63 protein-coding genes and 1 pseudogene (2 of these 64 running past the window's edge) are annotated in these 52,840 nt (G+C 70.5%); 23 read left to right on the forward strand and 41 right to left on the reverse strand.

What is annotated here, in order from left to right; genetic code table 11:
- Positions 1-196, forward strand: partial view of a LysR family transcriptional regulator gene (locus tag ACQHII_RS22410; RefSeq protein ID WP_427920983.1) — the 3' portion only. The gene continues 737 nt to the left of window position 1, outside the view; the window shows 196 of its 933 coding nt (coding positions 738-933); its start codon lies off the left edge, out of view; its stop codon occupies positions 194-196.
- On the opposite strand, the gene sigJ is transcribed toward ACQHII_RS22410, so the two are convergent.
- Genes sigJ through ACQHII_RS22430 form a run of 4 tightly spaced genes read right to left on the reverse strand, consistent with a single transcriptional unit; the run spans position 193 to position 2,895 of the window.
- A complete protein-coding gene (sigJ, locus tag ACQHII_RS22415; protein ID WP_427920984.1) occupies positions 193-1,146 on the reverse strand; it encodes an RNA polymerase sigma factor SigJ in 954 nt (317 codons plus the stop codon). The genes ACQHII_RS22410 and sigJ overlap by 4 nt on opposite strands.
- Positions 1,147-1,153: 7 nt before the next feature.
- Entirely contained in the window at positions 1,154-1,957 is an 804-nt protein-coding gene (locus tag ACQHII_RS22420; protein WP_427920985.1) for an SDR family oxidoreductase, read from the reverse strand.
- Positions 1,954-2,388 carry a hypothetical protein gene (locus tag ACQHII_RS22425; protein ID WP_427920986.1) on the reverse strand — a complete coding sequence of 145 codons (435 nt, stop codon included), beginning with the start codon at positions 2,386-2,388 and terminating at the stop codon, positions 1,954-1,956. The genes ACQHII_RS22420 and ACQHII_RS22425 overlap by 4 nt, the downstream gene beginning before the upstream one ends.
- A 42-nt stretch (positions 2,389-2,430) precedes the next feature.
- A complete protein-coding gene (locus ACQHII_RS22430) occupies positions 2,431-2,895 on the reverse strand; it encodes an N-acetyltransferase family protein (RefSeq protein WP_427920987.1) in 465 nt (154 codons plus the stop codon).
- 68 nt (positions 2,896-2,963) lie between these two features.
- Here ACQHII_RS22430 and ACQHII_RS22435 point away from each other — a divergent pair, with 68 nt between their 5' ends.
- Positions 2,964-3,995, forward strand: a complete 1,032-nt coding sequence (locus ACQHII_RS22435) for an aminoglycoside phosphotransferase family protein (RefSeq protein ID WP_427920988.1) — start codon at positions 2,964-2,966, stop codon at positions 3,993-3,995.
- Positions 3,996-4,004: 9 nt separating this feature from the next.
- Here ACQHII_RS22435 and ACQHII_RS22440 read toward each other — a convergent pair whose 3' ends face one another.
- The 5 genes from ACQHII_RS22440 to ACQHII_RS22460 form a co-directional block, all read right to left on the reverse strand.
- A complete protein-coding gene (locus ACQHII_RS22440) occupies positions 4,005-4,505 on the reverse strand; it encodes an HAD domain-containing protein (RefSeq protein WP_427920989.1) in 501 nt (166 codons plus the stop codon).
- A 39-nt stretch (positions 4,506-4,544) separates the two neighbouring features.
- Positions 4,545-5,186 (reverse strand): RraA family protein, encoded by a 642-nt coding sequence (locus ACQHII_RS22445; RefSeq protein ID WP_427920990.1) that lies wholly within the window; start codon positions 5,184-5,186, stop codon positions 4,545-4,547.
- Positions 5,183-6,280: a phosphotransferase gene (locus tag ACQHII_RS22450; protein WP_427920991.1), complete on the reverse strand. Its 1,098-nt coding sequence runs from the start codon at positions 6,278-6,280 to the stop codon at positions 5,183-5,185. The genes ACQHII_RS22445 and ACQHII_RS22450 overlap by 4 nt, the downstream gene beginning before the upstream one ends.
- A 152-nt stretch (positions 6,281-6,432) precedes the next feature.
- The gene (locus ACQHII_RS22455; protein WP_427920992.1) at positions 6,433-7,167 is read right to left on the reverse strand and encodes an HAD family hydrolase; all 735 of its coding nucleotides are present in this window, start codon (positions 7,165-7,167) and stop codon (positions 6,433-6,435) included.
- The gene (locus ACQHII_RS22460; protein WP_427920993.1) at positions 7,167-8,045 is read right to left on the reverse strand and encodes a GntR family transcriptional regulator; all 879 of its coding nucleotides are present in this window, start codon (positions 8,043-8,045) and stop codon (positions 7,167-7,169) included. The genes ACQHII_RS22455 and ACQHII_RS22460 overlap by 1 nt, the downstream gene beginning before the upstream one ends.
- A 156-nt stretch (positions 8,046-8,201) precedes the next feature.
- Between ACQHII_RS22460 and ACQHII_RS22465 the strand changes: the two genes are divergently transcribed.
- Positions 8,202-8,390, forward strand: a complete 189-nt coding sequence (locus ACQHII_RS22465; protein WP_019073759.1) for a hypothetical protein — start codon at positions 8,202-8,204, stop codon at positions 8,388-8,390.
- A 40-nt stretch (positions 8,391-8,430) separates the two neighbouring features.
- Here the strand turns inward: ACQHII_RS22465 and ACQHII_RS22470 are convergent, their stop codons facing one another.
- The 4 genes from ACQHII_RS22470 to ACQHII_RS22485 all read right to left on the reverse strand — a co-directional run bounded on the left by ACQHII_RS22470 (position 8,431) and on the right by ACQHII_RS22485 (position 12,581).
- Positions 8,431-9,339, reverse strand: a complete 909-nt coding sequence (locus tag ACQHII_RS22470) for a winged helix-turn-helix domain-containing protein (RefSeq protein ID WP_427920994.1) — start codon at positions 9,337-9,339, stop codon at positions 8,431-8,433.
- Positions 9,340-9,580: 241 nt separating this feature from the next.
- Positions 9,581-10,840, reverse strand: a complete 1,260-nt coding sequence (locus ACQHII_RS22475) for a GNAT family N-acetyltransferase (RefSeq protein ID WP_427920995.1) — start codon at positions 10,838-10,840, stop codon at positions 9,581-9,583.
- A gap of 166 nt (positions 10,841-11,006) precedes the next feature.
- Positions 11,007-11,966: an asparaginase gene (locus ACQHII_RS22480; protein ID WP_427920996.1), complete on the reverse strand. Its 960-nt coding sequence runs from the start codon at positions 11,964-11,966 to the stop codon at positions 11,007-11,009.
- Positions 11,967-11,978: 12 nt separating this feature from the next.
- The gene (locus ACQHII_RS22485; RefSeq protein ID WP_427920997.1) at positions 11,979-12,581 is read right to left on the reverse strand and encodes an aerial mycelium formation protein; all 603 of its coding nucleotides are present in this window, start codon (positions 12,579-12,581) and stop codon (positions 11,979-11,981) included.
- A gap of 160 nt (positions 12,582-12,741) precedes the next feature.
- Here ACQHII_RS22485 and dtd point away from each other — a divergent pair, with 160 nt between their 5' ends.
- Entirely contained in the window at positions 12,742-13,167 is a 426-nt protein-coding gene (dtd, locus tag ACQHII_RS22490) for a D-aminoacyl-tRNA deacylase (protein WP_427920998.1), read from the forward strand.
- A gap of 21 nt (positions 13,168-13,188) precedes the next feature.
- On the opposite strand, the gene ACQHII_RS22495 is transcribed toward dtd, so the two are convergent.
- The 6 genes from ACQHII_RS22495 to ACQHII_RS22520 all read right to left on the reverse strand — a co-directional run bounded on the left by ACQHII_RS22495 (position 13,189) and on the right by ACQHII_RS22520 (position 18,555).
- Positions 13,189-14,154: a YgfZ/GcvT domain-containing protein gene (locus tag ACQHII_RS22495; RefSeq protein ID WP_427920999.1), complete on the reverse strand. Its 966-nt coding sequence runs from the start codon at positions 14,152-14,154 to the stop codon at positions 13,189-13,191.
- A gap of 10 nt (positions 14,155-14,164) precedes the next feature.
- Positions 14,165-14,617: a Fur family transcriptional regulator gene (locus ACQHII_RS22500; protein ID WP_427921000.1), complete on the reverse strand. Its 453-nt coding sequence runs from the start codon at positions 14,615-14,617 to the stop codon at positions 14,165-14,167.
- Positions 14,618-14,632: 15 nt separating this feature from the next.
- Positions 14,633-15,208 carry an FABP family protein gene (locus ACQHII_RS22505; RefSeq protein ID WP_427921001.1) on the reverse strand — a complete coding sequence of 192 codons (576 nt, stop codon included), beginning with the start codon at positions 15,206-15,208 and terminating at the stop codon, positions 14,633-14,635.
- Between the two features lie 217 nt (positions 15,209-15,425).
- Positions 15,426-16,541 (reverse strand): hypothetical protein, encoded by a 1,116-nt coding sequence (locus tag ACQHII_RS22510; RefSeq protein ID WP_427921002.1) that lies wholly within the window; start codon positions 16,539-16,541, stop codon positions 15,426-15,428.
- 437 nt (positions 16,542-16,978) lie between these two features.
- Positions 16,979-17,836: a hypothetical protein gene (locus ACQHII_RS22515; RefSeq protein ID WP_427921003.1), complete on the reverse strand. Its 858-nt coding sequence runs from the start codon at positions 17,834-17,836 to the stop codon at positions 16,979-16,981.
- A complete protein-coding gene (locus ACQHII_RS22520; RefSeq protein ID WP_427921004.1) occupies positions 17,833-18,555 on the reverse strand; it encodes a hypothetical protein in 723 nt (240 codons plus the stop codon). Before ACQHII_RS22520 ends, ACQHII_RS22515 begins: the two co-directional genes overlap by 4 nt.
- A gap of 138 nt (positions 18,556-18,693) precedes the next feature.
- On the opposite strand from ACQHII_RS22520, the gene ACQHII_RS22525 reads away from it, so the two are divergent.
- Complete coding sequence (locus tag ACQHII_RS22525; protein WP_427921005.1) at positions 18,694-19,056, forward strand: DsrE family protein; 363 nt, start codon at positions 18,694-18,696, stop codon at positions 19,054-19,056.
- On the opposite strand, the gene ACQHII_RS22530 is transcribed toward ACQHII_RS22525, so the two are convergent.
- Together ACQHII_RS22530 and ACQHII_RS22535 are read right to left on the reverse strand one after the other, a co-directional pair.
- A complete protein-coding gene (locus ACQHII_RS22530) occupies positions 19,050-19,253 on the reverse strand; it encodes a DUF397 domain-containing protein (RefSeq protein WP_427921006.1) in 204 nt (67 codons plus the stop codon). The two genes, ACQHII_RS22525 and ACQHII_RS22530, sit on opposite strands and share 7 nt — an antisense overlap.
- Entirely contained in the window at positions 19,235-20,077 is an 843-nt protein-coding gene (locus ACQHII_RS22535; protein WP_427921007.1) for a helix-turn-helix domain-containing protein, read from the reverse strand. The genes ACQHII_RS22530 and ACQHII_RS22535 overlap by 19 nt, the downstream gene beginning before the upstream one ends.
- Before the next feature lie 170 nt (positions 20,078-20,247).
- On the opposite strand from ACQHII_RS22535, the gene ACQHII_RS22540 reads away from it, so the two are divergent.
- The 5 genes from ACQHII_RS22540 (at position 20,248) to ACQHII_RS22560 (ending at position 23,379) form a co-directional block, all read left to right on the forward strand.
- Complete coding sequence (locus tag ACQHII_RS22540; RefSeq protein WP_427921008.1) at positions 20,248-20,613, forward strand: hypothetical protein; 366 nt, start codon at positions 20,248-20,250, stop codon at positions 20,611-20,613.
- Positions 20,610-20,855: a hypothetical protein gene (locus tag ACQHII_RS22545; protein ID WP_427921009.1), complete on the forward strand. Its 246-nt coding sequence runs from the start codon at positions 20,610-20,612 to the stop codon at positions 20,853-20,855. The genes ACQHII_RS22540 and ACQHII_RS22545 overlap by 4 nt, the downstream gene beginning before the upstream one ends.
- Before the next feature lie 74 nt (positions 20,856-20,929).
- Positions 20,930-21,385: a MerR family transcriptional regulator gene (locus ACQHII_RS22550; RefSeq protein WP_427921010.1), complete on the forward strand. Its 456-nt coding sequence runs from the start codon at positions 20,930-20,932 to the stop codon at positions 21,383-21,385.
- A gap of 13 nt (positions 21,386-21,398) precedes the next feature.
- Positions 21,399-22,445: an NAD-dependent epimerase/dehydratase family protein gene (locus tag ACQHII_RS22555; RefSeq protein WP_427921011.1), complete on the forward strand. Its 1,047-nt coding sequence runs from the start codon at positions 21,399-21,401 to the stop codon at positions 22,443-22,445.
- Between the two features lie 28 nt (positions 22,446-22,473).
- Positions 22,474-23,379 carry an NADP-dependent oxidoreductase gene (locus ACQHII_RS22560; protein WP_427921012.1) on the forward strand — a complete coding sequence of 302 codons (906 nt, stop codon included), beginning with the start codon at positions 22,474-22,476 and terminating at the stop codon, positions 23,377-23,379.
- Positions 23,380-23,386: 7 nt separating this feature from the next.
- Here ACQHII_RS22560 and ACQHII_RS22565 read toward each other — a convergent pair whose 3' ends face one another.
- From ACQHII_RS22565 to ACQHII_RS22605, 9 genes are all read right to left on the reverse strand, one after another.
- Positions 23,387-23,761 carry a VOC family protein gene (locus tag ACQHII_RS22565; RefSeq protein ID WP_427921013.1) on the reverse strand — a complete coding sequence of 125 codons (375 nt, stop codon included), beginning with the start codon at positions 23,759-23,761 and terminating at the stop codon, positions 23,387-23,389.
- A 22-nt stretch (positions 23,762-23,783) separates the two neighbouring features.
- Entirely contained in the window at positions 23,784-24,044 is a 261-nt protein-coding gene (locus ACQHII_RS22570; protein WP_019073737.1) for a DUF3099 domain-containing protein, read from the reverse strand.
- An 89-nt stretch (positions 24,045-24,133) separates the two neighbouring features.
- Positions 24,134-24,421, reverse strand: coding sequence for a DUF1416 domain-containing protein (locus ACQHII_RS22575; RefSeq protein ID WP_010985465.1), 288 nt, complete (start codon positions 24,419-24,421; stop codon positions 24,134-24,136).
- A 32-nt stretch (positions 24,422-24,453) separates the two neighbouring features.
- Complete coding sequence (locus ACQHII_RS22580) at positions 24,454-25,293, reverse strand: sulfurtransferase (RefSeq protein WP_200713952.1); 840 nt, start codon at positions 25,291-25,293, stop codon at positions 24,454-24,456.
- Positions 25,294-25,414: 121 nt separating this feature from the next.
- On the reverse strand, positions 25,415-25,495 hold the full coding sequence (locus tag ACQHII_RS22585) for a putative leader peptide (RefSeq protein WP_353963781.1): 81 nt from the start codon (positions 25,493-25,495) through the stop codon (positions 25,415-25,417).
- 213 nt (positions 25,496-25,708) lie between these two features.
- Positions 25,709-26,449, reverse strand: coding sequence for an LmeA family phospholipid-binding protein (locus ACQHII_RS22590; RefSeq protein ID WP_427921014.1), 741 nt, complete (start codon positions 26,447-26,449; stop codon positions 25,709-25,711).
- A 137-nt stretch (positions 26,450-26,586) separates the two neighbouring features.
- Positions 26,587-27,720, reverse strand: a complete 1,134-nt coding sequence (locus ACQHII_RS22595) for a hypothetical protein (RefSeq protein ID WP_427921015.1) — start codon at positions 27,718-27,720, stop codon at positions 26,587-26,589.
- 8 nt (positions 27,721-27,728) lie between these two features.
- On the reverse strand, positions 27,729-27,983 hold the full coding sequence (locus tag ACQHII_RS22600) for a MoaD/ThiS family protein (RefSeq protein ID WP_019073733.1): 255 nt from the start codon (positions 27,981-27,983) through the stop codon (positions 27,729-27,731).
- A 260-nt stretch (positions 27,984-28,243) separates the two neighbouring features.
- Positions 28,244-29,137: an alpha/beta hydrolase gene (locus ACQHII_RS22605; RefSeq protein WP_427921016.1), complete on the reverse strand. Its 894-nt coding sequence runs from the start codon at positions 29,135-29,137 to the stop codon at positions 28,244-28,246.
- A gap of 193 nt (positions 29,138-29,330) precedes the next feature.
- Here ACQHII_RS22605 and ACQHII_RS22610 point away from each other — a divergent pair, with 193 nt between their 5' ends.
- Positions 29,331-30,131 (forward strand): winged helix-turn-helix transcriptional regulator, encoded by an 801-nt coding sequence (locus ACQHII_RS22610; protein ID WP_427921017.1) that lies wholly within the window; start codon positions 29,331-29,333, stop codon positions 30,129-30,131.
- A gap of 138 nt (positions 30,132-30,269) precedes the next feature.
- On the forward strand, positions 30,270-31,295 hold the full coding sequence (locus ACQHII_RS22615; RefSeq protein ID WP_388101339.1) for a LacI family DNA-binding transcriptional regulator: 1,026 nt from the start codon (positions 30,270-30,272) through the stop codon (positions 31,293-31,295).
- A 31-nt stretch (positions 31,296-31,326) separates the two neighbouring features.
- Here ACQHII_RS22615 and ACQHII_RS22620 read toward each other — a convergent pair whose 3' ends face one another.
- Positions 31,327-33,084, reverse strand: coding sequence for a trypsin-like serine protease (locus ACQHII_RS22620; RefSeq protein WP_427921018.1), 1,758 nt, complete (start codon positions 33,082-33,084; stop codon positions 31,327-31,329).
- A gap of 355 nt (positions 33,085-33,439) precedes the next feature.
- Here ACQHII_RS22620 and ACQHII_RS22625 point away from each other — a divergent pair, with 355 nt between their 5' ends.
- The 4 genes from ACQHII_RS22625 (at position 33,440) to ACQHII_RS22640 (ending at position 37,291) form a co-directional block, all read left to right on the forward strand.
- Positions 33,440-34,699, forward strand: a complete 1,260-nt coding sequence (locus tag ACQHII_RS22625) for a S1C family serine protease (protein ID WP_427921019.1) — start codon at positions 33,440-33,442, stop codon at positions 34,697-34,699.
- A gap of 58 nt (positions 34,700-34,757) precedes the next feature.
- Positions 34,758-34,964 carry a hypothetical protein gene (locus ACQHII_RS22630; protein WP_093628212.1) on the forward strand — a complete coding sequence of 69 codons (207 nt, stop codon included), beginning with the start codon at positions 34,758-34,760 and terminating at the stop codon, positions 34,962-34,964.
- A 138-nt stretch (positions 34,965-35,102) separates the two neighbouring features.
- Positions 35,103-35,840 carry a response regulator transcription factor gene (locus tag ACQHII_RS22635; protein ID WP_399122563.1) on the forward strand — a complete coding sequence of 246 codons (738 nt, stop codon included), beginning with the start codon at positions 35,103-35,105 and terminating at the stop codon, positions 35,838-35,840.
- Entirely contained in the window at positions 35,837-37,291 is a 1,455-nt protein-coding gene (locus ACQHII_RS22640) for a HAMP domain-containing sensor histidine kinase (protein WP_427921020.1), read from the forward strand. The genes ACQHII_RS22635 and ACQHII_RS22640 overlap by 4 nt, the downstream gene beginning before the upstream one ends.
- Positions 37,292-37,369: 78 nt before the next feature.
- Here ACQHII_RS22640 and ACQHII_RS22645 read toward each other — a convergent pair whose 3' ends face one another.
- Entirely contained in the window at positions 37,370-37,768 is a 399-nt protein-coding gene (locus ACQHII_RS22645) for a hypothetical protein (protein ID WP_427921021.1), read from the reverse strand.
- The gene (locus ACQHII_RS22650) at positions 37,765-38,052 is read right to left on the reverse strand and encodes a hypothetical protein (protein WP_427921022.1); all 288 of its coding nucleotides are present in this window, start codon (positions 38,050-38,052) and stop codon (positions 37,765-37,767) included. Before ACQHII_RS22650 ends, ACQHII_RS22645 begins: the two co-directional genes overlap by 4 nt.
- 114 nt (positions 38,053-38,166) lie before the next feature.
- Here ACQHII_RS22650 and ACQHII_RS22655 point away from each other — a divergent pair, with 114 nt between their 5' ends.
- The gene (locus tag ACQHII_RS22655; RefSeq protein WP_427921023.1) at positions 38,167-38,880 is read left to right on the forward strand and encodes a PH domain-containing protein; all 714 of its coding nucleotides are present in this window, start codon (positions 38,167-38,169) and stop codon (positions 38,878-38,880) included.
- Between the two features lie 44 nt (positions 38,881-38,924).
- Positions 38,925-39,656, forward strand: coding sequence for a response regulator transcription factor (locus ACQHII_RS22660; RefSeq protein ID WP_427921024.1), 732 nt, complete (start codon positions 38,925-38,927; stop codon positions 39,654-39,656).
- A 3-nt stretch (positions 39,657-39,659) separates the two neighbouring features.
- Here ACQHII_RS22660 and ACQHII_RS22665 read toward each other — a convergent pair whose 3' ends face one another.
- The 3 genes from ACQHII_RS22665 to ACQHII_RS22675 all read right to left on the reverse strand — a co-directional run bounded on the left by ACQHII_RS22665 (position 39,660) and on the right by ACQHII_RS22675 (position 44,427).
- Entirely contained in the window at positions 39,660-41,507 is a 1,848-nt protein-coding gene (locus ACQHII_RS22665) for an ABC transporter ATP-binding protein (protein ID WP_427921025.1), read from the reverse strand.
- A 134-nt stretch (positions 41,508-41,641) separates the two neighbouring features.
- Positions 41,642-41,776, reverse strand: coding sequence for a hypothetical protein (locus ACQHII_RS22670; RefSeq protein ID WP_427921026.1), 135 nt, complete (start codon positions 41,774-41,776; stop codon positions 41,642-41,644).
- An 842-nt stretch (positions 41,777-42,618) separates the two neighbouring features.
- Positions 42,619-44,427, reverse strand: coding sequence for a bifunctional metallophosphatase/5'-nucleotidase (locus tag ACQHII_RS22675; protein ID WP_427921027.1), 1,809 nt, complete (start codon positions 44,425-44,427; stop codon positions 42,619-42,621).
- Between the two features lie 157 nt (positions 44,428-44,584).
- On the opposite strand from ACQHII_RS22675, the gene mshD reads away from it, so the two are divergent.
- On the forward strand, positions 44,585-45,514 hold the full coding sequence (gene mshD / locus ACQHII_RS22680; protein ID WP_427921028.1) for a mycothiol synthase: 930 nt from the start codon (positions 44,585-44,587) through the stop codon (positions 45,512-45,514).
- A gap of 9 nt (positions 45,515-45,523) precedes the next feature.
- Here the strand turns inward: mshD and ACQHII_RS22685 are convergent, their stop codons facing one another.
- The 5 genes from ACQHII_RS22685 to ACQHII_RS22705 are packed head-to-tail and all read right to left on the reverse strand — an operon-like array spanning position 45,524 to position 49,985.
- Positions 45,524-46,189, reverse strand: coding sequence for an ABC transporter (locus ACQHII_RS22685; protein ID WP_427921029.1), 666 nt, complete (start codon positions 46,187-46,189; stop codon positions 45,524-45,526).
- A complete protein-coding gene (locus ACQHII_RS22690) occupies positions 46,180-47,706 on the reverse strand; it encodes an ABC transporter permease (protein WP_427921030.1) in 1,527 nt (508 codons plus the stop codon). The genes ACQHII_RS22685 and ACQHII_RS22690 overlap by 10 nt, the downstream gene beginning before the upstream one ends.
- Positions 47,703-48,563, reverse strand: coding sequence for an ABC transporter ATP-binding protein (locus ACQHII_RS22695; RefSeq protein WP_427921031.1), 861 nt, complete (start codon positions 48,561-48,563; stop codon positions 47,703-47,705). Before ACQHII_RS22695 ends, ACQHII_RS22690 begins: the two co-directional genes overlap by 4 nt.
- 46 nt (positions 48,564-48,609) lie before the next feature.
- Positions 48,610-49,446 (reverse strand): zf-HC2 domain-containing protein, encoded by an 837-nt coding sequence (locus ACQHII_RS22700; protein WP_427921032.1) that lies wholly within the window; start codon positions 49,444-49,446, stop codon positions 48,610-48,612.
- Positions 49,443-49,985, reverse strand: coding sequence for an RNA polymerase sigma factor (locus ACQHII_RS22705; protein ID WP_019064514.1), 543 nt, complete (start codon positions 49,983-49,985; stop codon positions 49,443-49,445). Before ACQHII_RS22705 ends, ACQHII_RS22700 begins: the two co-directional genes overlap by 4 nt.
- A gap of 124 nt (positions 49,986-50,109) precedes the next feature.
- On the opposite strand from ACQHII_RS22705, the gene ACQHII_RS22710 reads away from it, so the two are divergent.
- From ACQHII_RS22710 to ACQHII_RS22725, 4 genes and pseudogenes are all read left to right on the forward strand, one after another.
- The gene (locus ACQHII_RS22710; protein ID WP_427921033.1) at positions 50,110-50,496 is read left to right on the forward strand and encodes a GntR family transcriptional regulator; all 387 of its coding nucleotides are present in this window, start codon (positions 50,110-50,112) and stop codon (positions 50,494-50,496) included.
- Positions 50,493-50,990: pseudogene (locus tag ACQHII_RS22715) on the forward strand (ATP-binding cassette domain-containing protein); the annotation flags it as partial. The gene ACQHII_RS22710 and the pseudogene ACQHII_RS22715, both read left to right, overlap by 4 nt.
- 538 nt (positions 50,991-51,528) lie before the next feature.
- Positions 51,529-52,551, forward strand: a complete 1,023-nt coding sequence (locus ACQHII_RS22720; protein ID WP_427921034.1) for an ABC transporter permease — start codon at positions 51,529-51,531, stop codon at positions 52,549-52,551.
- Positions 52,548-52,840, forward strand: the 5' end (the start) of a protein-coding gene (locus ACQHII_RS22725; RefSeq protein ID WP_427921035.1) for a hypothetical protein. 466 nt of this gene lie beyond the right edge of the window; 293 of the gene's 759 nt are visible here — the first part of the coding sequence; the start codon lies at positions 52,548-52,550; the stop codon falls past the right edge of the window. Before ACQHII_RS22720 ends, ACQHII_RS22725 begins: the two co-directional genes overlap by 4 nt.

The following is a 52,840-nucleotide window of genomic DNA, read 5'->3' on the forward strand; positions in this document are numbered from 1 at the left end:
CTGGCGGACCCCCGGCACCGGCCCGCTCCGCCTCGTCCCCCTCCCCGGTCTGCCCCCGCTCCCGGTCGGCTGGGCCGTCCGCCGCTGGGACGCCCTGACCCCACTCGCCCGCACCTTCGCCGACACGGTCGCCCGCAGCTGCACGGAGCGGGCGGGCCGCGCGGGCCCGGCAGCCCGAGTCACGGAGGCCGGCTAGTCGAGAGCGTCCGCACCGCCGTCGCCGTAACCCGTCCAGGCCCGCAGCTTGTCCGGGTTGACCACCAGCCACAGGTCGGTGATCAGCCCGTCGCGGACCCGCGCCGCGAGCACGGCGATCGTCGTACCGGCGACCCGGACCGCGACACCGGGCATGCCGTTGACGTCGTCCTCGACGACCTCCATCTGAGGTTCCCGGCGCATGAGGCCGAGGAAGAGGCGGGCCACCTTGTCCCGGCCGACGACCGGCCGCAGCGCGGCCCGCACCTTGCCGCCGCCGTCGCTGCGCGACTCGACATCGGGGTCGAGCAGGGCGACGAGCGCGTCGAGGTCACCGGTCTCGCACGCCTCGCGGAACGCGGAGACGACCCGCCCGTGCTCCTCGGCCGTGCCGGCGCCGGGTGGCCTGCGGGCGAGTCGGTGGCGCGCGGACGAGGCGAGTTGGCGGCAGGCGGCCGGGGTGCGGCCCACCGTCTCGGCGATCTCGGTGAACGGCAGGCCGAAGACGTCGTGCAGGACGAAGGCGACGCGTTCCGCCGGAGTCATCGAGTCCAGCAGCACGAGCATCCCCATGCTGACGGACTCGTCGAGAGTGATGCGGTCGGCGGGATCGTCCGCGCCCGCGCCGCCCGCGCTGGACCAGGTGCCGCTGTGCCGGACCGGCTCGGGCAGCCACTCCCCGGTGTAGCGCTCACGCCGGGCCCGCGCCGACCCGAGCTGGTCGAGGCAGATCCGCGAGGCGACCCGGGTCAGCCACGCGAGCGGCGCCTCGATCTCCCGCTGCGCCTCCTCCGACAGGGCGTACCAACGGGCGTACGTCTCCTGTACGACGTCCTCGGCGTCCTGCACCGAACCGAGCATCCGGTACCCGAGGTTGAGCAGCCGGCGGCGCTCGGCCATGAGGGAACCGAGGGTGGGGTCGCCCGACGGGGGCTGCGCAGGGGTGGGCACGGCGCGGTCATCCTCCCTGGACGGTGAGCTTCTCGACGGACCCGACCTGCTCTGCGAGCCATTCGTCGAAGGTCTGGCTGCCGCGCGGCCCCAACGGCCGGCCGGGCAGCGGCAGTTGGCCGTCCCCGGTCATCGCCGCCCCGGTCGCGCCCGGCATCCGTACCGGCAGCACCAGCCGGCGTTCGTGCCGGGCCCGCAGCAACCGGTGGGCCATGTCGACGAGTTGCTCGACGCGCGGCCCGGCGAGGTCGGGGGTCATGCCCTGCGCCGGGGCGAGGGCGAGTTCCACCAGGTGCCGGGCCACTTCGCGGGCGGCGATGGGCTGGGTCCGCATCCGGGGCACCACCGCGACGGGCCCCGGGACCCGGTCGAGGGTCTGCGCGGCGAACTCGTGGAACTGGGTGGCGCGCAGCACCGTCCACGGCAGCGGGCCGTTCGCCACCACGTCCTCCTGCCGGAGTTTGCCCCGGTAGTAGCCGAGGCCGACCCGGTCGATGCTGACGATGGACAGCACCACGTGATGCCGTACGCCGGCCCGTGCGCCCGCGTCGAGCAGGTGGTGCCCGACGGTCTCGAAGAACGCGACGGCCTTCTTCGCGCTCGTCGTCGTCACATTGCTCACGTCGATGACCGCGTCCACGCCCGCCAGCGCGGCATCGAGCCCGGCGCCGCCCGCGACGAGGTCCACGCCCCGCGACCGGCTCAGCACCACCGCTTCCTGCCCGGCGGCGGCCAGCTCCTCGACCACGTACCGGCCGACCAGTCCGGTCCCGCCCGCCACCGCGATCCGCATCCCGTCCCGCTCCTTCACTTGGTGTCACCTCGCCGCGCCGAACGAACCGGCACCGTCATCGGCACCAGGAGCACGGCCGCCAGCAGGACGAGCGCGGCCAGGAAGGCCACGTTCAGGACCTGGTCCCGTGTCCCGTACATGTCGAGGTGCTGCACGTGATAGCTGAAGTGCAGCACGTTGAAGACCAGCCACACCGCACCCGTCGTCTGCACCAGCCTGGTGTTGTGCACCTGGCGCAGCGCGACGAGCGTCAGACAGGCCAGCGCGAGGAACATGGCTCCCGCGTCCTTGGCGAGGTGCTCGTTGTAGGGCCCCAGCTGGGGCAGCCAGCTCAGTCCGAGCCCCGGGAAGTTCGCGTACCACCCCGTCGGCGCGAAATAGGCCCAGGTCCCTGTGTACAGGCTGACCACGGCCAGCAGGCCGAGGCTGACGTACCGGATTCTGTTCATACGTCTACGACGACACAGCCCCCGGGAATGTCAGGGCGGCGGTCAGGACCGAGGCCGGCCGGGCGCTTCCCGCGCCATGAACACGTCCACCGGATCCTCGCTCTCCAGGGTGAACCCGTGTCGCGCGTACAGCCGCCGGGCCGGGCTCCCCCGCAACACGTTCAGCCGCACGACCGCGATACCGCCACGGTCGCACCGCTCCAGCAGCTCACCCAGCACACCGGACCCGATCCCGGCGCCCTGGAACTCCGGCGCGAGATAGAAGTGCTCCAGCCAGTGGCAGCGGGCGCCCGCGTCGGGTCGTAGCGCCACGCATCCGGCGAACTCGCCGCCCGCCTCGATCACCCAGGTGTGCTCCGGCTCGAACCCGTCCCGCAGCCGCTGCCGCACGCGGTGCGCGTCGTAGCGCCCGAGCCGTTCCAGATCCGCCCGCAGCACGACCGCACGCAGCTCGGCGACCGCCTCCACGTCGGCCCGTACCGCAGGCCGTATCTCCCAGTCCGCCATGATCACCACGGTAGCGCGGGCCGGTAAACCGATGGATCGCCCATCGGCCCGGATGCTGGAATGACGCGATGCACGACGACGAGACGTCGCAGGTCATCGACCGCGGACAGTACGAGGGCACCAAGACGCCCTGGGATCAGGCGACTTGGCGGAACGCGGCCCTCGGCTGGGCCCGGCGCGAGCTCGCGGCGCGGGGCCTGTGCGAGAGGGGCCCGCTGGGTGTGCGGCTGCGCCCCTGGTCGGTCCTGGTCCGGATCCCCGTCGAGGGGCCGGCCGGAGGTCCCGCCACTGTCTGGCTGAAGGCCAATCCGCCGGCCGGTGCCTTCGAGGCACCGCTCACCGCCGAACTCGCCCACCTGGTCCCGGAGTACGTGCTGACACCCCTCGCCGTCGACGCCGACCGCGGCTGGTCCCTGCTCCCCCACGGCGGCGAACTCTTCCGGCAGTTCCTCGACCGCACCCCCGCCGATCCCCACGCCTGGGACGAACCACTGCGCCAGTACGCGACGATGCAGCGCGCCCTGATCCCGCACACCAAGGACCTCGAACAACTCGGCGTGCCCAGCGCGCGGACGACGGCCCTGCCCGAAGTCTTCGACGAGGTCGTCCAGTTCATCGAGGCCACCGCGGAACCGGAGATCGACCCCGCCCAACTGCACGCCCTACGGCCGCTGTTGGTCGACCTGTGCACCGAACTGGCCGAGTTGGGCATCCCGGACTCGCTCGACCACTCCGACCTGCACGACGGCCAGCTGTTCCACCCGGAGCCCGGCCGCTACACCTTCTTCGACTGGGGCGACGCCGCCGTCTCGCACCCGTTCCGCAGCTTCCTGGTCCCGGCCGGACGGGTCCGCGAACGGTACGGCCCGGAGGCGCTGCCCCGCCTGCGGGACGCCTACCTGGAACCCTGGACCGGAAACGGCCACACCCCCACCGAACTCCGCCGCGCCCTGGCCCTCGCGAGCCGGCTGGGTGTCCTCGGCCGCGCGGCGGCCTGGAACCGCCACTTCCCCGGCGCCTCCGCCGCGACCCGCGCCGCGGGCGCGACGGAGAGCGCCAGGACACTGCTGCAACTGTCGTCCGAGGAACCCAAGTTGTAGGGAACCCGGTCACCGATTGGCCGCCACCCACTCCCCCATCACCGCGAGATCCGCGTCCGTGATCCCATACCGATGGTCGACGCGCTGGAGCAGGGCAGGTCCGGGGTGATGGGCGCCCACCCAGTCGCGGTCGGCGTCCCCGATCTCGTCGTCCACCCAGACGAAGGACCGCCCGGCCGCCCAGGCGACCAACGCCCGGGTCTTCCAGTGCAGCCGCCCGCCCGCGCCGTCCCCGACCCCGTCCTCGGCCGGGTCGGGCCAGTCCATCAGGGGCAGTCGGGGCAGCCCGAGCCAGGGCGCGACGCATTCGTTCGCGTCGTCCATCCAGGTCGTCGCCCACACCAGTTCGCACCGCAGGGCCGCGAGCCGCGGCCCGAGGGAGGGGTCGATCCGGGTCAGCAGCGGAGGCGCGTCGGCCGCGGGCGGCGCGAAGCCGGAGTCGTACACGGGGTAGGGCCGGGACGCGCCGAAGGGCAGCAGCGTCCCGTCGACGTCGAGGAAGAGAAGCATCAGCGGGCCCCTCTCACATCACCCCTCGAAGCCCCCGTCTCAAACCTCTCCGCCCTCGAACCCGCCCGCGCGCAACAACTCATCGACCCGCGCCCGGTGTGCCTTCTCCCAGTCGTCGAGGGTCTCGGCGGACTCCTTGGCCAGGCGGGCCCGGGCCCCGGTGAGGATCTCCGCCTGGCGGTCGGCCGGTACGACGACGATGCCCTCCTCGTCGGCCACCACGATGTCCCCGGCGTCGACGGTGGCTCCGCCGCAGCGCACGCGCTCGTTCAGCGGGAGTACGGCCTTCTTGATGCCCGGGATCGGGATGACACCGCGGGCGAAGACGGGGAAGCCCGAGGCCCGTACCTCGCCGAGGTCGCGGATCACCCCGTCGACGACGAAGCCGGCGATGCCCCGCCGCTGGGCGATGGCGCAGACGTTCCCGCCGGCGAGGGCGTAGTCCAGGTCGCCCGACTCCACCACGACGATCGAGTCCGGCTGGGCGCGGTAGATGGCGGCGTGCAGCATGAGGTTGTCGCCGGGCGGGCACCGCACGGTGAAGGCCGGCCCGGCGAAACGCGGCTGCGGTCCCCACAGGGGCCGGATACCGATGTCCATGACCCGCTCGCGGCCGAGGAGTTCGGCGAGCGTGGTGGTGGGGATGTCCTCGAAGTCGGTGAAGTCGGTGGCATCAGTCATGCCCCGGACGCTACCGCCCCTTCACCGGCTGCCGGGGCGGCCGTCCCGGCCCAGCGCGCGAGTGCCGCGGCGATCCGCGCCCTGCTCGGGATCTCGACCAGGCCCAGCGGGCGCGCGGCGGCCGTCATGATCGCCTGCAGTTTGCGGACCGCCGAGGGAAGCCGGACCCAGTTGACACCCGACCCGTCGCGCAGGGACAACGACAGCCGGATGACGTCGGTGAACACCGACTGCGCCCGCTTGAAGGCGAGGATGCGGTCCAGGTCGTCGGCCCAGCCCCGCGCGCTGCTGGGACGTACCGTACGGACGGCTCGCGCCCAGTCCTCGGCCATGCGGCGTTCCTGGTCCTCCGGGTAGGACATCAGGTAGAGGTGGGTGGCGAGGTCGTAGAGCGGGTCTCCCAGCATCGCCAACTCCCAGTCGATGGACCAGAGTTGGTTGAGCGGGTCGAGGACGAAGTTCTCCCGGTGCAGATCCGCGTGGAGCAGGCAGAAGTCGCGCCTGGTCAGTCCGGAAACGTTCTTTCTGAGCTGTACGAACGCGTCGGGGTGGAGGCCGAGTTCGGTGAAGAGCCGCCCGAAACGCCCGGAGTTCGCCTCGTAGACCTTCTTTTCCACGAAGACGACGAGACGCTCCAGGAAGTCGTCGCAGTCGCCGTCCTCAGCGCGGTCCTTGGCCTCGCAACTGCGCTCCACCTCAAGGGTGTCGGGGGTGACGTGCGCCAACTCACCGAATAGGTCCACGATCTGGCCGCGGACCCCCTCCGGAATCCGCCGGTCGCCCCACGGGCGGGACTTGAGGGTGCGGCCCTCGATGAAGACCTGGAGTGCCATGCCCTCCACGTCGTGGATGACGGGGATACGGCTGATCCGGCCGTCCAGTTCGCGGAGCAGGGCCTCTTCCGACCGGAAGCACCTGCGGTCGAACCACAGGATCCGTTCACGCGGTTCGCGGAGTTTCACGATCCGCGTCTCGCCCGGCATGGTCAGCACATAGGTCTCGTGGTGGTAGCCCTTGAGGGGGCCCTCCACCACTCCGCGTCCGCCGACCAGTTCGTCGGCGCGCTGCCGAACACCGGTGAGTTGGGGTGTCATTCGCTGGGTTCAGCCCGTTCCGGTTGAGCCGATGAGTAAGGGATGAGGCACGTTACTCCAGAGGCGTCAAGCAACGCCGGAGAACCCGCCCATTGAACCGCGGCGAGCGACGAGACGTACGTAGGACCGAGGTCAGTGGCGCGACTGTGCCGCTACGTGCGCCGTACCAGGTCGAGTAGGGGCTCGAAGGAGTCCACCACGGACTCGGCGCCCGCTCGGCGCAGCAACGTTTCCTTGTCTTCGTTACGCGCGTAGCCGAGGAACGGAATGCCCGCCCGGCGGGCCGCTTCGAAGTCCGAGGGGGTGTCGCCGATCATCAGGGCGTCGTCGGGGTGGGCGCCCATCGCGCGCAGGGCGCGGTTCAGGCAGTGGGGGTTCGGCTTCAGGAGGTCGAGGTCGTTGGTGCGGCCGTAGATGTGCCGGCTGAAGCACTCCAGGAGGCCCCGGCCGTCGAGGTAGTCCGTGACCGTGCGGGGGGAGTTGTTGGTGGCGACGGCGAGATGGATGCCGACGGCGTTCCAGGTGCGTATCAGCACATCCGCCCACGGGGTGGGGTACGCCGAGTCGACGGCCTTGAGTTCGTGCTGGGTGAGCAGCTCCTCCAGTTCGTCGACCAGATCGCTGCGCGGGTGACGCTTGTTGACGGCGTTGAGGACGACGTGCGGATCGGGGTGCACCCGCTCGCTCTCCGTCAGGAGTTCCCGCAGCCCCTGCCGTTCCAGCCAGGACACCAGGTCCTTCGCCACGCCCTCCGCCGAGCGTCCCGCGAACAGCCGGCAGATCGGGCCGTCGAAGTCGAAAAGGACGAAGCGAGCGCCGGTGATCAATTCTCGTACGTTGCCTGTCTCTTCTGTCACCGGAACAGTCTGCGCCGTATCAGGAGTCACTAGGAGAGTGTCAGGTCCGTCGTGATGGTTTCCCAGAGGGCGTCGAACCACTTCTGCGATTCCTCCACGAACGCGGCGTCGCGCTGACCGGCCTGCTTGAGGAAGGCGAACAGGACGGACTGGGAGCCGAGGGCGTCGTACATCTCCAGGGTCTGGCTCTTGTACTCCTCCGCACGCTCGTCGAGGACGTAGTAACCGAGCAGTGCCTCCTGGCCGTTGAGCAGGTACAGCTTGATCGGCGGGGTGAACGGCAGGGCGCGGAAGGTGACATGGACGTCGATGCCGTGGGTGGCTCTCAGGGCCATCAGGTTGTGCTGGAGGACCTGGGCCTGGGCGTTGCGCATGGTCAGCCAGCGCTGGTGGACCGGGTCGTCCTCGCTGTGACCCTCGACCGCGACCGGGAAGGCCAGGGCGATCTCCCGGGAGGGCAGCAGCACCCGGAAGTCGATGGAGGTGGGGCGGACCCTGTTCTCATGGATCAGCCGGACCGACTCGCCGACCGCCAGCATGAGGCTCTCGGCGGTCAGGCAGGCCGCGTCGATCTTGACGTGGGGATCGGCGAACGCGTCGGACAGGCGGGGCGCCAGCGCCACCATGGTCGGCTGGGGTCCGTGCGGCCCGGCCGCCTGTTCCGCGATCGTGGGCGGACTCCCCTTGCTGACGTTGGTCAGCAACCCGGCCTCCTGAAGGACCCTCAGGGCCTGTCGTACGGCGCCCCGCTCCACGCCGAACTCCTCCGCCAGGGCGGTCTGGGTGGGCAGGCGGTCTCCCGCCTTGAGGTCACCGGCACGGATACGGTCCCGTAGGGCGTCGGCGATCTCCTGGGGCGAGAAGCTTCTGCTGCCGTTCACTGCCACGTTCTCCTGGGTCACGACCAAACGGTATAACTCTGGCCCATCTAAGGGGAGTTGTTTGGAACTTGATGACGAGTAGGTGTGAGTAGGTACCAAATGGGAACAACTTAAGCAGAGTTGGCTGCCAACTTATCCAAGTTGGTGGAAGTTTTGCTTCCGCAGCCCGAAGGGGGAACCACCGTGCCCGCCATCGCCCTCCTGTCCGCCGTCTTCGTCGTCGGCTTCGAACAGATCGTCCAGTGGAAGTTCGGCGCCACCGGCATCATCGGCCTGCTCCTGCTCTCCATCGGCATCAAGGCCAAGAGCCCGGCCATCAGCTCCATCGGGGCCGTCGTCCTGGCCCTGCTGTTCACCGGACCCGCTCTGTGATCCGAAAACCGCCCTCCGGATCAGCCACCGCGGGAGGCGATCAGCTCGTCAGCCTCAGCTCCGAACTGATCGTCTCCCACAGTGCGTTGAACCACAGCTGGGACTGTTCCACGAACGTCGTGTCCCGCAGCCCCGCACCCTGCTCGAACGCGAACAGCATCGACTGGGTGCCCTCCGCGTCGTACATCTCCACCTGCTCCTGACCGAGCTCCTCCTCGCGCTGGCTCAGCGTGTAGTACGCGAAGAGCGCCTCCGAGCCGTTGAGCAGATACAGCTTCACGGGCGGAGTGAAGGGGAGGGCGCGGAACGTGATGTGCACGTCTATGTCGTGCGTCGCGCGCAGGGCCAGCAGGTTGTGACTCAACACCTGGCCCTGCGCGTTGCGTTGGGCCAGCCAGCGCCGCTGCGGCCGGCCGTCCTCCGGGGCGTCCACCAGGGACGGGAACGCGAGTTCGATGTCACTGCTCGGCAGCAGCACCCGCACATCGATCTTGGCCGGATTCAGCTCTCCGGTGTGGATCTGGCGCAGCGGCTCACCGATGGCCAGCGTGAGCGAGACCGCCGTCAGACACAGCGCCTCGATCTCCACGTGCGGCTGCGCGAAGGCGTCCTTGATGCGCGGTGCCAGGCCCACCATCGTGGGCTGCGGCGGGGCTCCGGGGCCGGTCAGGGCCAGTCCGAGGTCGGGGGCCACAGTCGCCGGGCTCCCCTTGGACACATTGGTGAGCAGTCGCTCGGACTGAAGGATGCGCAGCGCCTGCCGTACGGCCCCGCGCTCGACGCCGAACTCGTCCGCCAGCTTGGCCTGGGTGGGCATGCGCTGGCCGGGCCGCAGGACACCGGACTTGATCCTGGTGCGCAGCTCGTCGGCCAGTTCGCGGTGTGACCGCTGTGGCCGTGGTGACCTCGACCGTCCATTGACGGTGGCGTGTTCGGGCTCCACGACCAAACCCTACAACTTCTCGCCATCTTTGGGCAGTTCATGGAAAGGTGGTTATGAGACGCATCCAAGAGGAGATAACTAGAGGAGAGTTGGTTACCAACTTAGGTAACTTGGCCGACCGGACCTCTCTCCTGGAGGGGAGCCGAGAGCCCGGTCGGCCGGCTCCACCGCACGACGACAACCACAACTGAACAGCTACGGATGAGTCCACCCACCCGCCGCCAACCGGCCGCACAGCAAGGAGCGTTCAGAAGATGTCCGGGCACCAAGGCCGCCTGGACGTACGCAGCAGGGCGTCGGCCACTCGGGCGGCGCCCGCTCGTTCTTCCCGCACCTGTCCCAGCGCCACGAGTCGCGGCACGGACACGTCACCGAGCCACAGCGACCCCAACTCCCGCACATCCAGCGTGAGTTCCGCGCTCTCCGTGGTCGGCACACAGGACGCCCCCTGCGCCGAGGCCGTCAACCGGTAGCGCCCGCCCGCCAGTCCGGCCCCGTCGGTCACCTCGAGGACCAACGCCCCCTCCCCCTCGTACGACCGTGCCTCCATGGCCCGTACGACATCCAGGATCCGCACCCACAGCCAGTCCGCCTGCGTGGTGATCGTGGCCGCGCGCGGGTCCGGCAGGAAGTGGGGCAGCAGGTCGTCGGGGGAACGCCAGCCCGACTTCACCTTCGTCACCCAGTCGATCGAGCAGAGGTAGTGCCAGAGGGCGCGTTCGGCGGCCGGGGTCGTGGCGATGAGCCCCTTCACGGTGGCCGTGTCCAACGGCTGCTTGGCGTCGGTCCAGGTGTCGTCGCAGACGTACGCGGCCAGTCCCTCCACCTCACCGTCGGGCGCGCGGTAGACGGCGTAGAAGGGCTCGGTCCAGGGCGCGCGCGTCAGGCTGAGGACACCCGTGTGGACCTGCCACCAGCGGTCGTCGCGGGTGATCGCGCCGGGCTGGCTGCGGCGCAGCCGCTCGTGCAGTTCGGGGCCCAGCTTGCGTACGTCCTCGCCGTCCACCAGGTCGATACGGCCGCCGTTCTCCGGGGCCGACCAGCGGGGGTCCAGGCCGGCGCGCTGGACGTCGATCTCCCACTGGGTCGCGGTGGTGGCGGGGCCGAAGCCGTAGCGGCCGTAGATGCGGTACTCGGCGGCGATGAGGGTGGCGACGACGTCGCCGCGTTCCTTCGCGGCGACGAGGTCCTGGGTCATCATGCGGCTCAGCAGGCCGCGGCGGCGGTGGGTGGCCGTGACGGTGACACTCGTGATGGCGTCGGCGGGGACGGGGGTGCCGCCGACGGCCGTGACCTCCTGAGGGAAGGAGCGGAAGGTCGCCACGCAGCGGCCGTTGTCGAAGGCGGCGAGGGTGCGGGGCGGGTCCAAGTAGCCGCTGCGGTCGGCGAGTTCCGCCTCGTCGACGGTGGGGGTGCGGAGGAAGCCGGTGTTCAGGGCGCGGATCCAGTCGGGGATCTCGGGCTCGGTGACGGGGCGGACGGGGAGGTCGTGTGCGGGGCTGGTCATGGGGTCACGGTAGGGCGGGTGGGGGGTGGTGCGGCGGGGATTTTTTCGCCCCCGCCGCCCCTGCCCGTCCCATCCCTGGGGGCTGCGCCCCCAGACCCCCGCTTCGGCCTGAACGGCCTCGTCCTCAAACGCCGGACGGGCTGAACCACCAAAAGCCGAGGACCACCTAGAAAGCGGCCCTGATCTCCCCCACCGCACGCCCACCGCCCAGCACCGCCACCTTCCCGAACCCCTCCACCCGCACCCCCATCAGCTCCAGCGCCCGTCCCAGCACAGGACCCAGCGCCCGTCCCGCGCCGTCCTCGACCTTGAACGCCAGGGCGCGCCCGTCCGGGAGGGCCACCGCCTGTACGGCCTCGGCGCCCATCTTGGACAGCAGGCCCGGGACCGCGCGCATCAGGAGGGTGTCGGGGCGACGCGTGCCGGCGACGTACTCGGGGTGGGCGCGCATCGCGTCGGCGACTCGGCGTTCCGGGGTGTCGGGGTCGGCCAGGACGAAGGAGCGGTAGGCGCGGGCGAGGCCGGTCAGGGTGATCGCCATCAGCGGGGCGCCGCAGCCGTCCGTGCCCACGGCGGCCACCCGCTCCCCCGCCGCTTCTTCCACAACCCTGTGGATAACTTTTTGGAGCTCATGATCCGGGTCGAGATACGACTCCAGCGGCCAGCCCCGCAGCGCGCTCGCCGCCAGCATCGCGGTGTGTTTGCCGGAGCAGTTCATGGCGATCCGGTCGCGTACGGCGCCAGAGGCGAGGTACGTCTCCTGCTCGACCGGGTCGAGGGGGAGGTCCGGCGGGCACTGCAACTGGCCCGCGTCCAGGCCGTGTTCAGAGAGAAGCTGTCGTACGAGATCTCTGTGGAAGAGTTCGCCGGAGTGGCTCGCGGCGGCCAGGGCCAGGCGTTCGCCGGAGAGGGCGAGGCCCGCGTGGAGGACACCGGCCGCCTGCATGGGCTTGTTGGACGAGCGCGGGAAGACCGGAGTGGTCGTGTCGCCCAGGGACAGTTCCACGGAGCCGTCCTGCGCCAGTACCACCAGGCTGCCCCGGTGGCGGCTCTCGACGAAGCCGGAGCGGACGACCTCGGCGAGCACAGGAAGTGCGATGAAGGAATCCTCGGCCGTCACGCGCACCCCTCACACGAGTCACACGAGCAGGTCGTCCACCTGCGCCTCGCCCTCACGGTACCTGCGGGCGATCTCCGCGCTGCACCCGTCGGCCGTGTGTTGGAGGACCTGACGGCGGCGGGACACCTGCTGTTCGTACCGGACGAGCCGGCCCATCGCGGTGGTCAGCTCCAGGTCGGTGCGGGCCTCCAGGTCCGAGAGTTCGACCTCGGCGAGCATCTCGGCGGCCAGCAGCCGGTACTCCTCGCTGTGCGGGGTGCCGAGCGTGACGTGCCGGGCCGAGGAACGGTGGCGGGCGGGCGCGTCGGTGAGGATCTCCGAGAGGCGGTCGACGACGGAGGCCGCGCCCGCCGGGGAACGGCGGGCCAGTTCGGCGCGCAGGATGTCGATACGGCCCTGGAGGAGCCGTCGTACGTAGCTCAGGTCGGCCTCGTCGCGCTGGGCGTCGCGGCGCAGCGCGCGCAGTTCCGGCAGGCGCAGTGCGGGCAGGTCGGGTGCGTCCGGTTCGGCGGGCAGCAGCGGGCTGTCGACGCGCTGCGCGGGCGGGCGGCGCGTGGCCGTCCCTCCCGCGCGGATCAGCGAGACAGTCCCGGGGGGCCGCCCGGTACTCGGTGTGCTCATGTGCCTCTACCCGTCCCCTCGACCGGCGTGTGGACAGCATCGTGCCACCCCAACTGGCCGCTATGTGACCGAGTGCCCCCGAACGGCCCCAGATGGGGGGTTAAGGAACAAAAATAGGCCCGCCCGGAGTCGTTCTCGTCCGCACGGCATCATGGGACCCATGCGAGCAGTGGTGCAACGGGTCGACGGCGCGAGCGTCGTGGTCGAGGGCGAGACGGTCGGGGCGATCGACGGCGAGGGCCTGTGCGTCCTCGTCGGCGTCACCCACGAGGACACCAAGGAGAAGGCGGCCCAACTGGCCCGCAAACTCTGGTCGATCCGCATGCTGCACGACGAGAAGTCGTGCAGCGACATCGACGCCCCGCTGCTCGTCATCAGCCAGTTCACGCTGTACGGCGACGCCCGCAAGGGCCGCCGCCCCACCTGGAACGCCGCTGCCCCCGGCGACGTGGCCGAACCGCTCGTCGACGAGGTCGTCGCCCAACTCCGCGCCCTGGGCGCCACGGTGGCGACGGGCCGCTTCGGCGCGAAGATGCGCGTCTCGCTGACGAACGACGGCCCGTTCACCGTGGTCGTGGACCTCTGAGGGTTCTCGGGTTCTCGGGTTCTAGGGTTCTACGACGACTTCCTGGGCCGCGGCCGTCGAGTCGGCCAGCAGGGGCGCGTCCAACGGCACGTTCCGCTTCACCAGCGCGAGAGCGATCGGCCCCAGCTCGTGGTGGCGTACGGAGGTCGTGATGAAGCCGATCTTCCGGCCGTCCGCACCCTCCTCCGCGAGCCTCAACTCCGTGCCGTGGCCCGGGAGATGGACCTCGCTGCCGTCGAGGTGGAGGAAGACGAGGCGGCGCGGCGGCTTTCCGAGGTTCTGGACCCGCGCGACCGTCTCCTGCCCCCGGTAGCAGCCCTTCTGGAGGTGAACCGCCGTGCCGATCCAGCCCAGTTCGTGCGGGATGGTGCGGTGGTCGGTCTCGAAGCCGAGGCGGGGGCGGTGGTGTTCGACGCGCAGCGCCTCGTAGGCGAGAAGCCCGGCAGGCGGGCCCGCCTTCTCGGCGTACGACTCCAGGTCGGCGCGCGGAAGGAAGAGATCACGGCCGTACGGCGTCTCGCGTACGACGACGCCGACGGGGACCGGGGCGATGGAGCCGGCGGGGAGGTGGACGACCGCGAACTCGCTTGTCCGGTCGGCGACTTCGACGCGGTAGAAGAACTTCATCGACTCCAGGTAGGCGATCAGCGCCTCCTGGGTGTCGGGTTCGGTGTGCATCCAGACCGTGACGCCGTCGTCGACGAGGTACAGGGCGTGCTCGATGTGGCCGTGCGCGGAGAGGATCAGCGCCTCGGTGGCGACGCCCACGGGGAGGTCGGTGACGTGCTGGGTGAGCAGGAGGTGCAGCCAGCTCAGCCGGTCCTCGCCGGTGACGGCGACCACACCGCGGTGCGAGAGGTCCACGAAACCGGTGCCGTCGGCGAGGGCGCGCTGCTCGCGGAACAGGTCGCCGTAGTGGGCGGCGACGCCTTCGTCCACTCCTTCGGCGGAGACGGCGCCGGGCAGGGACAGCAGGGGGCTCTTCATACGGGTAAGCCTACGACTCGGTAGTTGAAGTCTTACCGGTCACGCCCGCGCGGGTGCAGTCCTTGCACCGGCCGAAGATCGCGAAGTGCTTCATGTCGGTCTCGAAGCCGAAGGTGTCGCGCAGCTTGGCCCGGAACTCGGCGGCGACCTCGACATCGGCCTCGATGACGTTCGTGCAGTCGCGGCAGACGAGGTGTATGTGGTGGTGCCGGTCGGCGAGGTGGTACGTCGGCGCCCCGTGCCCGAGGTGGGCATGGCTGACCAGGCCCAGCTCCTCCAGGAGCTCCAGGGTCCGGTACACCGTGGAGATGTTGACCCCCGACGCGGTCTTCCTCACCTCGATGAGGATGTCGTCGGGGGTCGCGTGCTCAAGGGTGTCCACGGCTTCGAGCACGAGTTGCCGCTGCGGGGTCAGCCGGTAGCCGCGCTGCCTGAGGTCGCTCTTCCAGTCGATGCTCACCACACTGGAAGTGTAGGTCTACTTGAAGAAAGCGATTCCGTCGTCCGGCATGTCGTCCGGGAGAGCCTTCGCCCACCTCTCGACATCCTCCGGGGTGACGACCTTCTTCAGGTGGGCGGACATGTAGGGGCGCAGCTCGACGTCCGGGGTCTGCTTCTCGCCGACCCACATGAGGTCGCTCTTGACGTAGCCGTAGAGGCGCTTGCCGCCGGTGTAGGGGCCGGAGGCGGCGGTGCGGGCGACGGCGTCCGTGACGAGGTCGATCTGGGGCTTCTGCTTCGCCAGCTCGCCGTACCAGATCTCGACGACGCCGTCGTCGCGGGTCATCGTGACCTCGACCTTGCGGTCCGCGTCGATGCGCCAGAAGCCGGACTCGGTCTCCAGGGGACGGACCTTGTTGCCGTCGTTGTCCAGGACCCAGGTGTGGGAGCGGTACTCCAGGAAGTCGCGGCCGTCGTGCGTGAAGGAGACCTCCTGGCCGAAGTTGCACTTCTCGGAGCCCGGGAAGTCGTGCACACCCGCGCCGGCCCACTCGCCGAGCAGGAAGACGAGGGGGACCAGGTCCTTGTGGAGGTCGGACGGGATCTCGATCATGACGTCAGCAGTTCCTCGGTGGGGGTCAGCGCTGGCCCTGGTACAGCTTCTTCACGGTCAGTCCGGCGAAGGCGAGGACGCCGACGCAGACCAGGACCAGCAGGGTTTCGAAGAAGATCTCCACGGGTGCTCCTTGAGCGATGCGCGTAATCAGGGCCGTGCCCCAGCTTAGTCGGCCGGGGCCCGGTGCTCTCTGCGAGGTACGGCTAGGCGGGCATCAGCCGAGCAGCTGGCTCTGCAGGGCGACGGTCTGCAGGAACGGGACCTTCTTCGCGGCGCCCTTGCGGGACTGCACGACCAGCGCGATGGTGTCGCCGGCCTTGAGGTAGGCCTGACGTACATCCTCGGCGCCTGCCGGTCTGTCCTCGGTGTACGCCGACGCCTTGACGTTGTCGTCGAGGTTCTGCTCGGTGACGGCGTCGTCGTAGCTGGTTTCGGGGGCGCCGGCCAGGGCGTACACCGGGGTGTCGTAGGAGATGAGGCCCGGCGAGAACAGTTCGTCGGCGACGGCCGCCGAGTCGAACTGGAGCAGGTAGATCCGGGTGTGCGTACCGTCCGGGGTGGTCCAGCCGCGCGCGGCGATGTGCCGCAGGCCGTCGTCGGTCAGCTTCTGGCCCAGTTCCCTGCGGTCGTCCGGGTCGGCGTACTGCGCGAGAAAGCTCTTCGCCGACAGCCACCCGTCCGTGCCACGCAGCGTCGCGTCGGCCTTCGCGCCCTTCGGCGCCGGCAGCAGCAGCGCGCGCTGGTCCGCGTAATGGGCGTTCGCCTTGTTGTCCGCGGCGAACGGCCCCGGGCTGCCGGCGGGCAGCGGCGCCCTGACGATCTCCGGGTAGTCCCACCGCCCGTCGGAGGCGGTGGCGAGCCCCGGCACGTCGGACCGCTTCATCTGCGTCACGCCGTACGCCGTCCCGGCCCCGGCCACCGCGAACACGACGACGGCTGCAGTCCAGCGCAGGACGGCACGCAGGACCCGACGGTCCTTGCGTGGCGGGGGCGAGGACAGCGGTTGGGGGCCGAACGCCGGCGGGGGTGGCACGTCCGGCCGGGGAGGAATGAGGGGAGGGGTTTGGGAGGTGGGTGCGGTGGGGCCCGGGGACGGGGGCGCGGGCTGGGGCGCGACCGAGGGGCCGGTCGAGGACACGGCAGAACTCTCGGCCGCGGGCGCGACCGGAAGCCCGGCCGGACTGTCGGCGACAGCCTCGGCCAGCATGTCGGCCGCGGGCGCCGCTGAGGTGTCGGCGGTGGTCAGGGCCGAGGGCGCGGGCGGAACCGGGACCGAACCTTCGACCGGAACCTCCACCGAAGGCGCAGTCGTGGCCTCCGCCACGGGCACGGTCGAAGTGCCGGCCGCAGGCACCGTTGAGGGTGCGACCGGAAGTGGGGTCGAGCCCTCCGCCGATGGCGCAGCTGCGGGCTCGGGTGCGGGCCCAGCCGAAAGCGGAGCCCCGGCCTCAGCCAGTGCCTCCGTCGTAGCCAAGGCCGAAGCCCCGGCCGACGGCACCACCGGAAGTGGAGCCAGGGACTCGGCCGAAGGCGCGGTCAGGGGCTCCGCCGGGAGCGCGGTCGGAGCCTCCGCCGGTGTCCCCGCCGGGGCCTCCACGAATGGCGCGGCCGAGGTCTCCGCCGCAGGTACGGCCGAGGTTTCCGCCGAAGGCGCGGTCGGTGTCCCCGCTGCGGGCTTCGGCGAGGTTTCCGGCGAAGGCGCGGTCGGTGTTTCCGGTGTGGGGTCCACCGAGGTCTCCGGTGAGGTCGCGGGATGTTGTTGGTCGGTCATACCGCTTCCCCCGTCGTCTTGATGCGTTCCAGTTGTTCGCGGAGGAAGGTCGCGATGCCCTTCGTGTCCATGGACTTGGTGCCGGAGGCGTCGAGGGTGATGAGGACGTCGCCCACGTTGGCGAAGCAGAGCATTTCTTCGAGCTTTTCGTCGGACGACCGCTTCGGGACGAAGCACCGTGCTTCCTTGTGCCCGGGGACGGTCGGGCCCTTGCGGAACGCGTCGGCGGTGGTCAGGAGTTCGTTCTCGTACGTGGCGATGGTGTGCGCGGCCTTCTCGTCCATCTGGGACAGCTGGATCTCGATGGAGTAGGCGTTGTTGTCGTCGGACGCGTCGTACTGGTAGCTGCGCATCGCGATGCCCTTGATCTGCTCCCGGTCGATCTGCTTCTCCAGCAGGAGCCGTTGGGAGCGGGGCAGGCCGCTGAGCTCCTGCTTGCGCAGGGCGGTGGCCTCGCGGCCGGTGAGCTGGGCGTCCGCGCCGAACTCCGCGATGTCGGGGCCGCGTTGGTACGTCTGGCCGAACGGGTGCAGCATCGCGGCCAGCCCCTTCGCCGGCGCCGCCTTCCGCTCCGAATCTGCATGGGTCCCGGGGAACTTCCATACGGGCGCGCCCGCGTCCCGGTCCGCGCCGTTCACGGTCACCACGGTGTAGCCGACCCCGCCGACCACTGCCACGGCGAGCAGCGCACAGCCGACGACCGCGGCGACACGGCCCCGCCGAACACGCTTCCGCTGTGCGGCCCCGGGTGCTTCATCGGTTTCAACTCCGGCTTCCAGCAAGGTAGTTGACGCGAACGCGGTCGGCTCCACCGGCTCCACCGGTCCGACCTCACCGGACTGGTTCTCGGTCACAGCCGCTCCATCTGCCGCTTGGCCAGGTCCATGATCTTCGCCTTGGTGATCGGCTTCGAGTCGTAGACCCAGATCTCCATGTAGATGTCGCCGCGGTAGGCGTGCGCCTCGGCGGTGTAGCCGTCGTCGTCGGCGTGGTGGACGTACGCCTTGCCGTCCGCCGTGCCGGGAACGGTCCAGCTGTCGGTGCGGGACTCGCGATCGGCGTAGTACAAGGCGTCCTTCGCGGCGTCGACGGCTCCGAGGCTGTCCTCCTGGCGGTACTGCACCAGGTAGATGTCCACCTCCCGCGAGCCCTCCATCCAGTCGGTGACCGCCGCGCGCCGGAACTCCTCGCGGGACTGGTAGCCCAGCGCCCCGTCCGGCTCCACATACGTCTCGGCGTAGTCGGCCAGGGTCAGCCAGCCGTCGCTGCCCATGGGGAACAGCGTCGCCGTGGCCCCGCTCGGCTTCCTCAGCAGCAGCTTGCGCAGGTCGCCGTCCGTCTTGACCCGGTGGTCCTGGGCGGCGGACAGCGGCTCCGGAGCGGGGCCCTTCGCCTGCGTCAGGGTCGCCTGCGAGAGCGAGGGCAGCTTGTCGGGTGCGCGGTTCGCCTGGACCACGAAACCCGTGCACGTCCCGGCGACGACACCGAGCACCGCGGCGACCGCGATCAGGAGCGCGGTGCGGCCGCGGCGGCGCGGCGGCCGGGACGCCTCTTCGGTTGTTCCCTCGGGCATCTCCGAGGCTGTTTCTTCGGGTACTTCCGGTACTTCCACAACGTCCCCCACGGAACATGGCATGCGCATTCCATATGCGCGCACAGGAGACTCATGGCCGTTGCAAGGAGTTGTAAGGAAGTTGATTACGATTCGGTCATGGCGAAGAAGCTCGTGATCAAGGTGACCGCGGGGGCCGACGCCCCCGAACGCTGCTCACAGGCGTTCACGGTGGCGGCGGTGGCCGTTGCCAGCGGGGTGGACGTCTCCCTGTGGCTGACCGGCGAGTCGGCGTGGTTCGCCCTCCCTGGCCGTGCCGCCGAGTTCCAACTCCCGCACGCCGCACCGCTCCCCGACCTGCTCGACTCGATCCTCGCCGCCGGCCGCGTGACGTTGTGCACGCAGTGCGCGGCCCGACGGGACATCACGGAGAAGGACGTCATCGAGGGCGTACGGATCGCCGGCGCGCAGGTGTTCGTACAAGAGGCGATGGCCAACGAGACGCAGGCGCTCGTCTACTGAGCCGACCCCTTGACCGAGCCGACGAACTCCGCCCAGGCGTCCACACCGAAGAGGAGGGTGCCGTGGGCGGGGTTCTTACTGTCACGGACGGGGACGAGGGTGGGGATGTTGGGGGCGATCTCGATGCAGTTGCCGCCGTCCGAGTTGCTGTAACTGCTCTTGCGCCACGTCACGTTGCTCAGGTCGATGGCTCGCACGGCACTTCCTCCAACATCCGCAGGACGAACGATCGCGACTCGGCCAGAGACAAAGCCAGGTCGCGTACCGCATCATATGTCCGCTGAAGGTGGTGGACCTTGCTTGTTTCCTCGATCAGTTCGCCACTGACGTCGTTCTCGGTATAGGCCACGGTTCGGCCGTCCAGGAGCCTCAGGAACATCACGTCGGTGCTGTCCAACCCGTGCAGTCCGACGCCGAACGGCAGTACATGAAGAGTGATGTTCGGCCGGTCCGCCGCCTCCAGCAGGAACTCCAACTGCCCCCGCCACGCCTGGCTGTTGCGCAGGGAATTCCGCAGTACCAGTTCCGAGAGGATCACGCGGAACGGGGGCGGGTCATCCCCCTCCAACACTCGCCGCCGTCCGATGCGCGCGTCGACCTGCTGGTCCAGCTCGTGCCCCCTGAGACCGCCCGCCGTGAGCGCTTCCCTCGCGTATTCGGCCGTCTGAAGCAGCCCGGGCGGCCTGCTCACGGAGTACTGCCACAACCCCAGGGCCTCGGCCTCCAACACCATGTACCGCCGGTACTGCTCCTTGAACTGCGTCGGGTCACCAACTGCCAACTCCCACAACGTGAGTAGCAGCGGCGCCGTCCCGTAGTACTGATCCAGCGCCTGTACGACCTCGGGCCCGCCCAGCGTTCCCCCGCTCTCCATCTTGCTGAACAAGGAGGAGTCCCACCCAACCTCCCTCTCCAACTCGCGCAGACTCAGGCCGCGTTCGCCCCTCAGGCGCCGTAGCTCCTCGGCGAATCGCTTCCTGGGCTCGTGACTGCGCTCCGTGATCACCAGCCGTTGCGGCATCCCGCGCTCCTGTTGAATTTGTTGAATTTGGCGTGCCCGGCGTTGAAGTTGAGCCCGTCGGCGCTGTTTTCGCCTCCGCCGTGGGTCATCCTCGTAACACCCCACGAATGCACAGAGTATTTCAACTGTCGCATTCTGTATGGAAGTTGCACAAAAAGGAGGAGGAGCCGATGGAAACCGGAGCGCTGCTGTACGACCCCGCCACCAACAAGGTCGGCGAGTACCAGGACAGGTCGGGCCCCTACGCCCTGCTGCGCCCCGTCGGCGGTGGGCGTGAATGGCAGGCCGACCCCGCCTCACTGCGACCGGCGACGGACCAGGAGCGGCTGAGCGCCGGGGTCCGCGCAGCCAACGCCCGTGCGCGGACCGACGGCCCGTTCCTGGTGGCCGCCCCGCTCCGGCCCGTCGCCGACTGCGACACCTGCGCGGAACTCGACGGCCGCCGCACCGCCGCCCGTACGGAACACGACTACAGCGCCGAGACCGACGCGAACGTCCTGCTCCGCAAACACCGGATCGAGGCCCACCCCGTATGAACCACCCGCTGCCCCACCAGCTGATCCAGGTACTCCCGGTCCAGGCATGCCCGCCCCCGCTCATGCCGGCCGTACGGCCGCCGGAACCACTACCGGCCACACCCCCACCCGCACCGCGGGCACTCCGTCGTCGCCGCCGGTTCCACGCACCCCGCGCCCTCCGCGACGACGCCTTCTGGACCGGCGCGCTCACCGCGATGTGCATCGGCGGCCTGCTGCTGGCCGTCCTCGCCACGAGCTGACCGGCCGCCGCCGGCAGGCCTTGGTATACGTGGAGGCTTGACTTCAAGCGCTTGAGGTATCGGAGGCTCCTCCCATGGCAGCAGCGACCAGCGAGCAGACAGCGGATCTGACCGTTCAGGAGATGGCGCGACGGTCCGGTTTCAGCGAGCCCACGCTTCGCTACTACGAGAAGATCGGCCTGCTGGGAGCGGTCGCCCGGGACGAGTCCAGTGGTCATCGCCGGTACGGGCCGGCGACCGTGGCCCGCGTCGAGGCGCTGTCCTGCCTACGCTCGTCGGGGGTCACCGTCAGCGGGATGCGCCGCTATCTGGACCTGCTCGCCCAGGGGGACTCGGCTGCGGCCGAGCAGCGGGATCTGTTCGCCTCGCAGGCGGAGAAGCTGGCCGCCGACATCGGGCAGCTCCAGTTGCGTCTGACGTATCTGCGGCGGAAGGCCGATCTGTGGGACGCCCGGGTCCGCGGGGACGCCGCCGCCGAGCACCGCGCGACCGAAGCGGTCCTGCGCGTACTGGAACAATTCACCCACTGAAGGACTGAATCCGATGGGCACAGACGATCTCACCGCCCCCGGCAGCAGCAGGCCGGTCCTGGTCACCGGCGGTACCGGCCTCGTCGGCGGGCACTCGGTCGCCCGGCTGCTGCGCGAGGGGTACCGAACCCGGGTGACGGTCCGGGAGCCGGGGCAGGAGGCCGAGGTACGGGCGGCCGTCCGGCAGGCCGGGGTGGATCCGGCGGACCGGCTGGAGTTCGCCGTCGCCGACCTCGGCGCCGACGACGGGTGGGGGGAAGCCATGAGCGGCGTCGGTCACGTACTGCACCACGCGTCGCCCTTCCCCTCCACCGCGCCCGCGACCGAGGACGAACTCGTCGTCCCCGCCCGTGACGGCACACTCCGGATACTCGCCGCGGCCCGGAAGGCCGGGGTCGCGCGGGTCGCGATGACGTCCTCCTACGCCGCGGTCGGATACACACTGAAGCCCGACAACCACTACTCGGAGGCGGACTGGACCGACCCGGACACCGAGGGCCTGCCCGCCTACCACAAGTCGAAGGTCCTCGCCGAGCGTGCGGCCTGGGACTACGCCCACGCCCACGGGGACATCGAGCTGACCGTCGTCAACCCCACCGGCATCTTCGGCCCGCAGCTCGGCACCCGGCCGTCCGGCTCGATCGGCCTGGTCAGGGCCATGCTGACCGGGCAGATGCCCGCGGTGCCGGTCATGTACTTCGGCGTCGTCGACGTTCGCGACGTCGTGGACCTGCATCTGCTGGCCATGTCGCACCCGAAGGCGGCGGGCGAGCGCTTCATCGCCGTCGGCGGACCGGCCATCAGCTTCCTGCGCATGGCGGAGATCCTGCGCGAGCACTTCCCCGCCGCGGCCGACCGGCTGCCCACCGTCGAACTGACCGTCGAGCAGGTGCGCGAGGCCGCGAAGACACAGCCCGCCCTGCGGGACGCGGCGGCGCTGGGGGGCCGGATCCCGGTCATCAGCGGCGAGAAGGCCCGCTCGGTGCTTGGCTGGGAGCCTCGGGACGTCACCGAGACGATCGTGGCGACCGCCGACAGCCAGATCCGGCGGGGCCTGTGAACTCACGTACCTACGAGAGGAACTCCCGATGTCCCGAGCTGTGGTCCTGACCGGATTCGGTCCGCCCGGTGTCCTCGAACTCCGTGATGTGGAGGTGGGGCCGCCCGGCGCCGGTCAGATCCGTGTCGCGGTGGCCTTCGCCGGAGTCGGTCCCACCGACCTCGCGATCCGCGCCGGCAGGTTGCAGGCCTTTCCGGCCGGACCGGGAACCGCGCTCGGGTTCGAGGCGGCCGGCGTCGTCGACGCGGTCGGCGCCGGGGTGGACGACGTGGTGCCCGGCCAGGAGGTCGCGGTCTTCCTGCCCCGGCTCGGCGGGTATGCCGACCGTGTGCTCGCCGAGCACTGGGTGCCCAAGCCCGCCTCCGTGAGCTGGGAGGACGCGGCGGCCCTGCCCGCCTCCGGAGAGGCGGCGGCCCGCACGCTGGCCGAGCTGGGACTGCGGGAGGCGGAAACCCTGCTCGTGCTCGGCGGCCTCGGTTCGGTCGGCACGATCGCGACCCAGCTGGCGGTCGGCCGGGGAGCCCGGGTGATCTCGGGCGTGCGGGACACGGACTTCGCCGCCGCCGAGAAGCTCGGCGCGGTGCCTGTCGCCTACGGTCCCGACCTGCTCGACCAGGTCCGTGCGAAGGCCAGCCGGGTCGACGCCGTACTCGACGCGGCGGGCAGGGACGGCCTGGAGGCGGCGATCGAGCTGGCCGGCGGAACGGAACGGGTGATCACGCTCTCCGACCACCGTGCCGCCGAACTCGGCGTCCGGCTCTCGGGCCCCGACCCGCTCCGCATCCCGGCCGCGCTCGCGGAGGCCATGGCGGCCCTCACGAGCGGCGCCCTGACCCTCCGGCCGCAGGTCTCGGTCCCGCTGGCCCAGGCGGCCGACGTGCACGCCCGGCTGGAGGACGGCCGGATCCGCGCGAAGGTCCTCCTGGCAACCTGAACGGGATCTACTCCTGCCGCCACAGACAGAACGGGTGCCCCGCCGGGTCGAAGAAGACCCGTACACCGTCCTGGGGCTGGTCGGGGGCGAGCCTGGCCCCCTCCGCCACCGCCCTCGCCGTCTCGCCCTCCAGGTCGTCGACCTCGATGTCCAGGTGCAGCATCATCTGCTGCTCGCCGGGCCTGCGGGTGGGCCACACGGGCGGGACGTACTCCGGCTCGGTCTGGAAGGAGAGGCCGGTGCCGCCCCCTGGCGGGCCGACGAGGACCCAGTCGGGTTCCTCGGCCCGGACGACGTAGCCGAGCAACCGGCAATAGAAACCGGCCAGTTCATGCGCGTCCCGCGCGTCGAGCACCACGGTGGACAGTCTCGTAGGCGACATGCCCGCCCTCTACCCGCTTTCCCTACTGGCGCCGCTTCTTGCCGTCCAGCTCGTCCCACCACTCGTCGGACTTGGGGTCGCCGGACGGGTCGTCCCACCAGCGGTCGTCCGGGCCCCTGCGGTTGGCGACCATCGCGGCGACGGGCGGGATCACCATCGCGACCACGCACATGCCGACCGCCACGGGCACCGACCAGATCCGCACGACTCCCCAGGCCAGAACGAAGAGCCCGATGCAGATGCCCATCATGACGAAGTAGGTGCGACGGCGGCGTGCCAGCATGTTTCCAGGGTAGGCCTGGGCATGCGAAAGGGTCGCACCCAGGAAGTTCAAGCCCTGAGTGCGACCCTTCGGCAGCAGTGAATCGGCGGTCAGACCGCGATCGCCACCTCCGCCAGCCCGCCCGTCTGGGCGACGACCGTGCGGTCGGCGGTGGCGCCCGGAACGAGGGCGCGGACGGTCCAGGTGCCTTCGGCCGCGTAGAAGCGGAACTGGCCCGTGGCGGAGGTCGGGACCTCCGCGGTGAACTCGCCGGTCGAGTCCAGGAGACGGACGTAGCCGACCACGGGCTCGCCGTCCTTCGTCACCTGGCCCTGGATGGTGGTCTCACCGGGCTTGATCGTCGAGGCGTCGGGGCCGCCGGCCTTCGCTCCACACATGTGCTTCTCCAGAGTTTTTGAAAGGGGCGGGCTTACTTGTTGGCGCCGAGCTCGATCGGGACGCCGACCAGGGAGCCGTACTCGGTCCACGAGCCGTCGTAGTTCTTGACGTTCTCGACACCGAGCAGCTCGTGCAGCACGAACCAGGTCAGGGCCGAGCGCTCGCCGATGCGGCAGTACGCGATGGTGTCCTTGGCGAGGTCGACCTGCTCCTCGGCGTAGAGCTCCTTGAGCTCGTCGTCCGACTTGAAGGTGCCGTCGTCGTTGGCGTTCTTCGACCACGGGATGTTGCGGGCCGAGGGCACGTGGCCGGGGCGCTGCGACTGCTCCTGCGGAAGGTGGGCCGGGGCGAGCAGCTTGCCGGAGAACTCGTCGGGCGACCGGACGTCGACCAGGTTCTGCGAGCCGATGGCGGCCACGACGTCGTCGCGGAACGCGCGGATCGACTTGTTCTGCGGCTTCGCCTTGTAGTCGGTGGTGGCTCGCGCGGGGACCTCCTCGACCAGCTCGCGGGCGTCCAGCTCCCACTTCTTGCGGCCGCCGTCGAGCAGCTTGACGCTGTCGTGGCCGTAGAGCTTGAAGTACCAGTAGGCGTACGAGGCGAACCAGTTGTTGTTGCCGCCGTAGAGGATCACCAGCGTGTCGTTGCCGATGCCCTTGGCCGAGAGGAGCTTCTCGAAGCCCTCCTGGTCGATGAAGTCACGGCGTACCGGGTCCTGGAGGTCCTTGGTCCAGTCGATCCGGATGGCGTTGCGGATGTGGTTCTTCTCGTACGCGGACGTGTCCTCGTCGACCTCGACGATGGCGATGTCCGCGTTGTCGAGGTTGGCCTCGACCCAGTCGGCGTCGACCAGGACGTCACTGCGGCTCATGCTGTTTCTCCTCCGGGGCAGTTACGGCGGTGCGGTGCGTGAGAGCTGAGAGAGGGGTGCGCGGCTCGCGCGGGTGCCCGCGATCAAGGGCACGGGGGAAGACGGAAGCCTGCGCTTCCGCTCAGAAAGTGCGACAGAGCATGGCGGCGACGCGGCACAGGTCCACTGCCCGCCGCTTCGTGAGATCCGCCTGTTGCCTCATAGGGTCGATCGTAGGGACGGACTGCGGGACATGTCACCGGTGTGTCGTATTTTGAGACGCGATCGTCCGTGATGTGAGATCGGCGGGGCGTCGGCGACCCCTTCACCGGGAATCCGCGCGCCGTTCGCCGTCCTCACAACTGCCGTACGGACACTGCCGTCTCGCCCCTCGGACAGGCGCCGTCCACCGGGCCTCGTCCGGACCTGGTGCGTCCTACCCGGCCAGCCGGACGTTCGAACCCTTCACCTTGATCTCCACCCCGTTCTTCGCGGCCTGCACACTGGCCAGCTTCACCCCGCCCGGCAGCTGGTCGATCGTCTGCTGGAAGTCGGTGATCGAGCGGATCCGGGAGTCGGCGAGGTCCACGACCAGCTTGGGCAGGTTGTCCGCGTGCACCTTCACGGTGTCGCCGTCGACGGTGACCGTGCTGAGCACCGGATACGTCGTCTGCTGGCCCAGGGCCGAGACCTTGACGTCGACCTTGATCTTGCCGTCGCCGCCGTCGGAGAGGCCGACGACCTGGGCGTCGACCCCGGTGAAGATGTTCGTCGGCTGGGACTTGGCGGCCTTGAGCAGCTGGTCGTAGGCGATGCTCGCGGAGCCGGTCGCGCTGGCCGCGGTCGCCGAGCTGTAGCCGCCCGAGAACTTGACGTCCTTCATGTCGGCCTTGAGGTCGTCGATCCGGATCGTGGAGGTGCCGCTGCCGGTCGTGTTCGCCGTCGTCGCCTCGTAGGTCTTGATGGTGAGCGCCACGTCGTCCAGCTCACCCGAGGCGACCTGGGTCAGGAAGGGGAAGCCCTTGATGGACACGTCGGGGGCGGAGGCGAGGTTCTCGCTCGTCTGCACCTTGCCCGCCGCCTCGTCCTGCGCGAAGTAGACCGCGACCCGGTCCACCACCACGAACAGGACGCCCAGAATCACCACGACGGTCAGAAGTATTCGTAGCCCACGCATTTACGGTGTTCCCCCACCTGGCGGTCATCGACTGAAGACGAAAGCGGTGCAACGACCGGGTGGCCGCAAATCGCGAGCGTAGTCCCGCGAGATGCGTGCAGTGGGAAATTGTCGATCACCTGTGACAGGGCTGCCGCCTACGCCAGCGCGCGCCCCAGTACGTAGACCGCCGGGGCCGCCGCGGCCAGCGGGAGGGCCACACCGGCCGTGAAGTGGACGAAGCGGGACGGGTAGTCGTAGCTCGCCACCCGGTGACCGATCAGCGCGCAGCCCGCCGCGACCGCGCCGAGCAGCGCGCCCTTCGCGCCGAGGCCGGTCATCCCGCCGACGGCGATGCCCGCACCGGCGGCGGCGAGCAGGGAGACGACCACCGAGGCCACGGTCGGCAGCGGCAGCGCGCGGGCCAGGATCGCGACCGCCACGGCGGCGGCGCCGACGGTGACCGCGTCCGGGTCGGCCGCGAGATGGCCGGTCGCCACGATGGCCAGGGCCGCCGAGGCGACCGTCGCCATCAGTCCGGTGATCCGGGTGTCCGGGTCGGCGTGCGAGCGCAGCTGCATCACGAGGGAGAGCAGGACCCAGACGCCGAGGGTGCCGAGGATCGCGGCCGGGCCGTTGTCCCGGCCGGCCGCCAGCAGCGCCACGTCCGCGACGAGCGCGCCCGCGAAGGCCAGCACGATGCCCTGCCGGGCGGGCCACATCCCGTTCAGCCGGAACCAGCCCGCCGCCGTGACCGCCTGGAGCACGACGAGCGGCACGACGAGGGCGTACGACCCGATCTGCGCGGTGACGGAGAGGAGCAGCGCCAGGAGGGCGGTGAGGCCCGCCGGCTGCATCCCGGGTTCGATGATCGGCGAGCGGCCCTCCAGGCGGGCCCGCTGGGCGTCGGTGATGCGGGCGTTCCCGGCGAGGGAGGGCGGGCCGTAGCCGACCGCCTCGTCCGCGGATGCGGCTGCGGGGGCCGGGGGCGCGGTCACGGGTGCCTGCCCGTAACCGCCGTAACTCGGCGCCGGCGCCTGGTAGTTCTGCGGCGGGAAGTACGCCAGGTCGGACGCGGAGGGTCTGGACTGCTGGACCTGGGTGTCCCAGGTCTGGCCCTGCCACTGCTGGGTGTACTGCTGCGCGGCCTGCGGATCGTCGTAGGCCTGCTGCTGCCCGGGCCAGGCCTGCGCCTGCTGTTGCTGGGCCTGCTGCGGCTGTTGCTGCTGGGCGTAGGGGTCGTAACCCTCGCCGTAGCCCTCGCCATGGCCCTCGTACGGCTGGTTGCTCATCGGTGCGCTCATCCTCCTGCGAACGGCGGGAGCACCTCGACCGTGCCGCCCTCGGCCAGCCGTACCGTCTCATGTCCGCGGGTGCCCACGGGGTCACCGTCGACGAGGAAGGAGCATCGCAGCAGTACGCGGGCGAGTTCCCCGGGGTGTCGCTCGCGCACCTCGGCGAGGGCCTCGGCGAGGGTGGCCGCGTCGAACGGCTCCTCGGCGATCCCGGCCGCGGCCTTCGCGGCGGCCCAGTAGCGCACCGTGACCTTTGGCATCCGCTTCCTCAATCGATCGGGGGCTGCAACGGCCAGGCTAGGCCCTGTCCGGCGGATCCGGTCGCAGAAAATCCACGGCGACCGCTCGATACCGGTGAGCGGGGCGTGGTGCGTGCAGCTGCAAGGCGGAGGAGGGAGTCGACGCGATGGGGGTCCCCCCGCGCGAGGTTGTTCGAGCGTGGGGGAGTCGGCGACCGACGACAACGCGGCAGATGTGCGCACCACGCCCCGCGTCTGCGACAGGATCCGCCGGACAGGGCCTAGCTGTCCTGTGAACCGGCCCAGCGACCGATGCGGGCCAGGAGGTCGTCGCTCGCCGCGTGCTCGGCGTGGCCCATGCCGGGCTCCAGCCAGAGTTCTCCGTGGTCACCTGCGGCTTCGGCCAGCATGCGGGGGTGGTCGAGCGGGAAGTAGCCGTCGATCTCGCCGTGCACGACGAGGAGGGGGGTGGGTGCGATACGCGGGACCGCTTCCACCGGGGAGAGCGGGACGGGATCCCAACCGCTGTGCTCGATACGGGTCTTGAGGCCGAGGCGGCCCACCAGACGACCCTCGGGACGGGTCACCAGCCAGTGGAGCTTCCGCATGGGGGCGGTGCCCCGGTAGTACCAGCGGGCCGGCGCACTCACCGAAACCACCGCGTCCGTGTGCGCTTCCGTGCGCCCCCTGCGCCCCTGACCGTCCGCGTCACCCTCCGGAACCTCCGGGCCGCAGAGCGCCGCGTGCCGCAGCACCACCGAACCGCCCATCGAGAAGCCGACGGTGACCACGCGCGTGTGCCCCTGCTCGCGTGCCCAGGCGACCGCCGCGGCCAGATCGAGGACCTCGCGGTCGCCGACGGTGGAGCGCCCGCCGGACCTTCCGTGGCCCCGGAACGAGAACGTGACCACGGCCCCGTACTGGGCGAACGCCTCGACCACCCGGCGCACGTGCGGCTTGTCCACGTCGCCCGTGAAACCGTGCGCGACGACGAACACCAGGTCACCGGAAGGTGGCGGGGAGACGTCGTATACGACCACTGCCGGGTCGTATACGGAATCGATCGTCACCCCGTCGTCGGTGTGCAGAAACGTCCGCAAAGGTGTGCGTCTGATCGTCTCAGAGTTCGGACGAACGGTGGATCGTGCCACATGACCTGCCGTACCAGCGCTCATGTGGGCTATTCTGCTCGACAGAGGACTCGGGCAGCGAAGCCCCCGGGTCCTTTTGTGCTTCCGGGAGCGTTGTATACGAAGCGGTACACCACGGGAAACCACAGGTGGCCGCCGGTGATACAGGGCCCTCGGAATCACAAACGCTGTGCCGCATGACACACGTCCTCGCAGGGACCGAGGAGGAACCAGACTTATGAGTTCTCTGCTGCTCCTGACCAATGCCCTCCAGCCGTCTACGGAGGTGCTTCCGGCCCTTGGCCTGCTGCTGCACAACGTGCGCGTGGCACCGGCGGAAGGCCCCGCTCTCGTCGACACCCCCGGTGCCGACGTCATCCTCATCGACGGCCGCCGGGACCTGCCTCAGGTGCGCAGCCTGTGTCAGCTCCTCCGCTCCACCGGACCGGGATGCCCGCTCATCCTCGTCGTCACCGAGGGCGGCCTCGCCGCCGTCACCGCCGACTGGGGCATCGACGACGTACTGCTCGACACGGCCGGCCCGGCCGAGGTCGAGGCGCGCCTGCGCCTGGCCATGGGCCGCCAGCAGATCGTCAACGACGACTCCCCCATGGAGATCCGCAACGGCGACCTCTCCGTGGACGAGGCGACGTACTCCGCCAAGCTCAAGGGCCGGGTCCTCGACCTGACCTTCAAGGAGTTCGAGCTCCTCAAGTACCTGGCCCAGCACCCGGGCCGCGTCTTCACACGCGCCCAGCTGCTCCAGGAGGTCTGGGGCTACGACTACTTCGGCGGCACCCGCACGGTCGACGTCCACGTACGACGGCTGCGCGCCAAGCTCGGCCCCGAGCACGAGTCGCTGATCGGGACCGTCCGGAACGTCGGTTACCGATTCGTGACCCCGGAGAAGGGCGACCGGGGCGGCGAGGACGCGAAGCTCAAGGCGAGCGCCGCTCTCGCAGGTGCAAAGCCGGAGGATGCGGACGAGACGGCCGACTCGGCCGCCCTGGACGCCACCGAGATCCCGGCACAGGCCTAACCCGCCTCCGGGCAGGGCATCGCTTCCGCACAGCTACTCACCGGTTCTCGTCGGTTCCGCACGGAGATGCTGTGCGGAAGCGACGAGAAGCTTCGAAACGCCCTGCCCAGAGCTGGTCAATCCGCGTAGACTCCGCGCGTGGCCAAGGTGACTCGGGATGATGTAGCGCGACTGGCAGGGACGTCGACTGCCGTCGTCAGCTATGTCATCAACAACGGACCCCGGCCGGTTGCCCCGGCCACGCGCGAGCGTGTCCTCGCCGCGATCAAGGAACTGGGGTACCGACCGGACCGGGTGGCCCAGGCCATGGCGTCGCGGCGCACGGATCTCATAGGCCTGATCGTGCCGGACGCGCGCCAGCCCTTCTTCGGGGAGATGGCGCACGCGGTCGAACAGGCCGCGTCCGAGCGCGGAAAGATGGTGCTGGTCGGCAACTCCGACTACGTCGCCGAGCGCGAGGTCCACTATCTGCGCGCCTTCCTCGGCATGCGCGTCTCCGGCCTGATCCTCGTCAGCCACGCGCTGAACGACCTCGCCGCCGCCGAGATCGAGGCCTGGGACGCCCGCGTGGTCCTGCTGCACGAACGCCCCGAGGCCATAGACGACGTCGCCGTCGTCACGGACGACCTCGGCGGCGCCCAGCTCGCCGTCCGCCACCTCCTGGAGCACGGCTACGACTACGTGGCCTGTATGGGCGGTACGGCCGAGACACCGGCCGTCGGCGACCCGGTCTCCGACCACGTCGAGGGCTGGCGGCGCGCCATGACCGAGGCCGGCCTGCCCACCGAGGGCCGGCTCTTCGAGGCGCCGTACAACCGCTACGACGCCTACCAGGTCGCCCTCGGGATCCTGTCCGGGCCCCGGCGGCCGCCCGCGATCTTCTGCTCCACCGACGACCAGGCGATCGGCCTGCTGCGGGCCGCCCGCGAGCTGCGGATCGACGTACCGCGCGAGCTCGGCGTGATCGGCTTCGACGACATCAAGGAAGCCGCCCTCGCCGATCCGCCGATGACGACGATCGCTTCCGACCGTCCGGCGATGGCCAGGGCGGCCGTGGACCTCGTGCTCGACGACGGGCTCCGCGTGGCGGGCTCGCGTCGCGAGCGGCTGAAGGTGTTCCCCTCCCGCCTGGTGACCCGGCGGTCCTGCGGCTGCGAAGCCTGACCAGGACCACCGGTTCTCGCGAGAGCTTCGCTCAGAACAGCAGGTTGTACTGGTTGTAGCCGGTACCCAGCTTGATCCGCGTCCCGAAGAGCGCGGTCGTCGCCTTGTTGGTGCCCGGGTAGAGCCACAGCGTGCCGCCCGAGTCGCGGGTGATCACATCCGCGATGCCGTCTCCCGTGACGTCGCCGTTGGAGACGTACGAGGTGAAGTTCCAGCCGGTGCGGGCCTGGACGCGGGTCTTCCACGGGGCGTGCTCGACCTGGGTGCCCGCGTAGAGGTAGAGGACACCGGAGGAGTTGCGGACCAGGAGGTCGGCGCGGCCGTCGCCCGTCAGGTCGCCGTGGCCGAAGATCCTGACGTTCTTCCACGCCTTGTCGACGACCTTGACCCGGCCGTAGAACTGGCCGTTGCCCTTGCCCGGGTAGAGGTAGACCGAGCCGTCGGCGTCCACCGCGACCAGGTCGGGGCGGGCGTCACCGGTCAGGTCGCCGGGGATCGCGTACGACTTGTAGCCGCCCCACACCGAGCTGATCTGCATCCACGTGAACTCGCCCGTGGAGTGGTCCAGGTAGTCGCGCCAGAGGTGGCCGTCCAACTTGTCGCGGACGATCAGGTCCTGGTAGTAGTCCCGGTCCAGGTCGGCCTGGAGGCCCCAACTGGCCGTCTGCCAGCCGCTGCCGAGGTAGGCGCGCTGCGCGAGCGAGGTGCCCTTGCTGTCCTGCTCGAACAGCCCGCCCGAGGGCGTACGGCCCACGATGTCGGCGCGGCCGTCGAAGGACAGGTCGGTGTCGTCGATGCGCGGCTGCGCGGCCCAGGCGTAGGAGCCGACCTTGGTGAAGACCGGGTAGGCGCCCTTGGCGGTGCAGCCGGCCACGCCCCAGGAGACGATGCCGATGACCTTGTTGCCGACGATCACCGGACCGCCGGAGTCACCGTTGCAGGGGCTGGTGGTGCCCTCGTCGGTGCCGGAGGCGGGGGTGCCCGCGCAGAACATCGAGCCCTCGATGAACTCGTCGTCCCCGAGGACCGTCTTCATCGCGCTGTCGCAGGTCGCGTCGTCGACGACCGGCAGGGTCGCCTTCTTCAGGTTCGCGGAGAGCTCGGTGCCGGTGCCGGAGGTCAGACCCCAGCCGTAGACCGTGGCCTGCGCGCCCGGGGTGACGTACCCGAGGTCGTTCAGGTAGGCCAGCCGCATCGTCTGCTGGTCCAGGGGGCGGTCCAGGGTCAGGACGGCGATGTCGTTCTGGGCCGTGGTGGCGTTGAAGCGCGGGTGGTTCCACTGGTGCAGGACGCCCGTGACCGTGCCGGACGTGTCGTCGTAGAGACCGGTCGCACCGGCCAGCACGGCGCCGTTCTTGACCCAGTCCAGGCCCGCGACGCAGTGCGCGGCGGTGAGGACCTTGTTCGGGGCGACCAGGGTGCCGCCGCAGAAGTAGCCGTCGCCGGTCGTGTCGTCGTAGTAGGCGAGCTGGACCATCCACGGCGCGCTGGAGATCGTGGTCTCGGTGCCGCCGATGATGTACGGCGTCTTCGTCGCCGTCTTCTTGGCGGTCGCCTGGGTCTTGGCCGCGTCGACGACGCGGGAGCGCAGTTCCTTGTCGGACGCGGTGGGCCGCGGGAGCGCCGCCTGGGCGGCGGCAGCGGCGGCGGACGGCAGTCCGGGCGGGCCGTCGGCCGCGGTGGCGGGCTGGGCCGCGAGAACGCCGGCGCAGCTCAGCGCCAGCGCGAGGGCGGCGGCCGGGAACGCCGTGGTGGGGCGTCTCAGACGGCCGCACAGGGCACGTATCACTCGGGACTCCTGGTGTGGGTGTCGTAGTGGGCCCGAGAAGGGCGTACGACGCGACCACGCAGGGCCGACGACATGCTTTCCGTGACGTTTTCCGTCGCGGCGCATGTACCGGCTCTGTTCGCGGAGCCCCCCTCCGGCCCGGAGATCGTAGGCCCCGCCTGCCACCTCGCACACGTGTCGCACAGGGGTCACACAAGTATTCGTCCGGCCCGTGCCGTGCCCTCACTCCCCCGCAACCTCCCGTTTCCCCGAGTTTCCGGGCCTCCGGCGTCTTTATATCGGGCATACGAGGTTCTGTCGGGCTTCTCAGCGGGGACTCAGGTACCTCTCATGATCGCGCGACAGTCTCTTTTCCATGACCGAGAGCTTCCGCCGCAGCGGCGAGTACGAGACCCCCCAGGGCGACCAGCCGCAGGCGTACCCCCAGCAGCAGCACGCCTCTTCCCCCGTGAACCCGGAGTGGCCGCCCCCGCCGGCGTACCAGCCGCAGCAGGCGCAGCCCCCTCAGTCCGTTCAGCCCGCTCAGCCTTTTGAGCCCTTTGAGCCGGCTCAGCAGCCGGTCACGGTCGAGCCGGGCACGACGGTGTGGCCGGGCGGTCAGACGCCCGCCCCCTCGCCCGCTCCGCAGGCCGCGTTCGGCGCCGACGGCTACGGCGGCTCCGGCAACGGCGGTGGCGGCGACACGGCTCTCCTCACCCCCGTCCAGGCGGAAGCACCCAAGCCCAAGAAGCGCACCCGCGGTCCGATCGCGCTGCTCGCCGCGGTGGCGATCGTCGCCGCGGCCGTCGGCGGCGGTACCGCGTACGCCTTCCAGCAGCTGACCGGCAAGGACACCGTCGCCACCACCAGCACCACCACGGCGGTCGTGCCCTCCAGCAAGCGGGGCGACGTCGCCACCATCGCCGCGACCGTCAGCCCGAGCGTGGTCGAGGTCGAGGCCACCCTGAGCAACGGCACCTCCACCGGCGCGGGCGTGATCATCACCACCGACGGCCAGATCGTCACCAACAACCACGTCATCTCCGGCGCCACGTCCGTCAAGGTCAAGACGAGCAACGGCAAGTCGTACACCGCGAAGGTCGTCGGCACCGACAGCAAGAAGGACCTCGCGCTCCTCCAGCTCCAGAACGCCTCCGGCCTGACGGCCGCCACCCTCGGCAACTCCTCCGGCGTCCAGGTCGGCGACACGGTCGTCGCGATCGGCTCCCCCGAGGGCCTGACCGGCACGGTCACCAGCGGCATCGTCTCCGCCCTGAACCGTGACGTGACCGTCTCGACCGACGAGAGCCAGAGCCAGGGTTCGGGTTCGAGCGGCGGCAACGGCCAGTGGCCGTTCCAGTTCGGCGGCCAGCAGTTCAACGGCGACACGGGCTCGTCGACCACGACGTACAAGGCCATCCAGACCGACGCGTCCCTCAACCCCGGCAACTCCGGCGGCGCCCTGATCGACGCGAACGGCGACATCATCGGCATCAACTCCGCGATGTACTCGTCGAGTTCGGACTCCTCGTCCTCGTCGTCCGAGGCCGGAAGCATCGGCATCGGCTTCGCCATCCCGATCAACACCGTCAAGGCGGACCTGGCTTCGCTGCGGGCGGGCGGTTCCGACAGCTGAGTCCGGCGATCGGGCCGAGTCCGCAGTCCAACGATCAGTGATCAGTAGGGAGTACGTCATGATCAAGCAGGTTTCGCACACGGTGACCGACACCGGAGCGGCCGGTCTCGGCCTGGCCCTCGGGGTGGCGTACGAACTGCACGCGCCGGCGGCACGGGCACCGGAGCTGGCGCCCGCCCCGGAGCTGATGGGGCTGCGCACCAGCGCGGCCCACCCGCACCACCGGAAGGTGCCGCTGAACCGGCTCGCCACGATGCGGGCGTGAGTCCGGGCACCGCGAGGTTGATCTCAGCCGGTTTCTCCCCTCCCCTCCTCTTTACGCGCCAGCCGGGAAACATGCGAGGCTGATTGCGACCAGCCGATCGTTGTCTCCCCGTCCCACCGCACCCGAGGAATCCAGCCCATGAGCCCCGCCGAAGGCGACCGTGACACCCAGCGCATCCTGATCGTCGACGACGAGCCGGCGGTGCGTGAAGCCCTCCAGCGCAGTCTGGCCTTCGAGGGGTACGACACCGAGGTCGCCGTCGACGGCGCGGACGCGCTGGAGAAGGCGACCGCCTACCAGCCCGACCTGGTCGTCCTCGACATCCAGATGCCGCGCATGGACGGCCTGACGGCCGCGCGCCGGATGCGGGGCGCCGGGACGACGACGCCGATCCTGATGCTCACGGCCCGCGACACGGTGGGAGACCGCGTGACCGGCCTCGACGCGGGCGCCGACGACTACCTCGTCAAGCCCTTCGAACTCGACGAACTCTTCGCGCGGGTACGGGCGTTGCTGCGCCGCAGCTCGTACGCGGCGGCCGCGGCGGCCGGGCAGGCGCCCGAGGACGACTCCCTGACCTTCGCCGACCTCCGCATGGACCTCGCGACGCGCGAGGTGACGCGGAGCGGCCGCCAGGTCGAGCTGACCCGCACGGAGTTCACGCTGCTGGAGATGTTCCTCGCCCACCCCCGCCAGGTCCTCACCCGCGAGCAGATCCTCAAGGCGGTCTGGGGCTTCGACTTCGAGCCGTCCTCCAACTCCCTCGACGTGTACGTGATGTACCTCCGCCGCAAGACGGAGGCGGGCGGCGAGCCGCGGCTCGTCCACACGGTCCGGGGCGTCGGCTATGTGCTGCGACAGGGTGGAGCGGAGTGAAGAACGTCCTCGACCGCTTCCTCCACCGCTTCCGCACCCTGCCGATCCGGTCCCGCCTGGCGATGCTGGTCGCGGCGGCGGTGGCGTTCGCCGTCGCGGCGGTCTCGGTCACCTGCTGGTTCATCGTGCAGGGGAAGTTGTACGACCAGGTCGACGGCGATCTGAAGGACATGGTGCGCAGGCCTGGCACGGTCCAGGCGCTGTTGCAGAGGTGCACACAGACGCCTGAGAACAACCCCGACACGTTCTCCGGCCGGAACGAATACGTCGAGGCGATCAAGGTGCAGGGCGCCCCCTGTGTCGACCCCACCTCCCCGGGCACGGTCAAGGCGACCAACACCGACAAGAACGTCATCAAGAGCGCGAACAGCAAACAGGGCGTCTTCCGCAACGGCACCGACAGTGACGGCAACGCCGTGCGCGTACTGACCCTGTACCTGGGCGTCGACCAGTCCGACTCGCAGGGAGTCGCCCTGCTCGTCGCGGCCCCCCTCAAGGGCACCCAGTCGACGCTGAACGAACTCGCCCTGATCCTCCTCCTCGTCTCCGGCGTCGGAGTGGTCGGCGCCGGTGCGGCCGGACTCGCGGTGGCTCGCGCGGGTCTGCGCCCCGTCGACAAACTCACCGAGGCCGTCGAACACGTGGCCCGCACCGAGGACCTGGCCATCCGCATCCCCGTGGACGAGGACAGCGACGACGAGATCGCCCGCCTGTCCCGTTCCTTCAACTCGATGACGACCTCCCTCGCCAACTCCCGCGAGCTGCAACAACAACTCATCGCGGACGCCGGTCACGAGCTCCGCACGCCCCTCACCTCCCTCCGCACGAACGTCGAACTCCTCACCCGCAGTGAGGAGACCGGCCGCCCGATCCCCCCGGCGGACCGCAAGGCGCTGCTCGCCTCGGTGAAGGCGCAGATGACCGAACTGGCGTCCCTGATCGGCGACTTGCAGGAGTTGTCGCGCTCGGAGGGGCAGCGGGGTGAGCGCGTCCAGATCGTCTCGCTCCAGGACACCGTCGAAGCGGCCCTGCGCCGAGCCCGCCTCCGCGGCCCGGAGTTGACGATCACGGCCGACGTCCAGCCCTGGTACGTCCAGTCGGAGCCGTCCGCGCTGGAACGCGCGGTCGTCAACATCCTCGACAACGCCGTGAAGTTCAGCCCCGAGGGCGGCACGATCGAGGTCCAGCTCTCGCGCGGTGTCCTCACCGTCCGCGACCACGGCCCCGGCATCCCGGAGGACGAGATCCCGCACGTCTTCGACCGCTTCTGGCGCTCCCCGAGCGCACGGGCGCTGCCCGGCTCTGGCCTGGGCCTGTCGATCGTCGCCCGCACGGTGCAACAGGCGGGCGGCGAGGTGACGTTGTCCCGCGCGACGGGGGGCGGCACGGTGGCGACCGTACGGATCCCGGGGGCTCCGACACCGCCGCCGGAGAACTCCGCGTCCCAGTAGGCGAGTTGAAAGCGTGACACTGCGACAGGGAGTGTCACGCTTCTGCGGGAGGGGGGTCACGGGCGGCGACGCACCACCTCAGTGGAGGCCGAGCATTCCGGGGGAGTCGATGTCGACGGTGACCACACCCGGCGGGTAAGCCTTCTCCCGGGTTGTCAGAAGGATGGACATGCCTGTGAACTCGGCTCGCGGCAGGGCGCAGTACAGGGCGTGACAGGTGTCCGGACCGCCGTACCCGTCACGGATCATGGTGCCGACGGCGACCGAGGAGACCGTGGTCAAGTCGTCGACGACTACCGAGGAGAACGCGCGCACGCGGTCCCCGGCGCCGGCGTCCTCGGACTCCGCCTGCATGAGGCAGAGCGCCGGAATCCGAAGCAGATCGCCCGGAGTGTGGGCCATGTTCGCGGCGAGCAGGTTCAACGTCTTGTGCCCGCCCGCGAGAGCCCGGGTGGCACCGGTGTCGAGAACGATCACGCGGCCGTGTCCCGGGCCCTGCGGACCTTCTCGGCGGCGATCTTGTAAATGTTGCCGAGAACATCGGGCGCCGCGTCGAACTCCTCGTCGCGGATGTCCAGGCCGATCACGTCGCGGACGACCTGCCGGTCGGCGGCGACCCTTTCCGCGACCTGCTCCGCCGTCGGCTGCGCGGCGGCCAGCCGCTCGACGAACTGCCCCAAAGTCATCCCGTGCTCCTTGGCCACCTGAGCGAGATGGTCCCGGGCCTGCCGGGACACCTGGATGGTCGTGGTGTCTGCCATGGGTACACCGTAGCCTCACCATGGCCTCTCTGCTTTCTGTTCTCACGGGCACCCGGTCACGACCTGCACAGCCCCCTGCCTTACGCTCCTCCCCTGTTGACCGGGGGAGGGTCCATGAGCGGGGACGGGCGCGGGATCGAGCGGGAGTACCGTCGGTGGCGGGAGGCGTCCCGGGGGCGGGTTGTCGTCATGTGGACCGTCATCGGGAACACCGTGCTTCAGCTGTCGCGGCCCGACCACATTCCCCTCCGGTACAAGCTGCTCTGGCTGGCGCTCCTCGCGGCTGTGGCCGTCTGGGGTGTGCTCACCGTGCGGCGGGGGCTGACCTCCGTCGGCGCCGACGGCGTCTCCGTCCGAGGCGCCTTCCGTGTGCGCAGGCGGGCCTGGCACGACATCTACGATCTGCGCGTCGAGGCACGTCCGAAGCAGGGCCGCGCCGACGCCCGGTGGTTGACCTGGCTCTACGACAACGACGGCCGCAGGCTGCCGCTCCCCAACGTCGACGACTGGCAACTCCCGGATCTCCGGGCCGAGATCGACGACCTGCGGACCGTCGCCGCCGCGCACCGCGGCATGGCCTGGGAGCCGCGACCCGAGGTCGAGGCGCGGATCCTTCTGCGCGCGGGGCATCGCAAGGCGCAGGAACGGGCGATCACCTGGGCCCTGCTCGCCTTCTTCGCCGGCCTTGCATACCTCTTGTGGGAGGTGATCACCGGCGGCGAACCCCACCCCTTCCTCCTGCTCCTCTGCGCGCCCCTCGCCGCCTACGCCCTCCTCCTCCCGTTGTTCCGCAAGCTCGCGTCCCGGCGAGCCCCAGCCCACACATAGGCCTCTGCCAGCCCCGCCACAGACACCCGTCACACCGTGTTCGAATGGCGCTGGCGCGGAAGATCCTGCTGGCCGACGACGACGCGGACGTACGCGAAGGGCTCGGCCGGGTGCTCAGATTCGAGGGGTACGAGACCGTCCTCGTGGGAGACGGGCGTACCGCCGTCGATCTTCTCGGCCCGTCGGACGATGCCGCCGCGCCCGACCTCGTGCTGATGGACGTCACCATGCCCGAGCTGGACGGGCTCGCCGCGACCCGGCGCATCCGGGCCTCCGGGTCCACCGTGCCGATCCTGATGCTCACCGGGCGGACCGCCGTCGGCGACCGTATCGTCGCTCTCGACAACGGCGCTGACGACTACCTCAGCAAACCGTTCGCGGTGGACGAACTCCTCGCGCGGGTAAGGGCGTTGCTACGGAGAAGTGGGCGGCGGGCGGGCGACGAGCCGCTGCCGGATCCCGAGCTCGAACAGCTCGCGTTCCACGATCTCGTCATGGATCCGCGCACCCGTACCGTCACCCGCGGCGGCCGGCCGCTCGGACTCACCCGGACCGAGTTCCTGCTGCTGGAGTACCTGCTCCACCATCCGGGCACCGTGCTCACCCGGTCCCGGCTCCACCGGCACGTCTGGGGCTTCGACTTCGAGCCCGCGTCCAACACCCTCGACGTCTACGTCATGTATCTGCGCCGGAAACTGGAGAGCCGCGGCGAACCGCGGCTCATCCACACCGTACGGGGGCTGGGGTACACCCTTCGGGCAACTCCCTCCAAGTGACGCCTACTTGGGCGGCAGCCTCAGGATCATCGTCTCGTCCGGTGCCTGCGGCGGGACCGGGCGCAGGATCATCGTGTCCTCCGCGCGGTGCCGTCCCGTGCCCGTTCCCGTGATCGCCATCTCGGGGAGCGGGCCCGCGAGTCGCGCGTACGCGCCGCCCCTTGCCACCAGTTCCGCGTGCGTTCCCGTCTCCACCAGGCGTCCGCCCTCCACGACCAGGATGCGGTCGGCGTCGGGGGCGAGGCTCAGGTCGTGGGTGATCATGATGGTCGTACGGCCGGACATCAGCCGGCGCAGGGGCTTGATCACCTGGCGGGCGGCCACCGAGTCGAGGCCGGCCGTCGGTTCGTCCAGGACCAGGACCGGGGCCTGGCGCAGCATCGCGCGGGCGATGGCGATCCGCTGGAGCTGTCCGCCCGAGAGTGCCGCCGTGCCGGGGGCGATCTCCGTGTCGTAGGCCTCGGGCAGGGCCGTGATGAAGTCGTGGGCCGCCGCCGCCCGCGCCGCCCGCTCGATCTCCTCGTCCGTCGCGCCGGGACGGCCGCACTCGATGTTCTCGCGGATCGTGCCGTTCAGGATCAGGGTCTGCTGGGGCAGCAACGCCACGTTCTCGCGCAGGAATTCGAGCGGTACGTCGCGGAGGGGGACGCCGTCCAGGCAGATCACGCCCTCGGAGGGGTCGTAGAAGCGGGTGAGCAGCTTCGACAGGGTCGACTTGCCGGCGCCGCTCTCGCCGGTGACGATCACCAGCTCTCCCGGGTCCGCCCTGAACGTGACGTTGTCGACCGTGTCGCGGGCCGCGCCGGGGTAGCGGAAGGTCACGCCGTGGAAGCTGACCCAGCCGTGGACGGGCCAGGCGGGGACGGGTTCGCGGGGGTCGCCGACGGACGGGGTGGCGTCCAGGATCTCGTTGATGCGGGCGGCGCCGGCGGTGGCGGCGGTGAGGGTGAGGCCGAGCTGGCCGAGGTTGCGGACCGGGGGGTAGAGGTAGCCGATGAAGGCGGCGAAGGCGAGGAGCGCGCCGAGGGTCATGCGGTCCGCCGAGATCTCCCAGACGCCGAGGCCGATGACCGCGAGGACGCAGAGGGTCTCCACCACCTCCACGAACTGCTCGTACATCTCGCTGAGGCGGGCGCCTCGCACCGATGCCTTCATCCACGCGCGGGCCTCGATGTCGAGGCGCCTCTCCTCGTCCCGGCGGCGGTTGTACGCCTGGGTCAGCACGACGTTGCCGAGGGACTCCTCGACCACCGAGGTGATCGCGCCGTCCGCGGACCGCTCGTCCTGCGAGGCCTGCTTGATGCGGCCGGAGAAGCGGCGGGCCGCCAGGAGGAACAGGGGTGCCAGGACGAACGTGGCCAGGGCCAGGTCCCAGCGGAGGTACAGGGCCGCGCAGGCGTAGAAGACCGCGGAGAACGCGGCCGAGACGGTGCCGACGACTCCGGACACGACCATCTGCTCGATGGCCTCGACGTCTCCGGTGAGGCGTTCCACCAGGTCGCCCTGGCGGTGCTTCTGGAAGAAGTGCGGCGGGAGGTCCTGGACGTGGCGGAAGACGTTCGCGCGCAGGCGCAGGACGAAGCGTTCGGCGGTCCAGGTGGCGAGGGAGTTGCCGAAGTAGCCGACGAGCGCGCCGAGTACGGCGACGCCGAGCCACGCGGCGGCCGGGCCCCAGAACGCGGACAGCGAACCGGCCTTGAGGGCGTTGTCGGTGAGCTCCGCGAAGAGCAGGATCGCGGCGGTCTCGGCGAGCGCCGACACGATGACACACGTGATGATCACCGCGAGCCACTTGCGGTCACCGCGGGTCAGCGGCCAGAAACGGCGGAAGGCCTCACGGGCTTCCCTCATGGTCAACAACTCCCTTCAGGGCGTGGTGAGTTCAGTGGACGGCCGGGATCGGTGTCCGAGCCGGACGTGGCCGAGGCGGGGCCACCGGGCGAGTTCGCTCGCTAACCGGTGACCCCGCCTCAGGGGGTGCTGCGTCAGCCCTTGTGTACGGGGCGCTTGGCCGGCGGCTTCTTCGGGGCCTTGCCCCGGGGCGCGTCCTTGGGGGCGCCCTTCGGCTTCGGGCCGATCGGCTTGCGGGGCTTGACGGGGACGATCTTGTGGAAGCTCATGGCGGGTTCCCTCCCTGGGGGTCCGGCTCTGCGGCCGGGTGCGGAGTGGTGCGGGTCTTCTGCGGCTCGCGGGAGCGCTTACTTGTGCCCGACCGGGCGACGCTTCGGCGCGGGCGCCGGCTTCTTGGGCGCGGGCTTCTTCGGGGCGGGGGCGGGCTTGCGGTGCTTCTTGACGGGGACGATCTTGTGGAAGCTCATGACGGTTTCCCTCTCCGGTACGGCTCTCGCGGTGTCTGCTGCGGTTCTGCAACAGTTCTTCTACCGATCTGCTGCAACTGCCTTTGAATTACGCCTGTAAATTCTTTGTCAGCCCTTGTGGTCGATCGGGCGACGCTTCGGAGCGGGCTTCTTCGGGGCCGCCTTCTTGGCTCCCGGAGCGGGCTTGCAGGACTTCTTGATGGGGTGAATCTTGTTGAAGCTCATGATTAATTCCCTCCCTGTTACGACGTCTTAAGGGCTGTTTACTTGTGGCCGACCGGGCGGCGCTTCGGGGCCGGAGCAGGCTTCTTCGGGGCCTTCTTGGGGGCCGGGGCGGGCTTGTGGTGCTTCTTGACCGGGACGATCTTGTGGAAGCTCATCGTGCTCTCCTTTGGCTTGCGTTGCCTCTGTCGTTTGCGCCGTTCGCTTTCGACATGGAAAACACTACTGGACTTCTGGCGCAGAAAAAGCGATTTTCGCTTAGACCTTCCTGTGCGATTGCCATGGATGATTCTTATGGAATTCGCGGAACTGAACCCGCCCTTACACAGAATTTAGAACGGGCCAGGTCCCGGGAAAACGGAAAGGGGCCCGGCGCCGACCTGCGGCACCGGGCCCCCTGAGCAGGGAAGAGCTGCTGACTGCTACGGCACGATCGTGATCCGGTCCGCCGCCGGAGGCGCGAGCGGGCTCGCCGCCGAGGAGTGGGCGGTCAGGTACTGCGCCAGCGCGCTCAGGTCGTCCGTGCCGACCAGGTCACCGGTGCCCAGGCCCAGCGTCGGGAAGCCGTCGCCGCCGCCCGCGAGGAAGCTGTTCGTCGCGACGCGGTAGGTGGCGGCCGGGTCGATCGCCGCTCCGTCGAGGCGGATGGAGTCCGTGACCACACGGTCCGCGCCGGTCTTCGTCAGGTCCAGCGTGTACGTCAGCCCGGACGAGGGCTGGAGGATCTTCGGCGCCGCCGCGTTCGTGCCGCTCACCTGTTCCTTCAGCACCTGGATCACCTGCGCGCCGGTGAAGTCCTGGAGGTTCACGGTGTTCGCGAACGGCTGCACGGTGAAGCCCTCGGCGTACGTCACCACACCGTCGCCCTCACTCCCCTTCGCCGCGTAGGTGAGCCCCGCACGCACCCCGCCGGGGTTCATCAGCGCGAGGTCGGTCTCCGGGTCCAGCTCCTTGCCGTAGGCGAACTGGGCGTCGGCGATGAGGTCGCCCATCGGGGACTCGGTGCCGGTGTTGTTGACGTCGGCGGAGATGTAGCCGATCGCGCGGTTGCCGATGGGGGCGGCGAGGGTGTTCCACTTGCCGATCAGGGCGGTCATGTCGGCGGCCTTGGGCACGGTCCGGGTGACCACGTGGTTCGCGGACTTGACGGCCGTACGGGCGATGTCGCCGGTCCAGCGGTCGTACGTCAGCGTGGTGTCCGTGTAGAGGCGGCCGAAGGACGCGGCCGAAGTGACCATACGGGGCTGGCCACTCGGGTCGTCGATCGTGCAGACGTACGCGTTGTGGGTGTGGCCGGTGACGAGGGCGTCGACGGCCGGGGTGACGTTCTTCGCGATGTCGACGATCGGGCCGGAGATGCCGGAGCCGCCGCCGGACGCGTCGCAGTCGTAGTTGTAGGAGGAGGAAGCGGGGAAGCCGCCCTCGTGGATCAGGGCGACGATCGACTTCACGCCCTGTTTCTGGAGCTCCTTGGCGTACTTGTTGATCGTCTCGACCTCGTCCTTGAACTGGAGGCCCTTGACGCCGTCCGCGGAGACGATGCCCGGGGTGCCCTCCAGCGTGACGCCGATGAAGCCGACCTTGACGCCGTTCTTCTTCCACACCCAGTACGGCTTGAGGATCGGCTTCTTCGTCTTCTCGTCGAGGACGTTGGCCGCGAGGTAGGGGAAGTCGGCGCCCTTGAACTTCTTGTCCGTGTAGCAGCCGTCGGTGGGGTGACAGCCGCCGTTCTGGAGGCGGGCCAGCTCCTTGGCGCCCTCGTCGAACTCGTGGTTGCCGACCGAAGTGACGTCCAGGTCCAGCTTGTTGAGGGCCTCGATGGTCGGCTCGTCGTGGAACAGACCCGAGATCAGCGGGGAGGCGCCGACCATGTCGCCGCCGGCCGCGGTGATCGAGTAGGGGTTGTTCTTGCGGGCCTCGCGCAGGTGGGTGGCGAGGTACTCGACACCGCCCGCGTCGATCGTCTTCGTCGTGCCGTCCGCCTGGAGCTCGGTGACCCGGCCGGAGGAACCGGACGGGGGCTCCAGGTTGCCGTGCAGGTCGTTGAAGGAGAGGAGTTGGACGTCCTGGTAGCGGCTGGGCTGGTGCCCGTGGCCGCCGCTCGGGTTTCCGTGGGCGTCGGCGGGCAGCGCGGCGGCCAGCGCACCGGCCGTGGCCAGGCTCGCGGCGGCGGCGAGCAGTCCGGCGACACGGCGTCTGCGCGGGCGGAACGGCTGGGAAGTGGCTGGCATGAGCCCCCCTGTGAGTCGGCACTGTGAGTCGGCTGAGAAGTCACCACGTTCCGGCGCAGCCTAGGGTCAACGCGCGTAGCGTGACAGGGGGTTCTTGGTTACATCCTGGTTTCTTCTTTGCCGCCACTTTGCTGGTGGGTCCGCTTACCCTGAGGCCATGACCAGCGACGACACCGCACGGCCCGCGCCCATCTCCCGCTCCATCGAGACCTATTCCGAGCTCACCCCGGACCAGGCCGGGGCCGTCCTCGCGCTGATCGCCGAGGCCGCCAGGACCGACGGGCAGCCCGCGGTGTCCGAGCAGGGGCGGCTCCAGCTGCGCGGCGGCGCGCGGCCCGGGGTCTCGCACCTGCTGCTCACCCTGGGCGAAGAGCTCGTCGGCTACGGGCAGTTGGAGGACACCGACCCGGTGGAGGCACCGGCCGCGGAGCTCCTCGTCCGCCCCTCGGAGCGGGGGCACGGGCACGGGCGGGCGCTCGGCTCGACGCTGCTGGCCGCTTCGGGCAAGCGGCTACGGGTCTGGGCGCACGGCGGGCACCCCGCCGCGCGCCATCTCGCCCAGGTCCTCGGGCTCGCCCTCTTCCGCGAACTGCGCCAGCTGCGGCGGTCGTTGGCGGATCTGGAGCTGCCCGAGCCGGTCCTCCCGGCGGGCGTCACGGTACGGACCTTCGTCCCCGGCGCCGACGACGCGGCCTGGCTCGCCGTCAACGCCGCGGCCTTCGCCCACCACCCCGAGCAGGGCTCCCTCACCCAGCGGGACCTCGACGACCGCAAGGCCGAGGCCTGGTTCGACCCCGAGGGCTTCTTCCTCGCCGAACGCGCCGGCGAACTCGTCGGCTTCCACTGGACGAAGGTCCACGCGGAGGAGCAGCGGGGCGAGGTCTACGTCGTCGGGGTCCTGCCCGGCGCGCAGGGCGGCGGGCTGGGCAGGGCCCTGACGACGATCGGCCTGCGGCACCTGGCCGCGCAGGGGTTGCCGACAGCGATGCTGTACGTCGACGCGGACAACAAGGCGGCGGTGTCGGTGTACGAGCGGCTCGGGTTCACGACGTACGAGACGGACTTGATGTACCGGTCGGAGTCGTGAACGGCCGAGTCAGCTCGGTTGCGAAAGGGTGAGCCGCAACCGCCTGCGCCGTACCGGCTCCGGACCGCACGCCGCCCACACCAGGGCCGCGCCCGCCAGGACGAACGCCCAGTGGTCGTGGCCCACCGCCCACCACTTGTTCTTCGGCATGGCGAACAGGCCCCACTCCTGCGGCAGCAGCAGGGCCGCCGCCATGGACGTGGCGACGAGCGCGATCGCGAGCCGCTGACCCGGCTCCGCCTCGTCGGTGAGGCGGATCGCGGCGGCCGAGGCCGCGAGGGCCACGACCGCGGCGGCGGCCGCCTCCAGGGTGGTGTCGCCGACCGGGGGCCGTGCCTGCGCCGGTATCAGCAGTACGGCGGCGGTCCACCACAGCGCGGCGAGCGGGGCGACCAGTGCGGTGCGCAGGGCGGTGCGGAGCATGCGGCGGGTCGGGACCGCCGCCGTCACCTGCCGGGCCGGATCGTCCAGGAGGAACGTCAGGCCCACGGCGAAGGCGAGCACGGCGCCGCGCAGCAGGAGGAGTGCGGACTTCGGGTCGAAGTCGGCCGAGGTGAGGCGCGGGAGCGCGGCCAGCAGCAGTCCCGCACCGGCGCCCGCGCCGAGGGCCCGCCGGGGCAGGGTGCGCAGCACCGGGCGCGCCAGCTGCCCCAACACCCTTGTGGTCACTCGCACTTGTCCGCTCCCGCCGGTGCCTTGACGCCCAGCAGCTCGGCCACCTTCGCCGTGGTCACCTTGGGTGCCGTCAGCTCCGCCCAGTGCGCCTTCACCTTGGGGGCGATCGTGGTCTTGCCGGCCGCGAGCAACTCCCTGACGACCGTGGTCTGTTCGGCCGTCATCGACATCGGGTTGGTCGGCGAGAGCACGATCGCGGAGCCGCTCGCGCTGTCGTCCAGCCGGACCGCGCGCAGTTGGGTCACCGGGTCGGGCTGCCAGCCGAGGGCCAGCCACATGATGGTGACCATGCGGCCGTCGCAGAGGGATTCGGTCGCCTTCTCGCTGCCCATGACCAGCACGGAGGAGACCGCCGCGGCGAACTCCGGTACGCGGGGGCCGCCCCAGCGCGTGCCGACGGTCACCTGGTAGGGCGTGGTGGACGGTTCGATCGCGCCGTCGCCGTCCATGCCGTAGCGGGCGTCGACGCGCTGCCGTACGAGCAGCTTCTCCTGGGCGGCGGTGCCGCCGGTCAGGGACTGGACGTGGTCGGCGACCTCCGCCCAGGTGCCGGTGCGGGGCAGCCACTCGGGGAACGCGCAGTACGTGGAGTTGCCGTGCCGGGCGCAGGACTGGACCTTCGCCGGGTTGAGGGTGGCCAGCACGCGGGCGTCGGTGGTCGCCCTGGACACCTTGGCCGCCTGGCCCACCGCGCCCCAGGTGCCGAGGCCCACCGCCACCACGAGTGCCGCCGCCACGGTCTTCGTACGGCCGCCGTTGACCAGGACCGCCGCCAGCGCCAGGGTCAGCGCGAAGCCGAACAGGTAGAGGGCGTGCCAGACGGCCGGGCGGCCCAGCAGGTCGGAGGGGAGCGTCTTGCTGCTCGCGTCGCCGATGACCGGGACCAGCCACCTCGTCGCGCTGCCGTTGGAGTCGCCCGGGACCGCTCCGAGGAAGAGGGTCGAGAAGAAGGCCAGCACCAGGAGCATCGGTGCCGCGAACGGCGACTTCACGACCCGGGCCAGCAGTACTCCGGCCGATCCGGCGAGCAGCACCGTGAGCGGTCCGACGAGCAGTTCGCCCACCGAGCCGTTGCCGACCGAGCCGGGTGCGAGCACGCCCCAGGTGAACTGCGCGGCCACCAGCAGCGCGGTGAGCAGGACGGCCGGTACGACGGACAGCACGAACGCGACGGTACGGCGCCAGGGTTCGAGGACGAGCACGTCGAAGTGGCGGTCGGTGTCCTGGCGTCGGGAGCGGAGCACGGCCTGGTTGGCGCAGAGCAGGACGGCCAGGGCGGGCAGCAGCGGGCCGGTCTGGGTGGAGCGGTCGATGTCCTGGAGGGCGGGGTAGGTGGTCCAGGCGTCGCGCATGGTCCAGCCGATCCAGGCGGCGTAGAGGGCGAACATGCCCAACACCGGGAGGCGGAGCAGCAGTTTGCGCGCCTCGAAGAGGGCCAGCGCCAACACCGCTGCCCAGGAACGTCGTTGCTCGTCGGCGCGTTCGGCCGTGGGTGCCTTCTCCAGTACGGCGCTCATGCCGCCACCTCCGCGGCCATGCCGTCGAGGGCGATCAAGTAGCCGTCCTCCAGGGTGGGTTCGACGAGTTCAGCGCCGGGGGGCGGGTCGCCGACGTTGCGGAAGGCACCGAGGCCGGTGCGCCAGCCCGCCATCGCGGCGGGGTCGCGTTCCGTGCCGCTCCACACCCGGCCTGCGGCCCGTGCGGTGAGTTCGGCCGGGGTGCCGTCGAAGCGGACGGTGCCGGCGGCCATGACGACGACGCGGTTGCAGAGCATCGCGACGTCCTCGGTCTGGTGGGTGGAGAGCAGGACCGTGCGGCCCTCGCCCGCCCGGGCGATCAACTCCCGGAAGCGCATGCGCTGTTCGGGGTCGAGGCCGACGGTCGGTTCGTCGAGGACGAGGAAGCCCGGGTCGCCCACGAGGGCCGCCGCGAGCGCGACGCGCTGCCGCATGCCGCCGGACAGCTTCTTGATGCGCTTGCCGCGCACGTCGGAGAGGTCGACCTCCGCGAGTACCCGTCGCACCTCGCGGTGGCGTCCCTCGCGGTCGGTGAGTTCCTTGAGGATCGCGACGTAGTCGACGAACTCGAAGGCGGTGAAGTCCGGGTGGAAGCCGGGCGTCTGCGGCAGATAGCCGAGGACGCGCCGCACCTCCTGGCGTCCGGCCGTGGTGCCCGGGTCGTGGCCGAGCACGGTGAACGCGCCCGAGTCGGCGGGCAGCGCGGTGGCGAGCACCCTCAACAGGGTGGTCTTTCCTGCCCCGTTGGGGCCGAGCAGCCCGGTGACGCCCTCGCCGAGCCGCAGCGACACGTCGTCGAGGGCGTGCGTCGAGCCGTAGCGCAGGCTGAGCCCGGCCGCGGAGACGGTGGTGGTCATGTACGGAACTCCAGTCAGGGTTCGAGAGACGCGGAACGCGTGCGATTCAGATGAGGGGCCCGAAGGCGGCCGGGCGGGTGTCGAAGCGGTCCCGCAGCAGGTAGAGGAGTCCGGCGGCGAGTGCGGCCACCGCCGCGGCCACTCCCTGTCCGGCCGGGGTGAAGGGCGCGAGTGTCCCGGAGTGCCGTTCGTAGGCGGCCAGCAGGAACAGCACCCAGCCGCCGCCGACCAGGGACGGTGCGAGGACCGGGCCGAGGCGGGGGGTCAGGGCGAGGCCCGTCGTGGTCAGGGCCAGCGCGGGCAGCAGCCAGGCGAGGGCGGCCAGGCCGTAGCCGGGCAGGGCCAGTGACGCCAGGAGGTTGAGGCCGAGGCCGGCGGTCAGGACGGCGACCGTGCGGATCATCAGAAGCCGGAAGCCGTGCAGCGGGGCGACGACGGTCATCTCGTACGTCGGGTCGGACTTCGGGCCGAAGGACAGCGCCACCCCCGCGAGCGGCAGCAGCGGGGCCAGGCCCAGGAAGAGGGTCGGGGAGGCCGCGGCCTTCAGGGAGTTGGTGACGAGCACGGTCATCACCAGCAGCGCGACGACCGCGCCGAGCCACGAGCGGCGCAGCACCGGCGTGGCCGCCAGCAGCCGTGCCGTGTGGTCGGCGACACCGATCCGCACGAGCAGCGACTCCACCAACCCCCTTCTGGGGGCGTCGAGTTCGGCGTCGAGGCGCTCCCAGCCCGCGTCGAGCGCGACGGGGTCGGTGACGGAGGCCAACAGGTCCCGGCACTCGGCGCACTGCGCGATGTGGGTGTCGGCGGACCAGAGCATGGGCGGTGCCAACTCGCCCCGCGCATAGGCGCGTACGTCGTCTTCGGCCACGTGCCAGGTCATGCCAGCTCCTCCCGCAGTTGCTTACGGGCCCGCATGGCCCGTGTCTTGACCGTGCCGGCCGGGATGCCCAGCAGGACGGCCGCCTCCCGGGTGGTCAGCCCGTCGATCACGGTGGCCTGGAGGACCGCCCGCAGCTCCGGCGAGAGCCGGACGAGCGCGCCGGCGAGGTCCCCGTGCTCCACCCCCGCGAGCACGCGTTCCTCCGCCGACGCCTCGTCCCGGTGCCGCAGCCGCGCCAGCGCCTGCCGCATCCGGCCGCGCGCGCCGTCGCCGCGCAGCACGTCGATCAGCCGCCGCGACCCGATCCGCCACAGCCACCCGGCCACGTCGCCGTCCTCGCGGTAGCGGGCACTGCCCCGCCACACCGCGAGAAACGTCTCCTGTACGACGTCGTCGACCATCCCGGCGTCGGCGCACCGGCCGCGCAGCCGCGCGGTCAGCCATGGCGCGTACCGCCGGTACAGCTCCTCGAACGCGCGCCGGTCGCCGTCCGCCGCGATGGCCCGCAGCAGCTCCCCGTCGCTTCCCGTATCGCTCACATCTCCTCATCGCACGAGCCCTGCCGACCGGTTCACGGTTCGGCGCACAGATCTCTCTTGACTTTCTCAGCCCCTCTGCACCACCCTTTCACTACTCAATTAGTGAAAGGGTGGTGGAACCCCAGTGGTCGAGTACCGCATCGACCGCCACAGCGGCGTGGCCACCTATGTCCAGATCGTCCAGCAGACCAAGCAGGCGCTGCGCCTGGGCATGCTGGAGCCCGGCGACAAGCTGCCCACGGCCCGCGAGGTCGTCGAGGCCACCGCCATCAACCCCAACACCGTCCTCAAGGCCTACCGCGAGCTGGAGCGCGAGGGACTGGTCGAGGCCCGCCGGGGCCTGGGCACCTTCGTCCGCAAGGGGCTGACCACCACGCCCGCCGACTCACCCCTGCGCCTGGAACTCGACGACTGGGCCGAGCGGGCCAGGGAAGCGGGCCTGGACCGGGACGACGTCGACGCGCTCTTCACCGCCGTACTCGAGAAGCACTTCCAAGGAGAACCCTCATGACAGGCACCGCCGCGATAGAGGCCGCCGGGCTGGGCAAGCGGTTCGGCCGGCGGGGAGGCTGGGCGCTGCGGGACTGCGCGTTCCGGCTGCCCGCCGGGCGCGTCTGCGCGGTCGTCGGGCCGAACGGCGCGGGCAAGTCCACGCTCCTCGCCCTGGCCGCGGGACTGCTGGCCCCCAGCGAGGGCGAGATCACCGTCCTCGGCGGACGTCCGGGCGCGGCCCGCGAGCGGGTCTCCTACGTCGCCCAGGACAAGCCCCTCTACCCGCAGCTCACGGTCGCCGAGACGCTGCGCATGGGCGCCGACCTCAACACGGACCGCTGGGACGCCTCGGTCGCGGAGCGGATCGTCGCGGACGGCGACCTCAACCCGAAGTCGGGCATCCGGGCCCTCTCCGGCGGCCAGCGCACCCGTGTCGCGCTGGCCCTCGCGCTGGCGAAGCGGCCCGAACTGCTGCTCCTGGACGAGCCGATGGCCGACCTGGACCCGCTGGCCCGGCACCAGATGATGGGCCTCCTGATGGCGCAGGCCGCCGAGTCGGGCACCACGATCGTGATGTCCTCGCACGTGCTGGCCGAGCTGGAGGACTCCTGCGACCACCTGCTGCTGGTCGACGGCGGCCAGGTGCGGATCGCCGGCGAGATCGACGAGCTGCTGGCCGCGCACCGGCGCGTGTCCGCGCCCGCCGACACCGTCCTCGACGCGCACACGGTCGTCGAGTCCCGCACCACCGGCCGCCAACTCACCGCCCTGATCCGCCCGTCGGCCCCGCTCGCCGCCGACTGGCAGACCGGCACGCCCACCCTGGAGGAGCTGGTCCTCTCCTACCTCCGCAACCCCCAGGCCCCCACCACCAAGACCCCGGAGACCGTCGCGTGACCGCCCTCGCCACACGGCCGGCGCTCGCCTTGCGTCCGGTCCTGCACCTTCTGGAGTGTGGGGTCTTTTCTAACCATTCATCGGTCAGCACAGCGGTTAGATTCACCCCCAGCCTCCAGCAAGCACCCACCCCCAACGCCCCGGAGACCGCCGCATGACCGCCCTCGCCACACCGCCGGCGCTCGCCTCGCGCCCGGCCCGGTCGCCGCATCTGCTGCGCTGGCTGATCCGGCTGCACCGGCCCGCCCTGCTCTCCTGGATCGCCTTCGTGCTGGTCGTCGGCGGCCTGCTGCTGTGGGTGGGCGGCCCGCTCACCGACGCCTCGGCCGCGGCCTGGAAGCAGTACGACGCCTGCGGGGCGGAAGGCTGCTCCTACGACGCGGCCGCGATCGGCCGCTACAAGGACTGGTACAACTACACGACCATCGCCGTCGTCGCCGCCCCGTTCCTGGTCGCCGCCTGGTCCGGTGCCGCGCTGGTCAGCCGCGAACTCGAAAGCGGCACCGCGCAGTTGGCCTGGACCCAGGCGGTCTCCCCGGCCCGCTGGCTGGCCGTGAAGCTCGCCGTCCCGGCCGTGCTGATCGCCGTAGGCTCCGGGCTCCTCGCGGGACTGCACCACTGGGCCTGGTCGAGCGGCCAGGGCCGGATCGACACCGTCAAGGGCTGGACCGACATCGGCACCTACGCGGCCAACGGCCCGGCCACCGCCGCGATGGCCCTGGCCGGGCTGGCCGGCGGCGCCCTCTGGGGGCTGTACCGGTACAACTCCCTCGGGGCGCTGGTCGGTTCACTGGCGAGCACCGGCTTCCTGTGGAGCGTCGTCGCCCTCGCGACACCCCACCTGTGGCCCTCGGTCACCGAGACCAGCAGCCTCAAGCACAGCGTCCCGGCCGGCTCCGGCATCGTCGTCGACCAGGGCCTGGTCACCTCCACCGGCACACACATCTCCGGCCACATCTGCGGCAGCATCACCTACGGGCAGTGCAGGACCGTCTACGCCAAGCTCGACGCGGTCGGCTACTACAGCCACTACCACCCCCAATCCCACTACTGGCCACTCCAGTTGACCTCGACCGCGCTGATCCTCGCCGTCACCGCCGCCCTCACCGTGGCCGCCTTCCACCTCCTCAAGCGCCGCACCGGTTCGGCGCCCGCACGCAAGGCAGCCGCCGTATGACCGCCCTGGCCATGAGCCCCACCACCGCCCGCCCGCGGCGGGCCGTACTGCGGCTGCACCGGCCGGCGCTGATCGTCTGGGGGGCGTTCGTGCTGCTCGCCGTGGTCGCTCTGCTGTGGGTGCATCTGTTCCGGGCACCCTCCGCACGGCACCCCGTCGACCCGTACTTCGCCATGACCGACGTCGACAACATCATGAACTTCCTTGGCGAGGTGCTCAGTTACACCTCCGTCGCCGTCGCCGCCTGGACGGGCGCCGCCCTCGTCGGCCGTGAACTGGAGAACGGCGC

It is taken from the genome of Streptomyces sp. cg40, assembly GCF_050320165.1.
Taxonomy (GTDB): Bacteria; Actinomycetota; Actinomycetes; order Streptomycetales; family Streptomycetaceae; genus Streptomyces; species Streptomyces hokutonensis.

What these genes read in the sequence shown, in the direction of transcription:
- ACQHII_RS22425 (WP_427920986.1), bottom strand. Translation starts at nt 2,388, where the DNA reads ATGAACAGAATCCGGTACGTCAGCCTCGGCCTGCTGGCCGTGGTCAGC.
- ACQHII_RS22430 (WP_427920987.1), bottom strand. Translation starts at nt 2,895, where the DNA reads ATGGCGGACTGGGAGATACGGCCTGCGGTACGGGCCGACGTGGAGGCG.
- ACQHII_RS22435 (WP_427920988.1), top strand. Translation starts at nt 2,964, where the DNA reads ATGCACGACGACGAGACGTCGCAGGTCATCGACCGCGGACAGTACGAG.
- ACQHII_RS22440 (WP_427920989.1), bottom strand. Translation starts at nt 4,505, where the DNA reads ATGCTTCTCTTCCTCGACGTCGACGGGACGCTGCTGCCCTTCGGCGCG.
- ACQHII_RS22445 (WP_427920990.1), bottom strand. Translation starts at nt 5,186, where the DNA reads ATGACTGATGCCACCGACTTCACCGACTTCGAGGACATCCCCACCACC.
- ACQHII_RS22450 (WP_427920991.1), bottom strand. Translation starts at nt 6,280, where the DNA reads ATGACACCCCAACTCACCGGTGTTCGGCAGCGCGCCGACGAACTGGTC.
- ACQHII_RS22475 (WP_427920995.1), bottom strand. Translation starts at nt 10,840, where the DNA reads ATGACCAGCCCCGCACACGACCTCCCCGTCCGCCCCGTCACCGAGCCC.
- ACQHII_RS22485 (WP_427920997.1), bottom strand. Translation starts at nt 12,581, where the DNA reads ATGAGCACACCGAGTACCGGGCGGCCCCCCGGGACTGTCTCGCTGATC.
- dtd (WP_427920998.1), top strand. Translation starts at nt 12,742, where the DNA reads ATGCGAGCAGTGGTGCAACGGGTCGACGGCGCGAGCGTCGTGGTCGAG.
- ACQHII_RS22495 (WP_427920999.1), bottom strand. Translation starts at nt 14,154, where the DNA reads ATGAAGAGCCCCCTGCTGTCCCTGCCCGGCGCCGTCTCCGCCGAAGGA.
- ACQHII_RS22505 (WP_427921001.1), bottom strand. Translation starts at nt 15,208, where the DNA reads ATGATCGAGATCCCGTCCGACCTCCACAAGGACCTGGTCCCCCTCGTC.
- ACQHII_RS22520 (WP_427921004.1), bottom strand. Translation starts at nt 18,555, where the DNA reads ATGCCCGAGGGAACAACCGAAGAGGCGTCCCGGCCGCCGCGCCGCCGC.
- ACQHII_RS22525 (WP_427921005.1), top strand. Translation starts at nt 18,694, where the DNA reads ATGGCGAAGAAGCTCGTGATCAAGGTGACCGCGGGGGCCGACGCCCCC.
- ACQHII_RS22535 (WP_427921007.1), bottom strand. Translation starts at nt 20,077, where the DNA reads ATGCCGCAACGGCTGGTGATCACGGAGCGCAGTCACGAGCCCAGGAAG.
- ACQHII_RS22540 (WP_427921008.1), top strand. Translation starts at nt 20,248, where the DNA reads ATGGAAACCGGAGCGCTGCTGTACGACCCCGCCACCAACAAGGTCGGC.
- ACQHII_RS22545 (WP_427921009.1), top strand. Translation starts at nt 20,610, where the DNA reads ATGAACCACCCGCTGCCCCACCAGCTGATCCAGGTACTCCCGGTCCAG.
- ACQHII_RS22550 (WP_427921010.1), top strand. Translation starts at nt 20,930, where the DNA reads ATGGCAGCAGCGACCAGCGAGCAGACAGCGGATCTGACCGTTCAGGAG.
- ACQHII_RS22555 (WP_427921011.1), top strand. Translation starts at nt 21,399, where the DNA reads ATGGGCACAGACGATCTCACCGCCCCCGGCAGCAGCAGGCCGGTCCTG.
- ACQHII_RS22560 (WP_427921012.1), top strand. Translation starts at nt 22,474, where the DNA reads ATGTCCCGAGCTGTGGTCCTGACCGGATTCGGTCCGCCCGGTGTCCTC.
- ACQHII_RS22565 (WP_427921013.1), bottom strand. Translation starts at nt 23,761, where the DNA reads ATGTCGCCTACGAGACTGTCCACCGTGGTGCTCGACGCGCGGGACGCG.
- ACQHII_RS22570 (WP_019073737.1), bottom strand. Translation starts at nt 24,044, where the DNA reads ATGCTGGCACGCCGCCGTCGCACCTACTTCGTCATGATGGGCATCTGC.
- ACQHII_RS22575 (WP_010985465.1), bottom strand. Translation starts at nt 24,421, where the DNA reads ATGTGTGGAGCGAAGGCCGGCGGCCCCGACGCCTCGACGATCAAGCCC.
- ACQHII_RS22580 (WP_200713952.1), bottom strand. Translation starts at nt 25,293, where the DNA reads ATGAGCCGCAGTGACGTCCTGGTCGACGCCGACTGGGTCGAGGCCAAC.
- ACQHII_RS22585 (WP_353963781.1), bottom strand. Translation starts at nt 25,495, where the DNA reads ATGAGGCAACAGGCGGATCTCACGAAGCGGCGGGCAGTGGACCTGTGC.
- ACQHII_RS22590 (WP_427921014.1), bottom strand. Translation starts at nt 26,449, where the DNA reads ATGCGTGGGCTACGAATACTTCTGACCGTCGTGGTGATTCTGGGCGTC.
- ACQHII_RS22595 (WP_427921015.1), bottom strand. Translation starts at nt 27,720, where the DNA reads ATGAGCAACCAGCCGTACGAGGGCCATGGCGAGGGCTACGGCGAGGGT.
- ACQHII_RS22600 (WP_019073733.1), bottom strand. Translation starts at nt 27,983, where the DNA reads ATGCCAAAGGTCACGGTGCGCTACTGGGCCGCCGCGAAGGCCGCGGCC.
- ACQHII_RS22605 (WP_427921016.1), bottom strand. Translation starts at nt 29,137, where the DNA reads ATGAGCGCTGGTACGGCAGGTCATGTGGCACGATCCACCGTTCGTCCG.
- ACQHII_RS22610 (WP_427921017.1), top strand. Translation starts at nt 29,331, where the DNA reads ATGAGTTCTCTGCTGCTCCTGACCAATGCCCTCCAGCCGTCTACGGAG.
- ACQHII_RS22625 (WP_427921019.1), top strand. Translation starts at nt 33,440, where the DNA reads ATGACCGAGAGCTTCCGCCGCAGCGGCGAGTACGAGACCCCCCAGGGC.
- ACQHII_RS22630 (WP_093628212.1), top strand. Translation starts at nt 34,758, where the DNA reads ATGATCAAGCAGGTTTCGCACACGGTGACCGACACCGGAGCGGCCGGT.
- ACQHII_RS22635 (WP_399122563.1), top strand. Translation starts at nt 35,103, where the DNA reads ATGAGCCCCGCCGAAGGCGACCGTGACACCCAGCGCATCCTGATCGTC.
- ACQHII_RS22650 (WP_427921022.1), bottom strand. Translation starts at nt 38,052, where the DNA reads ATGGCAGACACCACGACCATCCAGGTGTCCCGGCAGGCCCGGGACCAT.
- ACQHII_RS22655 (WP_427921023.1), top strand. Translation starts at nt 38,167, where the DNA reads ATGAGCGGGGACGGGCGCGGGATCGAGCGGGAGTACCGTCGGTGGCGG.
- ACQHII_RS22660 (WP_427921024.1), top strand. Translation starts at nt 38,925, where the DNA reads ATGGCGCTGGCGCGGAAGATCCTGCTGGCCGACGACGACGCGGACGTA.
- ACQHII_RS22665 (WP_427921025.1), bottom strand. Translation starts at nt 41,507, where the DNA reads ATGAGGGAAGCCCGTGAGGCCTTCCGCCGTTTCTGGCCGCTGACCCGC.
- ACQHII_RS22670 (WP_427921026.1), bottom strand. Translation starts at nt 41,776, where the DNA reads ATGAGCTTCCACAAGATCGTCCCCGTCAAGCCCCGCAAGCCGATCGGC.
- ACQHII_RS22675 (WP_427921027.1), bottom strand. Translation starts at nt 44,427, where the DNA reads ATGCCAGCCACTTCCCAGCCGTTCCGCCCGCGCAGACGCCGTGTCGCC.
- mshD (WP_427921028.1), top strand. Translation starts at nt 44,585, where the DNA reads ATGACCAGCGACGACACCGCACGGCCCGCGCCCATCTCCCGCTCCATC.
- ACQHII_RS22690 (WP_427921030.1), bottom strand. Translation starts at nt 47,706, where the DNA reads ATGAGCGCCGTACTGGAGAAGGCACCCACGGCCGAACGCGCCGACGAG.
- ACQHII_RS22695 (WP_427921031.1), bottom strand. Translation starts at nt 48,563, where the DNA reads ATGACCACCACCGTCTCCGCGGCCGGGCTCAGCCTGCGCTACGGCTCG.
- ACQHII_RS22700 (WP_427921032.1), bottom strand. Translation starts at nt 49,446, where the DNA reads ATGACCTGGCACGTGGCCGAAGACGACGTACGCGCCTATGCGCGGGGC.
- ACQHII_RS22720 (WP_427921034.1), top strand. Translation starts at nt 51,529, where the DNA reads ATGACCGCCCTCGCCACACCGCCGGCGCTCGCCTCGCGCCCGGCCCGG.